The organism is Pseudomonas sp. 3HC3 (assembly GCF_044904505.1).
Classification (GTDB): Bacteria; Pseudomonadota; Gammaproteobacteria; order Pseudomonadales; family Pseudomonadaceae; genus Aquipseudomonas; species Aquipseudomonas putida_Y.
On the sequence record NZ_JADDRH010000028.1, the window covers coordinates 1 to 41099 of the forward strand.

Sequence of the window (41099 nt, forward strand, 5' to 3'; positions counted from 1 at the left end):
GTATCCAATTGTCCACCCCCGTGGTAGGAGCGGGTTTAGCCGCGAATACGGTGGCGGCAGCAACGGTGAACGGCGGGTGGGGATTGGCCAGCAGGGCCGGCCTCTTCGCGGGTGAACCCGCTCCTACAGCGGGCTGTATCCAATTGTCCACCCCCGTGGTAGGAGCGGGTTTAGCCGCGAATACGGTGGCGGCAGCAACGGTGAACGGCGGGTGGGGATTGGCCAGCAGGGCCGGCCTCTTCGCGGGTGAACCCGCTCCTACGACGGGCTGTATCCAACTGTCCACCCCCGGGGTAGAAGCGCCCTCGGTCAGAGGAACACGAACTTGGCAATGAAGATCGCGCACAGCACCCACAGGCTGGCCGAGATTTCCTTGTACTTGCCGGTACCCGCCTTCAAGGCCACATAGCTGATGAAGCCCAGGGCAATACCATCGGCGACCGAGAACGTCAGCGGCATCATGATCACCGTGACGATCGCCGGAATGCTGTCGGTGGCCTCATCCCAATGGATGTGCGCCATGCTACTCATCATCAGCATCGCAACGTAGATCAGTGCACCTGCTGTCGCGTAGGCAGGAATCATCCCGGCCAGCGGCGCGAAGAACATCGCGGCGATGAACAGCAGGCCTACCACCACAGCTGTCAGGCCGGTTCGGCCACCTGCGGCAACCCCCGCAGCACTCTCCACATAGCTGGTCACCGGCGGTACACCTACCACCGCGCCGAACACACTCGAGGCACTGTCAGCCTTCAACGCCTTCGACAGGTTCTCGATACGCCCGTCCGGTGCCACCAGGTTGGCCCGTTGCGCGACGCCCATCAGGGTGCCGGCGGTGTCGAACATGTGCACGAAGAGGAACGCCAGCACCACGCTGATCATGCTGACGTTGAACACGCCAGCCACGTCCATGGCCATCCAGGTGGGCGCCAGGCTCGGCGGCATCGACATCACCCCGCCAAACTTGACCAGGCCCAGGCCCCAGCCTGCGACGGTGACACCGATGATGCTGATCAGGATCGCGCCGAAGACCCGCTTGTAGCTGAGGATGGCGATCAGCAGGAAGCACACGGCTGCCAGCAGCGGCCCCGGTTCATGCAGCGAGCCCAGCTTGATCAGGGTGGCAGGGCTGTCGACGATGATGCCTGCGGTCTTCAGGCCGATCAGCCCGAGAAACAATCCGACGCCGGCCCCCATGGCATGGCGCAGGCTGACCGGGATGCTGTTGAGCAGCCATTCGCGCACTTTCGACAAGGTCAGGAACATGAACAACACGCCCGAGACGAATACCGCCCCCAGCGCCGTTTCCCAGTTGTAGCCCATGGTGCCGACCACGGTGTAGGTAAAGAAGGCATTGAGCCCCATGCCTGGCGCCAGGCCTACCGGCCAGTTGGCGTACAGGCCCATCAGCAGGCAGCCCAGCGCGGCGGCGATGCAGGTGGCGACGAAAGCGGCACCATGGTCGATGCCGGCGTCGGCCATGATGTTGGGGTTGACGAAGATGATGTAGGCCATGGTGATGAAGGTGGTCACCCCGGCGATCATTTCGGTTCTGACGGTGCTGCCGTGTTGCTTGAGTTTGAAAATCCGCTCCAGCCAGCTCGTTTCGAGCGGTGGGGCGAGATCCAGCGTAGGGGCTTCGGATTTGCGGCTTTCCACAGCGGGTACTCCTCAAGTCTTTCTTGTTGTTATGGAGCCAGTTTCCTGCGCAATGCACTTGGCGGCTCCGCGAGGGAAGGCAGACGTCTGACCGTTTGTTGACTCAAGGGTCAAGAAGTTGCTCGATGGATTATGCTTTTGTGTACAAATAATGCAAATAATGTTTTATGTTTTGTATGCGCAATGCGTCGTACAACGGCTATATAGGTAAAACGCCCCCTGCGGAATCGCCTCAGCCTGTGTACAATGGCGCCATACTTTCTCTTCGTGCCTCGAGAGCCCATGAACGAACAGCTGCAACCTCTGAAAAAACCTGCACGAGTCGGCAAGGCCGGCCGCAGCGGTACCCAGGACGACATCGTCTACGCGCATATTTTCGAGGCCATCCTCGAGCAGCGTCTGGCTCCGGGCACCAAGTTGAGCGAGGAAGCGCTGGGCGAGATCTTTGGCGTCAGCCGCACCATCATCCGCCGCGCCTTGTCGCGCCTGGCCCACGAAAGCGTGGTGTTGCTGCGGCCCAACCGCGGCGCGGTGGTGGCCAGCCCGACCGTGGAAGAGGCGCGCCAGGTGTTCTTCTCGCGGCGCATGGTCGAACGCGCCATCACCGAGCTGGCGGTGCAGCATGCTACCCTCGACCAGCTCAACGAGCTGCGGCAGATGGTGCGTGAGGAGCGCGACAGCTTCTCGCGCGGTGACCGGGGTGCCGGCATCCGCCTTTCCGGTGAGTTCCACCTCAAGCTGGCCGAAGCGGCGGGCAATGCACCGCTGGTAAGTTTCCAGCGCAGCCTGGTCTCGCAGACTTCGCTGATCATTGCCCAGTACGAAAGCGGCAACCGCTCGCACTGCTCTTACGATGAGCACATGCAGCTTATCGATGCCATCGAGGCGCGCGATGCCGAGCAGGCCGTGAGCCTGATGATGCATCACATGGACCACATCGACAGCAAGCTGAACCTGGACGAGGAGAGCGCCTCGGACGATTTGCATGCGGTGTTCTCGCATCTGTTGAAAAAGCCCAAGGTTTCCGTCAAGGGTTGATCGTTTGCCGGTGTGATCGAGGGGCTGCACGGCAGCCCCCAGCCACTACTGGCCATAACCCAAAGGTCTGCTAAATTCTTGTGAGCAAACCTTCATCAAGCAGTTGGGCTTGCGCATTCGTTGCGTTCAACTTCTTGAGGAACGGATTCATGAGCATGTCCCTGGGTAAACGCATGGGGGCCGAACTGATCGGCACCTTCTGGCTGGTCCTTGGTGGCTGTGGCAGTGCGGTACTCGCAGCCAGTTCCCCTCTCGGCATCGGTGTGCTCGGTGTCGCCTTCGCCTTCGGCCTCACCGTACTGACCATGGCCTTCGCCATCGGCCATATCTCGGGCTGCCATCTAAACCCTGCCGTGTCGTTCGGGCTGGTGGTAGGCGGGCGCTTCCCTGCCAAAGAGCTGCTGCCTTATGTGATCGCCCAGGTGATCGGTGCCATCCTGGCGGCCGGGGTGATCTACCTCATCGCCAGCGGCAAGGCCGGGTTCGAGTTGTCTTCGGGGTTGGCTTCAAACGGCTACGCCGACCACTCACCCGGTGGCTATACGCTGGGTGCGGGCTTTGTCAGTGAAGTGGTGATGACCGCCATGTTCCTGGTGGTGATCATGGGTGCGACCGACTCTCGCGCACCGGCAGGTTTTGCACCCATCGCCATCGGTCTGGCCCTTACCCTGATCCACCTGATCTCGATCCCGATCACCAATACTTCGGTCAACCCCGCGCGTAGCACGGGGCCGGCCTTGTTCGTCGGTGGCTGGGCCCTGCAGCAGCTGTGGCTGTTCTGGGTGGCGCCGCTGATCGGTGCTGCAATCGGCGGCGCGCTGTATCGGGGCCTGGCGAAAGAACCTTAGCGCTGGTGCACGCAGCGCCCGGCGGCGTAGGTTTCACGCACGGTACGGTCATCGCCCAGGGTGGTGAGCACGAACAAGGTTTCTTCGATGCTGTTGGACTGCTGGATGCGGTAGTCCAGCAGTGGCGTGGCCTTGTAGTCCAGCACCACGAAGTCGGCATCGTTGCCCGGGCGCAGGCTGCCGATACGGTCGTCCAGGCGTAGCGCGCGAGCGCCGCCGAGGGTGGCCAGGTACAGCGATTTGTACGGGTGCAGGCGCGCGCCTTGCAGCTGCATCACCTTGTATGCCTCGTTCAGGGTGTTAAGCAGAGAGAAGCTGGTGCCGGCGCCAACGTCGGTACCCAGGCCCACGTTGACCTTGAACCGCTCGGCCTGGGGCAGGTTGAACAGGCCGCTGCCGAGGAACAGGTTGGAGGTGGGGCAGAAAGCCACGGCCGAGCCGGTTTCGGCCAGGCGCTGGCACTCGTCGTCGCACAGGTGCACGCCGTGGGCAAACACCGAGCGCTCGCCCAGCAGCTCGAAGTGATCGTAGACGTCCAGATAACCCTTCTGCTCGGGGAATAGCGACTTGACCCAGTCGATTTCCTTGAGGTTTTCCGACAGGTGCGTGTGCATGTACACGCCCGGGTGCTCCTTGAGCAATTGGCCGGCCAGGGTCAATTGTTCCGGCGTGCTGGTTGGGGCGAAGCGTGGGGTCACTGCATAGTGCAGGCGGCCTTTGCCGTGCCAGCGCTCGATCAGTGCCTTGCTTTCGGCATAGCCGGACTCGGCGGTGTCGGTCAGGTAGTCCGGGGCATTGCGGTCCATCATCACTTTGCCGGCGATCAGGCGCAGGTCCAGGCGCTCGGCTTCTTCGAACAGGGCGTTGACCGACTCCGGGTGCACGCTGCCGAATACCAGCGCAGTGGTGGTGCCGTTGCGCAGCAGTTCCTTGAGGAAGATCTTCGCCACCTGGTCGGCGTGGCCTTTGTCGGCGAACTGCTTTTCGCAGGGGAAGGTGTAGGTGTTGAGCCAGTCCAGCAGCTGCTCGCCGTACGAGCCGATCATGCCGGTCTGCGGGAAGTGGATGTGGGTATCGATGAAGCCCGGGGTGATCAGCGCGTCCTGGTAGTGCTCGACCGGGATGCCGGCATCCAGCGTCGGCAGCAGTTCACTGGCGTGCCCAACGGCGCTGATGCGGCCATCGTCGACCACCAGCAGGCCGTCTTCGTAGTATTCATGGGAAGCCTCCAGGCCCACCTCGGCCGGGTCGGCAATGCTGTGCAGGATGGCGGCACGGTAGGCTTTGCGGGTAACGGTCATAACACACTCGTCAAATGGCTTGGCTGCGGCGGGAGGGCGGCAGCAATTGGGCAATGGGGCCGGCATTGGCGGCAGCGTCGTGCTGGCCGAAGCAGGCGTTGTAAGTGGCAATGATTTCACCGGCGATAGACACGGCGATCTCGATGGGCAGCTTGCCCTTGACCTCGGTCAGGCCCATAGGGCAGCGCATGCGTGCCATGACGGCCTCGTCGAAACCTCGCTCGCGCAGGCGGTGCTCGAACTTGACCCGTTTGGTCTTCGAGCCGATCAGGCCGAACCAGGTGAAATCGTTGCGCTTGAGAATGGCGGCGGTCAGTTCCAGGTCGAGCTGGTGGTTGTGGGTCATGACGATGCAGTAGCTGCCGGGCGGCAGGTCCGCGACTTCGTCGACCGGTTCCTCACTGACGACCTTGGTCACCCCCTTGGGGATGAGTTCGGGGAATTCCTGTTCACGCGAGTCAATCCAGCGCACCCGGCAGGGGAGCGCGGCGAGCAAGGGTACCAGAGCCCTGCCGACATGGCCCGCGCCGAACACGGCGATCTGCGCCTGCACAGCGGCCATCGGCTCGAACAGCAGCACGGTGGCGCCGCCGCAACACTGGCCCAGGCTGGCGCCGAGGCTGAAGCGCTCCAGGTGCGGGGTGGTGCGCTGCTCTTCGAGCATTTGTCGGGCGATGTGCAAGGCTTTGTATTCGAGGTGCCCGCCGCCGATGGTGTCGAACAGGCCGCTGGCGCTGACCACCATCTTTGAGCCGGCATTGCGCGGTGTCGAGCCGCGTTCCTCGATGATGGTCACCAGCACGCAGGCTTCGCCACGTGACTGGTGGTCGGCGAGGGCGTTGATCCATTTGTGCATGATGCAACCTCTCTAAGCCATGCTGCCGACCCGGGTAGGAGCGGGATTACCCGCGAATGTAGCGGTGAAGCTGATATCGCATTCGCGGGTAAACCCGCTCCTACCAGGGCCTTGCGTTGTCAGGGGGTGATGGTTTCCAGTTCCAGTTCGCGCGACTGTGTTTCAGCCACTGCCTTGCGCATCTGCTCGCAGCCCCACAGCACCCGCTCAGGTGTGGCTGGCGCATCCACCTGCGGCTGCACGCGGTAGTCGGCGAGGCTGGCCACGGCATCCTTGATTGCACACCAGGCAGCGATGCCGAGCATGAACGGTGGCTCGCCCACGGCCTTGGAGTGGAACACGGTGTCTTCCGGGTTTTTGCGGTTCTCCACCAGTTTTACCCGCAAGTCCAGTGGCATGTCGGCCACGGCCGGGATCTTGTAGCTGGCCGGGCCGTTGGTCATCAGCTTGCCTTTGGCGTTCCACACCAGCTCTTCGGTAGTCAGCCAGCCCATGCCCTGGATGAAGCCGCCCTCTACCTGGCCGATGTCGATCGCAGGGTTCAGCGAATCGCCCACGTCGTGCAGGATGTCGGCGCGCAACATCTTGTATTCGCCGGTCAGCGTATCGACGATCACTTCGACGCAGGCAGCGCCAAAGGCGAAGTAGTAGAACGGCCGGCCGCGGGCCTGGCTGCGGTCGTAGAAGATCTTCGGTGTGCGGTAGAACCCGGTGCTGGACAGCGACACCTGAGCGAAGTAAGCCTGCTGCACCAGTTGCTCGAAGCTGACGATCTGGTCGCGCACCCGCACATGGCCGTTGCGGAATTCGACGTCTTCCTCGGTCACCTTATAGTGCCGTGCGGCAAACTCGGTCAGGCGGCGCTTGAGGATTTCAGCCGCGTTCTGCGCCGCCTTGCCGTTCAGGTCGGCGCCGCTGGACGCAGCCGTAGGTGAGGTGTTAGGCACCTTGTCGGTGTTGGTGGCGGTGATCTGGATGCGGCTGAAGTCCACCTGGAAGATCTGCGCCACCACCTGGGCCACCTTGGTGTTCAGGCCCTGGCCCATTTCGGTACCGCCGTGGTTCAGGTGAATGCTGCCGTCGGTGTAGATATGGATCAGTGCACCGGCCTGATTGAGGAAGGTGGCGGTGAACGAAATGCCGAACTTGACCGGTGTCAGTGCCAGGCCTTTCTTCAGGATCGGGCTGTTGGCGTTGAAGCGGCGGATCGACTCGCGGCGTTCGGCGTAGTCGCTGCTGGCTTCCAGTTCGGCGGTCATCTCTTCGAGCATGTTGTGCTCGACGGTCTGGTAGTAGTGGGTGACGTTGCGTTCGGTCTTGCCGTAATAGTTGGCCTTGCGCACGGCCAGCGGGTCACGGCCCAGATGACGGGCGATATGGTCCATCACCTGCTCGATGGCGACCATGCCCTGTGGGCCGCCAAAGCCACGGTAGGCGGTGTTGGAGGCGGTGTTGGTCTTGCAGCGGTGGCCGTGGACGGTGGCATCGCCCAGGTAGTAAGCGTTGTCGGAGTGGAACATGGCGCGGTCGACGATCGAGCCGGACAGGTCGGGCGAGTAGCCGCAATTGCCGGCCAGGTCGAAATTGATACCGTGCAGCCGGCCGTTGTCGTCGAAGCCCACGTCATACTCGACGTAGAACGGGTGGCGCTTGCCGGTCATGGTCATGTCTTCGACCCGCGGCAGGCGCATCTTGGTTGGCTGGCCGGTCAGGCGCGCGACTACCGCGCACAGGCATGCCGGGCTGGCGGCCTGGGTTTCCTTGCCGCCAAAGCCGCCACCCATGCGGCGCATGTCCAGCACCACTTTGTTCATCGGCACGTCGAGCACTTCGGCGACCAGTTTCTGCACTTCGGTGGGGTTCTGCGTGGAGCAGTAGACGATCATGCCGCCGTCTTCGGTAGGCATGACCGAGGAAATCTGCGTTTCGAGGTAGAAGTGCTCCTGGCCGCCGATGTGCAGGGTGCCCTGAATGCGGTGCGGGGCGTTGGCCAGGGCAGCAGCCGAATCGCCGCGCTGATGGGTGTGGCTATCGAGCACGAAGTGCTTCTTGCGCAGCGCCTCGACCACGTCCAGCACCGGTTCCAGGTCTTCGTACTCGACGATGGCGGCCATGGCCGCTTTGCGTGCGGTTTCAAGATCGCGGGCAGCGACAGCGAGCACCGGCTGGCCGAAGAACTCGACCTTGTCGATGGCCAGCAGCGGGTCGCCGGCCACCACCGGGCCGATGTCCTTCAGGCCGGGGATGTCTTCGTGGGTGATGGCGATACGCACACCCTCGAAGGCATAGCACGGCGTGGTGTCGATGCGCAGGATGCGCGCATGGGCGCGGTCGGCGGTGCGGGCATAGACGTGCAACTGGTTGGGGAATTCCAGGCGATCGTCGATGTACAGCGCCTCCCCCGATACATGCTTGTCGGCGCTGTCGTGCTTGACGCTGCGGCCGACCCCGGTGGTCAGGTCCTGGCTGAACAGTTCGGCCATCTCGGCCTGGCTCTTGGCTACGTGATGGTTAGACATAAGCGGTCACCCGGGTTTCGATGTACGGTGTTTGCTGTTCGATGAAATACTTGCGCAGCAGGTTCTGCGCGGTCAGCAGGCGGTATTCCTTGCTGGCGCGGAAGTCGCTGAGCGGGGTGAAGTCCTCGGCCAGGGCCTGGCAGGCGCGCTCGATGGCAGCCTGGTCCCACGGCTTGCCGCGCAGCGCCGCCTCACAGGCGCGGGCGCGCTTGGGAATCGCCGCCATGCCGCCGAAGGCGATACGCACACCGCTGACCACACCGTCTTCGATGCTGAGGTTGAAGGCTGCGCACACGGCGGAGATGTCATCGTCCAGGCGCTTGGACACTTTATAGGCGCGGAACGCCCAGTCACTGGAGGCGCGCGGTACGATGATCTTCTCGATGAACTCGCTGTCCTGGCGAGCCGTGATGCGGTAGTCGATGAAGTAGTCTTCCAGCGGCATCACCCGTTGGCGTTCACCCTGGCGCAGCACCACCTGCGCGTCCAGGGCAATCAGCAGGGGTGGCGAGTCGCCGATTGGCGAGGCGTTGCCGATGTTGCCGCCGAGGGTGCCCTGGTTGCGTATCTGCAGCGAGGCAAAGCGGTGCAGCAGGGCGCCGAAGTCGGGATATTCCTCGTTAAGCGCGCCATAGCAGTCGGTGAGCGGGGTGGCGGCGCCGATTTCCAGGTGGCTGGCGGTTTTCTCGATGCGCTTGAGCTCGGCCACGTGGCCGACGTAGATCATCACGGGCAAGGTCTTGTGGAACTGGGTGACTTCCAGCGCCAGGTCGGTACCACCGGCCAGCAGCCGCGCTTCGGGGTGCGAGCTGTAAAGGTCGGCCAGATCCGCCACGGTCAGCGGCACCAGGCAGCGCTTGTCGCCGCTGTTCAGCTCGCCGGTCTGCGTCGGGGCAATGGCCTTGAGGCGGCTGATGGTTTGCGCCTGCTGGGCATCGAACTGGTCGCGGCAGGGCTGGCGGCAGCTCTGCTCGGCGGCGTCGAGGATCGGCCGGTAACCGGTGCAGCGGCACAGGTTGCCAGCCAGGGCTTCCTGGGCCTGGTGCAGGTCAGGGCCGCTGCTGTTCTTTTGCAGGGCGAACAGCGACATGACAAAGCCGGGGGTGCAGAAGCCGCACTGCGATCCATGGCAATCGGCCATGGCCTGTTGCACGCTGTGCAGCTGGCCTTGGTGCTTGAGCCCCTCGACGCTGATCAGTTGCTTGCCGTGCAGCGACGACACAAAGGTCAGGCACGAATTGAGGCTGCGGTAGCGCAGGCTGTCGTTGCCTTGGTCGTCCTGGCTCAGTTCACCGACCACCACGGTGCACGCACCGCAGTCACCACTGGCGCAGCCCTCCTTTGTGCCGGGTTTGCCCAGGTGCTCGCGCAGGTACTGCAGCACTGTCATGTTAGGGTCCAGGGCGTGCTCACTACGCAGCTCCTGGTTGACGAGAAACTGGATCACGGGGATGGCCTCGCAATGGTTTTATTGTTGTTGGGCGGACTCTAAGCAAGACCTGTCTGGCAGGTCAATATTTTTCTGACTCAAGGGTCAAGAAAATGCACGTATCCATGCCCAGCCGCACACACTGCCTCTATTCCAAGCATAGATCGCGCCGGGTGCGTGGCTGTCTGAAAGGTCAAATAAACCACCTGGCCCCTCTGCGCGATTACCGCCCAAGTACGCTACAATTCGCCCCCTGTGCCCAGTTCAATGATTTTGAAGGAAAACCATGACGTTCAAGGCCCCGGACAGCCTCTCCGAGCAGATTGCCGATTACCTGGCCGAACGCATCATCCGCGGCGAGCTGGCGCCGGGCGAACGTATCCAGGAGCAGAAGGTTACCCAGGCGCTCAACGTCAGCCGCGGCTCGGTGCGCGAAGCACTGCTGATCCTCGAACGCCGCCATCTGGTGGCGATCCTGCCGCGACGTGGTGCCCATGTCACCGAACTGGACGAACGCAGCGTTCGTAGCCTGTGCTCGCTGATGGGCGAGTTCTACATCCTGCTGGGCAATGCGGTTGCGCAAAAATGGCGCACCGAAGCCGACCTGCGCCCGTTTCTGGAGATCCAGCAGCGGCTGCAGCGTGCCCATGACCAGCTCGACATCAAGACCTTCGTCGCCGACAGTTTTGCGGTCATGCGTGCGGCCTATCCGTTCGCCGACAACCCGTTCCTGCAGGAAACCGTGGAAAACCTGCAACCGGCCATGAGCCGTGCCTATTACCTGTCGCTGGACCAGCGCCAGGCCAACATGATCGACTATCTCGACCTGTTCGCCCGCCTGCTCGAAGCCGTGGTCTCCCGCGACCTGCCGCGCATTCGCGAGGTGCTCACCGCCTATGGCCAGCGCAGCTGCGAACTGGTGCTGGCGGCACTGGCCAGAGGCTGACCGATGCGCCTGAAGTGCATTCGCCTGGCCGGGTTCAAGTCGTTCGTCGACCCGACCACGGTCAACTTCCCCAGCAACATGGCGGCCGTGGTTGGCCCAAACGGCTGCGGCAAGTCCAATATCATCGACGCGGTGCGTTGGGTGATGGGCGAAAGTTCGGCGAAAAACCTGCGCGGCGAGTCGATGACGGACGTCATCTTCAACGGCTCCAGTGGCCGCAAGCCGGTCAGCCAGGCCAGTATCGAACTGGTGTTCGACAACAGCGAAACCACCCTGGTCGGCGAGTATGCCGCCTACGCCGAGATTTCGATCCGCCGCAAGGTTACCCGCGACGGGCAGAACAGCTATTACCTCAACGGCACCAAGTGCCGCCGGCGTGACATCACCGATATCTTCCTCGGGACGGGTCTGGGGCCGCGCAGTTACTCGATCATCGAGCAGGGCATGATCTCCAAGCTGATCGAGGCCAAGCCCGAGGAGCTGCGAAACTTCATCGAGGAAGCGGCGGGCATTTCCAAATACAAGGAGCGCCGCCGTGAAACCGAGAACCGCATCCGCCGCACCCAGGAAAACCTAGCGCGTCTGACCGACCTGCGCGAAGAGCTCGAGCGCCAGCTGGAGCGTCTGCATCGCCAGGCCCAGGCCGCCGAGAAGTACCGTGAGTACAAGGCTCAGGAGCGCCAGATGAAAGCGCGCCTGTCTGCCTTGCGCTGGCGAGGCCTGGACGAACAAGTCCGCCAGCGCGAATCGGTGATCGGCGACCAGGGCGTTTCTCACGAGGCGCTGGTGGCCGAGCAGCGCAATGCCGATGCCAGTATCGAACGCCTGCGCGACGGTCATCACGAACTGTCCGAACGCTTCAACCAGGTGCAGGGCCGTTTCTACTCGGTGGCCGGTGACATCGCCCGGGTTGAGCAGAGCATTCAGCACGGCCAGCAGCGCCTGCGCCAGTTGCAGGACGACTTCAAGGAAGCCGAGCGCACGCGCCTGGAAACCGAATCGCACCTGGGGCACGACCGTACTTTGCTGGCAACCCTGGGCGAAGAGCTGGTCATGCTCGAACCCGAGCAGGAAATGACCCTGGCGGCTGCCGAGGAAGCCGCTGCCGCGCTTGAAGAGGCCGAGCTGGGCATGCACGGCTGGCAGGAGCAGTGGGACAGCTTCAACAGCCGCTCCGCCGAACCGCGCCGCCAGGCCGAAGTGCAGCAGGCGCGCCTGCAGCAGCTGGAAACCAGTCTTGAGCGCCAGGCCGAGCGCCAGCGCAAGTTGGTCGAGGAGCGCGAGCAACTGGGCAGCGACCCGCAGGATGCCGCCATGCTCGAACTGGCCGAGCAACTGGCCAGCAGCGAAATGCTGCTGGAGGAACTGCAGCTCTGCGAAGAGCAGGTGATCGAGCGCCTGGAAAACGCACGCGAGCAACTGCAGCAGGCCACCCAGGCGCAACAGCAGGCACAGGGCGACCTGCAGCGCCTGGGCGGGCGCCTGGCCTCGCTTGAAGCCTTGCAGCAGGCCGCCCTGGAGCCGGGCGCAGGTGCTGCGCAATGGCTGCACGGCCAAGGGCTGGAGCAACAGCCGCGGCTGGCTGAAGGCTTGCGGGTGGAGCCGGGTTGGGAGCTGGCGGTAGAGACCGTGCTTGGTGCCGATCTGCAGGCCGTGCTGGTGGACGATTTCAACGACCTCGATTTTGCGGGCCTGGAGCAGGGTGAACTGCGCTTGCTGCTGGCCGTCGGCGCGGGGGCGACGTTGCCCGGCAGCTTGCTGGAGAAGGTCGAGGGCCGTATCGACCTGGCGCCCTGGCTGGGCCAGGTCAGGCCTGTGGAAGACCTGGCCCAGGCACTGGAGCAGCGCGGGTCGCTCGGCGAAGGGCAGAGCCTGGTCAGTCGCGATGGCTATTGGGTCGGCCGGCACTTCCTGCGGGTGCGCCGGGGTGGCGAGGCCGAAGGCGGCGTGCTGGCGCGTGGCCAGGAAATCGAACGCCTGGGCCAGGAGCAACTGGTACAGGAAGCGGCGCTGGAACAGCTCGATCAACAGTTGCAGGCCCTGCGCGAGCAGCAACTGGACCTGGAGGAGCAGCGCGAACAGTTGCGCCGCCGTACACAGGATGAAAACCGCCTGCACGGCGAGCTGAAGGCCAGTCTTTCGGCCAGCCGCGCGCGCGCCGAGCAGGTCGAGTTGCGCCGCCGCCGCCTGCACGAAGAGCTGGGCGAGCTGGAAGAGCAGCGCGCCCTGGAACACGAGCAACTGGGCGAAGCACGCCTGCTGCTGCAAGAGGCTCTGGAGCTCATGGCCCAGGACACCGAGCAGCGCGAACAGTTGATGGCCCGCCGCGATACCCTGCGCGAAAGCCTTGACCGGGTGCGTCAGGAGGCCCGTCAGCACAAGGATCACGCTCACCAGTTGGCGGTACGCCTGGGTTCGCTGCGCGCCCAGTACGATTCTACCCGCCAGGCTCTGGAGCGCCTGGAGCTGCAAGCTGCGCGCCTGACCGAGCGCCAGGAACAACTGAGCCTGAACCTGGAGGAGGGGGAAGCCCCGCAGGAAGAACTGCGCCTGAAGCTGGAGGAACTGCTGGAGCGGCGCATGAGCGTCGACGAGGAAATGCGCCTGGCTCGCCTGCACATGGACGAAGCCGACCGCGAACTGCGCGATGCCGAAAAGCGCCGCACCCAGGCCGAGCAGCAGGCCCAGTTGCTGCGCGGTCAACTGGAGCAACTGCGCCTGGAGTGCCAGGGCCTGGATGTGCGGCGCAAGACCCTGCAAGAGCAGTTGCTGACCGACGGCTATGACCTGCAAGGCGTGCTCGCCACCCTGGAAGCCGAGGCCAGCGAGCAGGGTACCGAACAGGAACTGGAGCAGCTTGAGGTGCGCATCCAGCGCCTGGGGGCGATCAACCTGGCGGCCATCGAAGAATACGAGCAGCAGTCCGAGCGCAAACGTTACCTGGACGCTCAGGACGCCGACCTGGTCGAAGCGCTGGAGACCCTCGAAAACGTCATCCGCAAGATCGACAAGGAAACCCGCAACCGCTTCAAGGATACCTTTGATCAGATAAATGCCGGATTACAGGCACTTTTCCCAAAAGTTTTCGGTGGTGGCAGCGCTTATCTGGAACTGACGGGCGAAGATCTACTCGATACAGGGGTGACGATCATGGCGCGCCCCCCGGGCAAGAAGAACAGCACCATCCATTTGCTGTCCGGCGGCGAGAAGGCACTGACCGCTTTGGCGCTGGTGTTTGCCATCTTCAAGTTGAACCCCGCACCGTTCTGCATGCTCGACGAGGTCGATGCGCCGCTGGACGATGCCAACGTCGGGCGCTATGCGCGTCTGGTCAAGGAAATGAGTGAAAGCGTGCAGTTCATCTACATCACCCATAACAAGATTGCGATGGAGATGGCGGATCAATTGATGGGGGTGACCATGCATGAGCCGGGCTGTTCACGCCTTGTTGCGGTTGATGTGGAGGCGGCCATGGCCATGGTCGACGCTTGATGTACGACGATAGGGGCACATTCTGTAGCGAAATGCCCCCGCCGTGTGCGACAGACGGTGTAAAGTTGTCTTTGGTCGTGCTAGCTTAATGTCACTCGTTTTTTGCGTGGGTAAAACGCCTGTCAGAACATAGAGTTGGCGCCACGTGTTAAAGGGCTTTGAACCCTTTGTTTTCAAGCATATTTTTATAGAGGCACGGGATTACATGGAAATCGGTCTGCGCGAGTGGCTGATCGTTATCGGCATCATTGTTATTGCCGGGATTCTTTTCGACGGCTGGCGCCGCATGCGCGGCGGCAAAGGCAAGTTGAAATTCCGTCTGGATCGCAGTTATTCCAACCTGCCGGACGAAGAGGGTGGCAGTGCCGAGGTGCTCGGCCCGTCGCGAGTGCTCGATACCCACAAGGAGCCTGAGCTTGACGAAAGCGACCTGCCGTCGCTCAGCGCGTCTGCGCGTGATCGCGAGCGTGAGCCCAAGCCGGTCAAGGCCAGCAAGCGCGGCAAGCGTGCCAGTGCGGCTGCCGATGTGCAGCAGGGTGACCTGAACCTGAGCGCCGAGCAGCGCGAGCCCGACCTGTTTGCCGACAGCGATGACGACTTTGCCGCCGACAACAACCGTAGCAGCGGCGCAGCGCCTGCCAGCAGCAGCGTCAAGGAGTTGCCACCCGCCGAAGAGGTGCTGGTCATCAGCGTGATCTCCCGCGACGAGGGGGGCTTCAAGGGCCCGGCGTTGCTGCAGAACATCCTGGAAAGTGGCTTGCGCTTCGGCGAAATGGACATCTTCCACCGCCACGAGAGCATGGCCGGTCACGGCGAGGTGCTGTTCTCGATGGCCAACGCAGTCAAGCCTGGCGTGTTCGACCTGGACGACATCGATCATTTCAGCACCCGCGCTGTGAGCTTCTTCCTCGGCTTGCCGGGCCCGCGTCATCCGAAGCAGGCCTTCGATGTGATGGTTGCCGCGGCACGCAAGCTGGCCCACGAACTGAACGGTGAGCTCAAGGATGACCAGCGCAGCGTACTGACTGCCCAGACCATCGAGCACTACCGCCAGCGTATCGTCGAGTTCGAGCGCCGCGCGCTGACCCAGAAACGCTGACAGATCCAGACGAAAGAGCAGCCTGAGGGCGTGCTGGCCGGTTCGGGTATCGTCGTTGCCTGTGCCGGCCTCTTCGCGGGTAAACCCGCTCCTGCAGGTACATCACCGCCCTAGGGCATGTGACGCCCTTGTAGGAGCGGGTTTACCCGCGAAGAGGCCGGCACAGTCAACAGACACCTGGAACCCCACGCACCACCCCAAGCTGCTCTTTTGCTTTGCAAGAGAAGACAATCCCATGACCGCCGAATCCCGTATCCTCGAACTGCGTGCCGAGCTCGATCAGCATAACTATCGCTACTACGTGCTCGACGAGCCCAGCGTGCCCGATGCCGAATACGACCGCCTGTTCAACGAGCTCAAGGCGCTGGAAGCCGAACACCCGCACCTGGTAACCCCTGACTCGCCCACCCAACGTGTGGGTGGAGCTGCCCTGGCGGCGTTCAGCCAAGTGCGTCACGAAGTGCCCATGCTCAGCCTGGGCAACGCCTTCGAAGAAGCCGACCTGCGTGAGTTCGGCCGTCGCGTGGTAGAAGGCCTCGATCAGCCTGGCGCGGTCGACTACAGCTGCGAACCCAAGCTTGATGGCCTGGCCGTGAGCCTGTTGTACCGCGACGGCCAGCTGGTGCAGGGGGCCACCCGTGGCGATGGCACGACCGGAGAAGACATCAGTGCCAACGTGCGCACTGTGCGCAATATCCCGCTCAAGCTGCAGGGAGAGGGCTGGCCGGCGGTGCTGGAGGTGCGCGGCGAGGTGTACATGAGCAAGGCCGGTTTCGACCGGCTCAATGCCGCCCAGGCCGAGGTCGGAGGCAAGACCTTCGCCAACCCGCGCAATGCCGCCGCTGGCAGCTTGCGCCAGCTGGACTCGAAAATCACCGCCAGCCGTCCGCTGGAGTTCTGCTGCTATGGCGTTGGCCAGGTGTCCGAAAGTATCGGCGACAGCCACATCGGCATCCTCGAGCAACTCAAAGTATGGGGCCTGCCGATCAGTCGCGAGCTCAAGCATGCGGCCGGCATAGAGGAATGCCTGGCCTACTACCGCGACATTGGCGAGCGGCGTAACAGCCTGCCGTATGAGATCGACGGGGTAGTGTTCAAGGTCAACAGCCTGGCCGCCCAACGCGAGCTGGGCTTCCGCGCCCGTGAGCCACGCTGGGCGATTGCCCACAAGTTCCCGGCCATGGAAGAGCTGACCGAGGTGCTGGATGTCGAGTTCCAGGTTGGCCGTACGGGGGCAGTCACGCCTGTGGCGCGGCTGAAGCCGGTCAAGGTGGCTGGGGTTACCGTGTCCAACGCCACCCTGCACAACATGGACGAAATCGCGCGCCTTGGCCTGCGCATTGGCGATACGGTGATCATTCGCCGGGCCGGCGACGTGATCCCGCAGGTGATGCAGGTGGTGCTGGAGCGTCGTCCGCAAGACGCCCGCCCGGTAGACGTACCAAGCGAGTGCCCGGTGTGTGGTTCGCAGGTCGAGCGTACCCAGCTGGTAAAGCGCAGCAAAGGCAAGGCAACCACCAGCGAAGGCGCGGTGTACCGCTGTGTCGGCCGCCTGGCCTGCGGCGCCCAGCTCAAGCAAGCGATCATTCACTATGTATCGCGCCGCGCCATGGACATCGACGGCCTGGGCGAGAAGAGCGTCGAGCAGTTGGTGGATGAGGGCCTGATCGGCTCGCCGGCTGACCTGTACAAGCTGCAGTTCGAGCAGATCGTCGGCCTTGAAGGCTTCGCCGAGGTGTCCAGCAAGAAGTTGCTCGATGCCATTGAAGCCAGCAAGCGCCCGAGCCTGGCGCGTTTCATCTACGCCCTGGGCATTCCTGATGTAGGCGAAGAGACCGCCAAGGTGCTGGCCCGCTCGCTGGGTAGCCTGGCCCGCGTCCAGCAGGCGCTGCCGCAGGTGCTCACCTACCTGCCGGACATCGGCCTGGAGGTTGCCTACGAGATCCACAACTTCTTTGAAGACGAGCACAACCAGAAGGTTATCCAGCAACTGCTCGACAGCGGTATGCAGTTGCAGGACGAAGGCGAGCTGGCCGCCGAGTTCGCTGCCAGCACCACCTTGGCCGGGATGATCGCCAAGCTCGACATCGCCTCTGTCGGCCCTACCGGCGCCGAGAAGCTGGTGGCCAGGCTCGACAGCCTGGACAAGATCATCGCCGCCGACGGCATCGACCTGCGCCAGGCATTGGCGGCGAAGCAGGCAGACGCGGTGCGCGAGTTCTTCAAGGATGAAGCGAACCAGAAGCTGGCGCGGGACATCGAGGCACAGCTGCTGGCGTTCGGCATGCACTGGCGCAACGAGAAGAAAGTGGCTGAAGGCTTGCCACTGGCTGGTCAGACCTGGGTGCTGACCGGCACCCTGGAGCGCATGAGCCGGGACATTGCCAAGGACAAGCTGGAAAGCCTGGGGGCCAAGGTGGCGGGTTCGGTTTCCGGCAAGACCCACTGCGTGGTGGCAGGACCGGGGGCAGGCTCCAAGCTGGCCAAGGCTGCTGCGCTGGGTGTGAAGGTACTGGACGAAGATGCCTTCGTCACATTCCTGGCCGAGCAGGGCATAGCGGTCTAGGCATCCGCGCCCCCCTGTGGGGGGCAACTGTCTTGCTCAAAATTTGAAAAGCCTGCGCGGTCACCCGTAGGAGCGGGTTTACCCGCGAATGGGCCCGTCCAGGCCGCCTCGACCCTGACAAGTCATTGAGAAATGATGACTTTTTCTGCCGCAGTGGTTGTATCTGCCCCAAAGACCGGTACAATGGCGCCACTCGCTGCTCAGCGAGGCATGTAGTGGTGGCCCCATCGGTCCCCCCGCATTGATTACCCGTTAACCTGGTCAGGCCCGGAAGGGAGCAGCCATAGCGGGAACATCGAGTGCCGGGGTGTGGCTGGTGGGGCCGCCTCCATTTCTGGGGTCGGAAAACCTCAATCTGTAACGAACGCCTTCGTTCTTTCCTGCTTTTCGCCCAATGCTCCCGCCGCTGACAGCTTCATCAGCCGCTGAAATTTCGGGCATGCCAGATGATCTTTCTCAGGGCATTGAGCTGCATGGCGCAACCCCTTGCTCATGGCCTGCAAGCGCCTGATCCGCGCGTCAAGTTCGTCTGCCTTGGCATTCAGCATCTGCCGGTCGACCTGCAGGTCCACCAGCATCGCCCCCACTTCATCCAGCGAAAACCCCGCAGCCTGCCCCAGGGCGATCAGCGCCAGCCTGTCCGCCACATCGGCTGCAAACTGTCGTCGCTGGCCGCGCCCGGCCAGGGACTTGAGCAAGCCTTTCTTCTCGTAGTAGCGGAGTGTCGATGCAGGTACGCCTGTGCGTTTGGCGACGTCGGCAATGTCCATTTCGGGCCCTTGACTTGAAGTTGACTTCAACTTCTATGCTGCGCGGCATGGGTAAGGACCGTCAACTTTCGAGGGCTTGTTCAATGACGTTTACTGCTATGTTTTTAGCTGCGTTGCCGATTGGCATCGGTGCCACAGTAGTGATGGACCTGTGGGGGCTGCTGCTGAGGCGGTTGGGTGTGGCAACGCTGAACTTTGCCATGGTCGGGCGTTGGGCGGGGCACTTGCTAGGCGGGCGTGTTTCGCACCAAGCGATTGCCAAAGCGGAACCGGTGCGAAATGAGTTGGCGTGGGGATGGGTGATTCACTACGCCACCGGCGTGCTTTTCGCGATGCTGCTGCTTGTGATCGTAGGGGAGGGCTGGTTGCGATCGCCTACTCTTTTATCTGCAGTAGTTGTGGGTGTGGGTACAGTCGTGGCGCCGCTGTGCTTCATGCAGCCGGCCATGGGGGCAGGGTTCTTTGCGTCCAGAACGCCGACACCTGCGCGGAACTGTTTGAAGAGCCTGGTCACGCATTTTGTGTTTGGTGTGGGGTTGTTCTTGAGTGCGTATTTACGGGCTTTGGTGTGAAGACAGGGAACCCGATTACAGTAAGCACATGATCAGAGTGCCCGCTTTTAAGATAGGTCTGATAACGGTCTAGGAAAGCCCCTACACGTCAGGCAGGCATAGCGAATTATCCTACGTGTTCCGTCGACTCCCGTCTGATTGTCCCGGTCAACCTCGCCCACTAGGCTTTCGCGGTCGCTGTCAGTTCAGCGATCGGGTGTGGAAGCCTGGGTGGCACATGGGACAGTTGTCATTTATGGCGGCTGTGCGCGGGAGGTATTCGTACCTGCCGGGTCTACCGTGTGCCTGGTCTTCCACCCCGCGTACAGTTGCCACCCTAATGCGTGGAAGCAGAAGGGGACAACACAGCCAACACGGAGCTGTCATGAAAAAACTGGTCCCCGATCCACCCCACGTCTTCGATCTTCCCCAAGGTAAATCCCTTTCCCGCGCGATCAGCGAAGGCATCGTCCCGATGGAGTTCGCGTTGATGAATGTTTCCCACTACCTGATGTTCGCCTACAGTGATAGCCGGCGGGCGCTTGAGCGCATTCAGGACGAAGAAGCCAGGCAGTTATTGGAGCATGGGTTGCGGGCCATGCAGATTGCCTGGGGGCAGGCGGATGCTGTCAGCTTGGCGTTTGAGCGTAAAGGCTGGTGACGTTGAGTTTGTGATAGAGATTGTGAGTGTGCCGCACAACGCTGTGGGAGCGGGCATGCCCGCGAAGAATATAACGCGGTGGATGGCACCGGCTATGCCGGTGTTCGCGGGCAAGCCCGCTCCCACAGGGATCGCGCCAGCTTTTAGAAATTGAGAAAGACAGTTGCTCCCACAGTGTTTGCGCAAGCGTTCGCGAAATGAGCAGGGCCGTTAGTTGCGCTGGCTGTGTGCCGGCATTTTGCTGGGTATTTCGGGCCGGGCCACAGACATACTGTCCGGGTCACCCGTCCCTCCATACCGCCGCACAATTCGCTCGATCTGCCCCGACTGCTTCATTCTTACCAGCGCCCGCAACAGCCCTTGTGTCGGTATCGCCGGATCGTTGCGCACCATGCACCCCAAATCCTGTTCGTCCAGCACCGCCAGCGCTTGCAATTGCTGCTCCGCTGGCAACCCTTGGTTGAACCACTGTAGCGACAACTGGTTGCTCACCGCATGGCGATACCGGCCTGCCTGCAGCTTTTGCAGCACCAGCAACTGGCTGCGGCTGTCCTCACGGTGCAGCTGGCCGTGGTCCAGCAGCGGTTGCAGGGTTGAATAGGTGTAGCCCAGCACCGTGCCGATCGCCTGGGGTGGCAGTCGCTCCGGGGGTATCGGGGTGCTGTCGCCAGCGCGGCCAACCAGCACATCGCGCTGATGAATCAGCGGGATACTCCACACAAAATCCCTTGGACGGTCGTTGAGCCATTGGGTACTGACGTAGCAACGGACATCTATATCGCCGCTGCTCATCGCCTCCTCCAGACGCAGGCGGGCCATGACGTGAAACTCGGGGCGAACGCCCACCTCCCTGGCAACGGCTTGCATCAGGTCGTGAAGCAATCCCTCCACTGGCTGATCGTCTTCGATGCGTACCAGCGGCATGCTCCAGCTCTCGGCGACGGAAAAGCGCAGCACCGGCTGGTCAGCCATGCTGTTTGTAGACCACAGCAGTAACAGGGCCAGCAGTCTTCGCAAAGGCAATCCTCCCTGGACAATGCGCCATTCCAAGCTTAGACGAGTTGCGCAGGGTGCAATTTTGCCCCCGCTCCGCTAGCATTAGCGATCTTCCGCTCGATCAGGCTACGATGGTTTTTCGATGAGTTATCAGGTTCTTGCACGAAAATGGCGTCCGCGCTCGTTCCGCGAAATGGTCGGCCAGACCCATGTGCTCAAGGCCTTGATCAATGCCTTGGACAACCAGCGCCTGCACCATGCCTACCTGTTCACCGGTACCCGCGGCGTGGGCAAGACGACCATCGCCCGTATTATCGCCAAGTGCCTGAACTGTGAAACCGGCATCACCTCCACGCCCTGTGGCACCTGTTCGGTGTGCCGTGAAATCGACGAAGGCCGTTTCGTCGACCTGATCGAGATCGACGCCGCCAGCCGCACCAAGGTCGAGGACACCCGCGAACTGCTCGATAACGTGCAGTACGCCCCCAGCCGTGGGCGCTTCAAGGTCTACCTGATCGACGAAGTGCACATGCTCTCGACCCACTCGTTCAACGCCTTGCTCAAGACGCTGGAAGAGCCACCGCCCTACGTCAAGTTCATCCTCGCCACCACCGACCCGCAGAAGCTGCCGGCCACTATCCTGTCGCGCTGCCTGCAGTTCTCGTTGAAAAACATGAGCCCGGAGCGGGTTGTGGAGCACCTCAGCCACGTACTGGCCGCCGAAAATGTGCCGTTCGAGGAAGATGCCCTGTGGCTGCTGGGCCGTGCGGCCGATGGTTCCATGCGTGATGCCATGAGCCTGACCGACCAGGCCATCGCCTTTGGTGAAGGCAAGGTACTGGCTGCCGATGTACGTGCCATGTTGGGTAGCCTCGACCATGGCCAGGTGTATGGGGTCTTGCAGGCACTGCTCGAAGGCGATGCCAGGGCTTTGCTGGAGGCCGTGCGTAACTTGGCCGAGCAAGGGCCGGACTGGTCGGGCGTTCTGGCCGAAATGCTCAATGTGCTGCACCGTGTAGCCATTGCCCAGGCGCTGCCCGAAGCGGTAGACAACGGCCAGGGTGATCGCGAGCGGGTATTGGCGCTGGCTTCGGCGCTGCCGGCCGAGGATGTGCAGTTCTATTATCAGATGGGCCTGATTGGCCGCCGTGACCTGCCCCTTGCACCGGACCCGCGCGGTGGCTTCGAGATGGTGCTGCTGCGCATGCTGGCGTTCCGCCCGGCAGACACGGACGATGCACCGAAGCCGGTGCTAAAGCCAACGGGGATCAGCCAGGCCACAGCTGATCCTGCAGCGCAGGTGGCAGCCCCGGCGCCGGTCGCGCTTTCATCGCCTGTCGCCGCCGTGCCGGCGGAGCCGGTAGCGCAAGCGCCGCAGCTTGAAGTGCCTGCCCCCGCGACGGCTGACCATGAGCCGGAGGCCGAGCCAGACCTTGAGCTGAAAGCCGAGGCCGAGGCCATCTCGGTACCTCAGCCTGTCGCCGAAGTGGTCGACCTGCCGTGGGAAGAACCAGCAGTTGCACCTGCGCCGTCAGCGGCTGAACCTGCTCCTGCCCCGGCTCCTGCGCCCGAGCCTGTTGCCCCGGTGCCGTCCGCACAGGCCACCCCGGTACACGACGAGCCGCCCTTCGACCCGTCCGCCTACGCTGCCGTGGGGATGGACCGGGACGATGAGCCACCGTTGGACGAAGACTATTACGGCGGCGAAAGCGATCCGGCAGGTTTCAGCTACCTGGACGAGTTGGCCGATCATGTTCAGGAAGACGTGTCCAAACCGGCTGCCGAACCGTTGCCGGCAGCCAAACCGGCCACCGGCCTGGCCCTGCAATGGCTGGAATTATTCCCACAGTTGCCTGTGTCCGGGATGACAGGCAACATCGCAGCAAACTGTACGCTGATTGCCGCCGATGGCGACGACTGGCTGCTGCATCTGGACCCGGGCCAGGGGGCGCTGTTCAACGCAACCCAGCAGCGGCGCCTGAACGAAGCGCTCAACCAGCACCTGGGGCGCACGCTGAACCTGCGTATCGAGCTGATCCTGCCCGAGCAGGAAACCCCGGCTCAGGCCGCAGCGCGCAAGCGTGCCGAGCGCCAGCAGGATGCAGTTGCTTCGATCGAGCAGGATCCGTTGATCCAGCAGATGATCAAGTTGTTCGGCGCCAAGGTGCGGCAGGATACTATTGAGCCTGTAGAAGCCCTGGTCAGCCAGGGCCAGTAACGGATAACCATGCGGCCGGCCCGGTGCCGGGCCGCATCACATGACCCAATCGAGGTATACCCCATGATGAAAGGTGGCATGGCCGGCCTGATGAAGCAGGCCCAGCAGATGCAGGAAAAAATGCAGAAGATGCAGGAAGAACTGGCCAACGCCGAAGTCACTGGCCAGTCCGGTGGTGGCTTGGTGAGCGTGGTGATGACCGGTCGTCACGACGTCAAGCGCGTCAGCATCGACCAGAGCCTGATGTCGACTGATGAAGATGACAAGGAAGTACTGGAAGACCTCATTGCCGCTGCGCTGAACGACGCAGTGCGCAAGGTTGAGCAAAGCAGCCAGGAAAAGATGGGCGGCATGACCGCTGGCATGCAGCTGCCGCCAGGCTTCAAGATGCCGTTCTAAGGGCATTGCGATACTCAAAACCGCCGCTGATATCAGCGGCGTTTTTTTTGCGTAGATCTCAACCCAGGCGCGGTCTGCTTTTTTATGTCGGGACAACTGTTGTGCTCGAACTTTGAAATTTTGCACGATCACTGTGGCTTTCCAGTTTTGTGCAAGGCAATTGCGCTCATATAACTGCAGGGCGCGTAGACTTGGGGTGACCTGATTTGACGCCACCGCCCTCGCTGGGTATAAACCGCCTCTTATTGAATTGTCAGGCCTTTCCCATGAGCTTCAGCCCCCTCATCCGCCAACTGATCGACGGCCTGCGCATCTTGCCAGGTGTCGGTCAGAAAACCGCCCAGCGCATGGCCCTGCAACTGCTCGAGCGCGACCGCAGTGGCGGGCTGCGCCTGGCTCAGGCCTTGACCCAGGCCATGGAAGGGGTAGGGCATTGCCGCCAGTGTCGCACCCTCACCGAGCAGGAGCTGTGCCCGCAGTGCGCCGACCCGCGCCGTGACGACACCCAGCTGTGCGTGGTCGAGGGGCCGACCGATGTGTATGCGGTGGAGCAGACGGGCTACCGTGGCCGTTACTTCGTGCTCAAGGGGCACCTGTCGCCGCTGGATGGCCTGGGGCCTGAGGCGATCGGCATTCCGCAGCTGATGGCGCGGATCGAAGAGCAGGGCACTTTTACCGAGGTGATCCTGGCGACCAACCCGACGGTGGAAGGCGAAGCGACGGCGCATTACATTGCCCAGTTGCTGAGCGAGAAGGGCTTGGTGGCGTCTCGCATTGCCCATGGTGTGCCGCTGGGCGGCGAGCTGGAGATGGTGGACGGCGGTACCCTGGCCCATGCCTTTGCAGGGCGCCGGCCCATTTCGCTCTGATTCATTGGGGCCGCTTGGCGGCCCATTCGCGGGTAAACCCTACAAAAAATGCGCGGCCTTTGTAGGAGCGGGTTTACCCGCGAATGGGCTGCAAAGCAGCCCCAAAAGCCCACTCAGTACTCGCTGAGGGAAAACTCGGTCAGGCAGAAGGTAGGTACCCCGGCCGCCTGCAATCGACGCGAGCCGTCCAGTTCCGGCAGGTCGATGATCGCCGCCGCCTCGAACACCTGCGCCCCGGTACGACGCACCAGGTTGGCCGCCGCCAGCAGGGTCCCGCCAGTTGCTATCAAATCATCGAAGATCAACACCGAATCGCCTTCGCACAGGCTGTCGGCATGCACTTCCAGGAAGGCCTCGCCGTACTCGGTCTGGTAACCCTCGCTCAGTACGTCGGCCGGCAGCTTGCCCTGCTTGCGGAACAGGATCAGCGGCTTGTTCAGCTGATGGGCGATGATCGAGCCGATCAGGAAGCCCCGCGCGTCCATGGCGCCGATGTGGCTGAATTCAGCCTCGACATAGCGCTCGATGAACTGGTCGGCCACATAGCGCAGCCCGCGTGGCGACTGGAATAACGGGGTAATGTCGCGGAAGATCACACCCGGTTTTGGGAAGTCCACTACCGGGCGGATCAGGGCTTTGAGGTCGAAGGCGTCGCTGTGCATTGTTGCGGGTATCCTGGGAAAACGAATGCCCAAGTATACCCGCTAAACGTGGCCTCAGGCCTCGATTGCACCACCGGCCAGCGCGCACAGCTGGATCGGGTCGAGGATGTGCACTTCCTTGCCCTCGGCGCGCAGCAGGCCGTTCTGCTGGAAGCGGGTGAACACCCGCGACACGGTTTCTACCGCCAGGCCAAGGTAGTTGCCGATTTCGTTGCGCGACATGCTCAGGCGGAACTGGTTGGCCGAATAGCCACGGGCACGGAAGCGCGCCGACAGGTTGACCAGGAAGGTGGCAATGCGCTCGTCGGCGGTCTTTTTCGACAGCAGCAACATCATTTGCTGGTCGTCGCGGATTTCGCGGCTCATTACCCGCATCAGCTGGCGACGCAACTGCGGCAGTTGCACCGAAAGCTCGTCAAGCCGCTCGAAGGGGATTTCACACACCGAAGTGGTTTCCTGGGCCTGGGCCGATACCGGGTAGGCCTCGGTATCCATGCCCGACAGGCCGACCAGTTCGCTGGGCAGGTGGAAGCCCGTGATCTGCTCTTCGCCGCTGTCGCTGAGGCTGAAGGTTTTCAGGGCTCCGGAACGTACTGCGTAGACCGAGCCAAAACTGTCACCCTGGCGGAACAGAAACTCGCCTTTCTTGAGCGGCCGCCCGCGTTTGACGATTTCATCCAGTGCGTCCATGTCTTCCAGGTTCAGCGAAAGAGGCAGGCACAGGGGGGCCAGGCTGCAATCCTTGCAATGGGCCTGGTTGTGTGGGCGCAGTTTGACTGGCTCGGACATTTGAATCGATCCTTGTGGGAAAGCACACATAAGTCGTAAGGGTAACTCACGACACAGGGTGTAGGCCAGTGTGCGCGGTGATGGTGCGCGCTGGCGAAACCCCGGCAGCTGGCCTGCCGGGAGTCCTTGTGTGCTGATAGTGTGCCTGACAAGGAAGCTTGTCCATGCGGTGAATGCCTTGTTTTTCAGATCACTCGCGAGAAACGCTGGCGGTTGTGCATTGCCAGATACGCGTCGAACACCATGCATACCGAGCGCGCCAGCAGCCGGCCGGCGGGCAGGATGCGAATGCCCTTGTCGTCCAGGCTGATCAGGCCGTCGCGCTGCAAGGTCAGCAGTTCGGGCCAGAGGTCGTTGAAGTAACCGCGAAAATCCAGGGTGAAAGCCTGTTCGATGGGTTCGAAATCCAGCTCGAAATGGCAGATCAGCTGCTGGATCACCGCCCGGCGTATACGGTCGTCGTGGTTGCACAGCAAGCCGCGCTGGGTGGCCAGCTGGGCGTTGGACAGGCTGTCCTGGTAGGTGCTGAGGTCACTGCTGTTCTGGCAGTACAGGTCGCCGATCTGGCTGATCGCCGACACGCCCAGGCCAATCAGGTCGCAATGCCCGTGGGTGGTGTAGCCCTGGAAGTTGCGCTGCAAGGTGCCTTCTTCCTGGGCAATGGCCAGTTCGTCGTCGGGCAGGGCGAAGTGGTCCATGCCGATGTAGCGGTAACCGGCGGCGGTCAGTTGGTCGATGGTGGCGTGCAGCATCTCCAGCTTGGCGGCGGCGCTGGGCAGGTCGTTGCTGTCAATGCGCCGTTGCGGCATGAAGCGTTCGGGAAGGTGGGCATAGTTGAACACCGACAGGCGGTCGGGCTGCAGGCGGATCACCTCTTCGACGGTGCGGGCAAAGCCTTCCGGGGTTTGCTTGGGCAGGCCGTAGATCAGGTCGAGGTTGACCGAGCGAAACTGTAGCGTGCGGGCAGCCTCGATCAGGGTGCGGGTCTGCTCCAGGCTCTGCAGGCGGTTGATCGCCCGCTGTACGGCCGGGTCAAGGTCCTGCACACCCAGGCTGACGCGGTTGAAGCCCAGTTCGCGAAGCAGGCCCATGGTCGACCAGTCGGCTTCGCGAGGGTCGATCTCGATGCCGTAGTCGCCGGAATCGTCGTCCAGCAGGTGGAAGTGCTGGCGCAGGGTGGCCATCAGTTGGCGCAGTTCCACATGGCTGAGGAAGGTTGGTGTGCCGCCACCAAAATGCAGCTGTTCAACACGTTGTTTAGGGTCCAGGTGGCAGGCGATCAACTGGATCTCCTGCTCCAGGCGCTGCAGGTAGGGCGCGGCGCGCGCGCGGTCCTTGGTGATGACCTTGTTGCAGGCGCAGTAGTAGCAGATGTTGGCGCAGAACGGCACATGCACGTACAGCGACAGCGGGCGCACGGCCCGTCGGCTCTCGCGCAGGGCGTTGAGCAGGTCGAACGAACCCACCTCGCTGTGCAGTTGCACGGCGGTTGGGTAAGAGGTGTAGCGTGGTCCGGCGAGATCGTAGCGGCGGATCAGGTCGGTATCCCAACGTAGTTCGTCGAGCATGAGGGTAGTCCCCGGAAAGAGCAGCAGTGCACCGGAGTCTATGGCCGTCTGTAGGAAACTGTGTTGATTTGTATCAAGGGCATTGGGGCTGCCTTGCAGCCCCCGTCAATGCCCCATCAGCCAGTGCTGGTGTGGGCCTGGCAGGGTCCAGACACCGAATAGCATCACCAGCACACCACCCGCCACGCGCACACTGCGTCGCCGCAACAGGGCGTTTACCCGTTCGGCAGCCAGCCCGGTTGCCAGCAACACCGGCCAGGTGCCCACCCCGAACGCGAGCATCAACACCGCGCTGTACCCGGCGTTGCCCTGGCTGGCCGCCCACAGCAGGGTGCTGTAAACCAAACCGCACGGCAGCCAGCCCCATAAGGCGCCCAGCAGCAACGCCCGGGGCAGGCTGGACACCGGCAGCAAGCGCGACGCCAGCGGCTGGATATGCCGCCACAACCCGCGGCCAAGTGCCTCGATACGGGTCAGCCCGCTCCACCAGCCGGCCAGGTACAGGCCCATGGCAATCAGCAGCAGCGCCGCAGCCACCCGCAGCGCCAGCGCTGCCGGGCTGCTGGCCACGGCCCAGCCTGCCAGGCCCAGCAACAGGCCGGCGCAGGCATAGCTGAAAATGCGCCCCAGGTTATACGCCAGCAACAGGCGCAGGCGCTTGCCGCGTTGTTCGGGGGGGATGGCCAAGGTCAGTGCGCCCATCAGGCCACCGCACATGCCCAGGCAGTGACCGCCCCCTAGCAGGCCAAGGACCAGTGCCGAGCCCAGCAGCGGAAGCAGGTCAGGCACGGGGAGGTGGTTCCTTGTCGGTGTCGGCCGGGGCGTCGTCAGGCTTCACGGCCGCCTGGTGGCGCGGGTCCTGATCGTCGAACAGGATGCTATGGGCGGGGCCTTCAAGGTCGTCGTACTGGCCGCTGTCTACCGCCCAGAAGAAGATGTACACGGCCACGCCGACCAGCAGCAGGGCTGCCGGGATCATGACATAGAGGGCGGGCATGGCGACTTCCTCCCGGGTAAAGGGGCTTCGTGGGGCAGCGGGCCCGAGGCCACTGGCATACGGGTCAGGCGCAAGGCATTGAGCACCACGATCAGCGAGCTAACCGACATGCCGATGGCGGCCCACACCGGCGTGATCCAGCCGAGCGCGGCGAACGGCAACATCAGGCCATTATACAAGGTCGCCCACAGCAGGTTCTCGAGGATGTTGCGCCGCGTTCGACGGGCCAGGTCGAAGGCCTGCACCAGCGCCTGCAGGCGGTTGGACAGCAGTACGGCATCGGCGCTGGTCTTGGCAAGGTCGGTGGCGCTACCCATCGCGATGCTGATGTCGGCGGCGGCCAGCACCGGCACATCGTTGACACCGTCGCCGAGCATCAGCACTTTGCGCCCCTGTGCCTGCAGGGCTTTCAGCTGGTCAAGCTTGTCGTCTGGCCGCAGGCCGCCAATGGCCTGGTCGATGCCCAGTTGTGCGGCCACTTCGGCAACCATTGGCGAGCTGTCGCCCGACAGCAGCAGCGTGCGCCAGCCACGTGCCTTGCAGGCAGCGAGCAGGGCCGGGGCATCGTCGCGCAGACGGTCGTCCAGGCCAAACCAGGCCAATGGCCCCTGGCGGTCGCCCAGCAGCAGCCATTGGCCGCGCGGCTCCGGCACGGCGGGGATTTGCGCGCCGCTCAAGGCGCAGACGAAGGTGGCCTGGCCAATGCGCAGGCGCTGCCCGTCCACCAGCCCTTCCAGGCCCAGGCCAGGTATGCTCTGCACATTATCGGCAGGCGTGGCGGTACGGCCGAAGGCGCGGGCGATGGGGTGCTCGGAGCGGTTTTCCAGCGCGGCGGCAAGGGCCAGGCAGCGGTCGGCTGCCTGGCTGCCGAGCGGGCGAATGCTGCGCAAGGCCAGGCGGCCCTCGGTCAGTGTGCCGGTCTTGTCGAAGATTACCGTGTCGATCTGGTTCAGGCCTTCCAGCACATGGCCGCGGGTCACCAGCAGGCCAAGCTTGTGCAGGGTTCCGGTGGCGGCGGTCAGTGCGGTTGGCGTAGCCAAAGACAGGGCACAAGGGCAGGTGGCCACGAGCATGGCCAGCACGATCCAGAACGCCCGCGTCGGGTCCAGGTGCCACCACCACAGGCCGATGGCAACGGCGGCCAGCAGCGAAAACAGCAGGAACCACTGCGAGGCGCGGTCGGCAATTTCCGCCAGGCGCGGTTTTTCGGTCTGGGCACGCTCCAGCAGGCGGACGATGGCCGACAACCGTGAATCGTGACCGAGGGCTTCGACTTCCACGTTCAGGGTGCTTTCGACGTTCAACGTGCCGCCGGTGACCCGTTCGCCTACTTGGCGGGGCTGTGGCAGGTATTCGCCGGTCAGCAGTGATTCGTCGACGCTGGAGCGGCCTTCTACGATACGCCCGTCGGCCGGGATTACCGCGCCTGGCAGCACTTGCACGGTGTCACCGCAGCGCAGTTCGCCAAGCAGGATGCGCTCGCTGCGGCCGAAGGCGTCCAGGCGCAGGCATGAGGCCGGCAGCAGGTTGACCAGCTGCGCAGTGGCCGCAGCCGTGCGTTCTCGGGCTCGGCGTTCCAGGTAGCGGCCGGTGAGGAGAAACAGGGCGAACATGCCCACGGTGTCGAAATACAGCTCGCCGCTGCCGGTGATGGCCGTCCAGATGCCAGCGCCGAAGGCAAGGCCAATGGCCAGCGACACTGAAACGTCCATGGTCAGGTGGCGGGTGCGCAGGTCGCGTGCCGCGCCTTTGAAGAATGGCGCGCAGCTATAGAACACGATGGGGATGGTGAGGAACAGCGCCACCCAGCGCAGAATGGTGTGCAGTTCGGGCGACAGGTCGATGTTGAACTCCGGCCAGGTGGCCATGGTTGCCATCATTGCCTGGAACCACAGCAGTCCGGCCACGCCCAGGCGGCGCAAGGCGCTACGGTTTTCCCGGGCCAGCTGCTCGGTGGCCTTGTCGGGCTGATAGGGGTGGGCGGCGTAGCCGATCTGTCGCAGCTCGGCGAGCAGGCGCGACAGCGGTAGCTGCTGGTCATCCCAGTTCAGCAACAGGCGGTGATTGGACAGGTTCAGGCGCGCCTCGGCGACACCAGGCAGGTTGCGCAAGTGCTTTTCGATCAGCCACCCGCAGGCGGCGCAACTGATGCCTTCGACCAGCAGGGTGGTTTCGGCCAGCTCGCCCTGGTGGCGGACGAAGGTTTGTTGCACGTCACTACGATCGTAAAGGGCCAGCTCGTCCTGCAACTGCCTGGGCAGGGCTTCGGGGTTGGCGCTAGTGTCACTGCGGTGCTGGTAGTAGTGCTCCAGGCCTCCAGCGACGATCGACTCGGCCACCGCCTGGCAACCGGGGCAGCAGAACTGCCGGGACTGGCCAAGGACCACGGCGGTGAAGCGGCTGCCGGCGGGGACGGGCAGGGCGCAGTGGTAGCAGGGGGTGGGTTGGGTCATTGCGTCATTGCCTTACAGATCGGCCGGCCTGAATCGAAACCTGTAGGAGCGGGCTTGCCCGCGAATGCGTCAGGCCTGAAAACAACGTTGCCTGAGCTATCGCATTCGCGGGCAAGCCCGCTCCTACACAGGGAGAAGTGGTACGACTATTGGTGTTCGGCGCCTTGCAGTGCTTCATCACCCAGCTGCAAGGTCACACCATGCGCCACTTTTTCCTCTTCGAACAAGCGCCACACCTGGCCCCCTTCGCTACCCAGCAGTTCGACAAAGCGGCGCCCGTCGACCTTGTCTTCCAGCTGCCCCACATAGCGCCCTGCTTCGACCCGGCTTAGCAGCACCTTGCGGTCTTTCTCTGGCTGGGTTGGCGAAATCAGGTTCAGCTCCACGCTTTGCGGGTCGCTGTTACCGGTCAGACGCAGGTCCACTTCGCCAGTCAGATCATCGAGGTGCACACTGGCCTTCAAGCCTAGCTTCTGCGCCAGCAATTCACGGTCCAGCGAGCGGTTGATGCCTTTGCCGGCCTCGTAGTAGTTGTCGTTCACCAGGTTGTCCGGGTTATGCACAGCGATGCTGACCATGGTCAGGCTCAGGCACACCGAGGTGGTGAGGATGCCGATGATGATCCAGGGCCAGAGGTGCTTGTACCAGGGGCTGGCGGCGGTGGCGGCAGGCATTGTGCGTTATCTCTCTTAGCGGATCTGTGGGCCGATGAAACGGCTCTTGGCTTCAACCTGGGCGTCGCTGTCGTCGGCGCTCTTGAGGATGAAGGTGATTTCGTTGGTGGTCGATGGCAGCTTCTCGGGGGCGACCGACAGCTGCACGGGAAGGCTGACGATATCACCGGCGGCCACGCGGATCTCGCGTTGGCCTTCGAGCTTGAGGTCCGGCAGGCCGGCGGCGTCCAGCACGTAGACGTGATCGCGCTGGTCCTTGTTCATCACCTTCAGGCTGTACACGTTCTCGATCCGGCCCTGGGCGTTTTCTCGGTACAGCACGCGGTCTTTGCTGACGTCGAAACCGACCAGCGAACGGGTGGCGAAGGCCGTCGCCAGCCCGATCATCATCACCAGCAGTACCACGGCATAGCCGATCAGGCGCGGGCGCAGCATGTGGGTCTTCTGTCCGGACAGGTTGTGTTCGGTGGTGTAGCTGATCAGCCCTTTGGGGTAGTTCATCTTGTCCATGATGCTGTCGCAGGCATCGATACAGGCGGCGCAGCCAATGCACTCGATCTGCAGGCCGTCACGGATATCGATGCCGGTAGGGCAGACCTGCACGCACATGGTGCAGTCGATGCAGTCGCCCAGGCCTTGGGCTTTGTAGTCAGCGTCCTTTTTTCGTGGCCCGCGGGTTTCGCCACGGCGTGGGTCGTAGGACACGATCAGCGTGTCCTTGTCGAACATCACGCTCTGGAAGCGTGCATAGGGGCACATGTACACGCACACCTGTTCGCGCAGCCAGCCGGCGTTGCCATAAGTGGCGAGGGTGAAAAAGCCGACCCAGAAGTAGGCCCAGCCATCGGCCTGGCCAGTGAAGAATTCAATCACCAGTTCACGGATCGGCGAGAAGTAGCCGACAAAGGTCATGCCGGTGACAAAGCCGATCAGCAGCCACAGGCTGTGCTTGGCGAATTTGCGCAGAAATTTGTTGCCGCTCATGGGGGCTTTGTCGAGCTTCATGCGCTGGTTACGGTCACCTTCGGTGACCTTTTCGCACCACATGAAAATCCAGGTCCACACGCTTTGCGGGCAGGTGTAGCCGCACCACACCCGGCCGGCGAACACAGTGATGAAGAACAGGCCGAAGGCGGCGACGATGAGAATGCCCGAGAGCAGGATGAAGTCTTGCGGCCAGATGGTAGCGCCGAAGATGTAGAACTTGCGTTCAGGCAGGTTCCACCACACGGCCTGGTGACCACCCCAGTTCAGCCACACAGTGCCGAAGTACAGCAGGAACAGTGCGGCACCACCGACCATGCGCAGGCGACGGAACAGCCCGGTGAAGGCGCGAGTGTAGATTTTTTCGCGGGAGGCATAGAGGTCGACGGAATCCTTCCCTTTGTTGGCGGGCGGGGTTACATCATGTACCGGAATTTGCTTGCTCATCATCAAGTCCCACGGCAGTGGAGAAACGCCGCGGCCTGTGCGTGCGGGCCGCAGTCTCGCGCAATCTGCTAGCGCTCTGCGGTCCATGATACGCCGCTGATGGCGGTATGGGTTCGCACTGCGACCTTTAGTCGCGTTGGGTTCGTGGCATGAAACGTGTTATGGCGGGTGTCAATTGATCCAGGTCATCAGCCTGCTAGAAATGCGGTGGCTGTAAGGGCCTCTTCGCGGGCAAGCCCGCTCCTACATAGACCGCGATCGCTGTAGGAGCGGGTTAACCCGCGAAGAGGCCAGGCCTGCCTTACTCAGCCTTGGCCGGTTCAGCCTGGTGCGACAGGCTGTACACATAAGCCGCCAGCAAGTGCACCTTGTCATTGCCCTGCAGCTGTTCCTGGGCCGGCATCTGCCCCTGGCGGCCATAACGAATGGTCTGCTGCAACTGGGCAAAGCTCGAGCCGTAGATGAACGCCTGCGGGTGGGTCAGGTTCGGTGCGCCCATGGCGGGTGTACCTTTGCCTTCCGGCCCGTGGCAGGCCACGCAGTTGGCAGCAAAGATCTTCTGCCCGTTCTCGACATCGGCTTTCGCGCCCTCAGGCAGTGTGCGGCCATCGAGTTTGCTGACCACGAATGCAGCCACATCGGCCACACCCTGGTCACCGATCACTTCGGCCCAGGCCGGCATCACGCCATGGCGGCCGCCCATGATGGTGGTCTTGATGGTTTCCGGCTCGCCGCCCCAGCGCCAGTCATTGTCGGTGAGGTTGGGGAAGCCGAAGGCGCCCTTGGCGTCGGAACCGTGGCACACCGAGCAGTTGGAGGCGAACAGTCGCGCGCCCATTTTCAATGCCTGCGGGTCCTTGGCCACATCCACGATGGGCATGGCCGCGAATTTGGCGAAGATCGGCCCGAAGCGGGCGTCGGCCTTGGCCATTTCCTTTTCCCACTCGTGCACACCGGTCCAGCCCGGCTGGCCGTTGGAAAACTCGGTCTGCTTGTCGTTATCCAGGTACGAATAGCCCGGCAGGATGCCTTTCCAGTTGCCCAGGCCCGGGTATAGCACCAGGTAGCCGAGGGCGAAGATGATGGTGCCGACGAACAGCCAGAACCACCATTTCGGCAGCGGGTTGTCGTACTCCTCGATGCCATCGAAGGCATGCCCGACGGTTTCGTCGGTAACCTCTTCGCGCTGGCCCTTGCGGGTCGACAGCAGCAGCCAGGTCAACGAGAAGATGGTGCCCAGGGTCAGGACGGTAACGTACAGACTCCAGAAGGTTGTCATTGTTGTTTGCTCCCAGAAGCTTTTGCTTGCTCGACGTGCCGGGTGGCCTCGGGGTCATCCGCGAAGGGCAGTTGGGTCGCTTCGTCGAAGTCCTTTTTACGCCGTGGGTTGAACACCCACAGCGCCAGGCCCACGAAGGCCACCATCACCACGACGGTGCCCAGGCCGCGAATCATCCCGATATCCATCAGCGTCACCGTTTGCTCTTGATGATGGTGCCAAGACCCTGCAGGTACGCGACGATGGCGTCCATTTCGGTCTTGCCCTTGACCGCGTCACGTGCGCCGGCAATGTCGGCGTCGGTGTACGGGGTGCCGAGTGTGCGCAGCACTTCCATCTTCTTCGCGGTGTCTTTGCCGTCGAGCTTGTTCTCGACCAGCCACGGGTAGGACGGCATCTTCGATTCCGGTACCACGTTGCGCGGGTTGTACAGGTGCGCACGGTGCCAGTCATCGGAGTAGCGACCACCGACGCGGGCCAGGTCCGGCCCGGTACGCTTGGAACCCCACAGGAACGGATGGTCCCACACGCTCTCACCGGCTACCGAGTAGTGGCCGTAACGCTCGGTTTCGGCACGGAACGGGCGGATCATCTGCGAGTGGCAGCCCACGCAGCCTTCGCGGATGTAGATATCGCGGCCTTCCAGCTCCAGCGCGGTGCGCGGCTTCATGCCCTCGACCGGTTTGTTGGTGACGTCCTGGAAAAACAGCGGGACGATCTGGGTCAGGCCACCGACGCTCACGGCGATGACCATGAAGAAGGCCAGCAGGCCTATGTTCTTCTCGACGGCTTCATGCTTCATCAGTGCGCTCCCACAACGACGATCTTGGCGGCCTCTTCAGCCTGTGCCGGGTTGGCGGCACGTACGGTACGGAATACGTTGTAGGCCATCAGCAGCATGCCGCTGGCGAAGAACGCACCGCCCAAAGCGCGGACGATGTAGCCGGGGTGGCTGGCCTGCAGGGCTTCGACGAAGGAGTAGGTGAGGGTGCCGTCATCGTTGATGGCGCGCCACATCAGGCCTTGGGTGATGCCGTTGACCCACATCGAGGCGATGTACAGCACGGTACCGATGGTGGCCAGCCAGAAGTGCGCGTTGATCAGGCCGATGCTGTGCATCTGCTCGCGGCCGTAGAGTTTCGGGATCATGTGGTACACGGCGCCGATCGAGATCATTGCCACCCAGCCGAGGGCGCCGGCGTGGACGTGGCCGATGGTCCAGTCGGTGTAGTGCGACAATGAGTTCACGGTCTTGATGGCCATCATCGGGCCTTCGAAGGTGGACATACCGTAGAACGCCAGCGACACCACCAGGAAGCGCAGGATCGGGTCGGTGCGCAGTTTGTGCCAGGCGCCCGACAGGGTCATCATGCCGTTGATCATGCCGCCCCAGCTTGGCGCCAGCAGGATGATCGACATCACCATGCCCAGCGACTGCGCCCAGTCAGGCAGGGCGGTGTAGTGCAGGTGGTGCGGGCCGGCCCAGATGTACAGGGTGATCAGCGCCCAGAAGTGCACGATCGACAAGCGATACGAGTAGATCGGCCGCTCGGCCTGCTTGGGCACAAAGTAGTACATCATCCCCAGGAAACCGGTGGTGAGGAAGAAGCCCACGGCGTTGTGGCCGTACCACCACTGGATCATCGCGTCGGTGGCGCCGGAGTAGGCCGAGTACGACTTGAACAGGCTCACCGGCAGCGAGATGTGGTTGACGATGTGCAGCATCGCGGTGACCACGATGAACGCACCATAGAACCAGTTGCCGACATAAATGTGCTTGGTCTTGCGCTTGACGATGGTGCCGAAAAACACCAGGCCGTAGGTAACCCAGACGATAGCCAGCAGGATCGCCAGCGGCCACTCGAGCTCGGCGTATTCCTTGGTGGTGGTGTAGCCCATCGGCAGGGTGATCAGCGCGCCGACGATCACGGCTTGCCAACCCCAGAAGGTGAAGGCGGCCATGCTGTCGGAGATCAGCCGGGTCTGGCAGGTGCGCTGCACCACGTAGTAGCTGGTGCCGAACAGCGCACAGCCCCCGAAGGCGAAGATCACCAGGTTGGTGTGCAGGGGGCGCAGGCGGCCGAAGCTGGTCCAGGGCAGGTCCAGGTTCAGTTGCGGCCACACCAGCTGCGAGGCGATGAAGACGCCGAGGCCCATGCCAAGGATCCCCCAGACCACCGTCATGATGGCGAACTGGCGGACGACCTTATAGTTATAAGCAGTCGGACTGATTGCTGTGCTCATTCTAAGGTTCCACGGTTTTGATGTTCTTGTTGGTCGAAAAATCGGCGCCAGTATTGATAACCAGCAAGGTTACCGCAACGCAACTTTGGTACGCCGACCCGTGTCCAGGCCCGTTCACTGATGTCCCGCAGGGATCGGGTTCGGGCGATTGTACACAAATAAATATTTGTAATGTGTACCATTTTCCACATTTTTCTGATCGATCGGTCAGGCTTTTTTTAGGGCGGCGACAGCCTACGCGCCGTGTCTGCTTCGGTCCTTTCGGAGCGAAGCCCACTGAGGCAACAAGCTTAGTTGTGTTCGGTGGGGGTGCAAGGGAAGGGGGCTGAGGCTGGTGGTGGGCGGGGGGTGTAAGGTTTGGGTGTTGTGGTGGGGCGGGGGGTGTAAGGTTTGAGTGTTGTGGTGGGGCGGGGGTGTAAGGTTTGAGTGTTGTGGTGGGGCAGAGATCGAGCGCCGCCCGCGCGGCGCTTCGCGGGTAAACCCGCTCCTACGTTTGTTTCGGGCCAGTCCCTCCTGTGCCAGGCGCGCGCGACCGCCTTGTTTGTACGACGCGATATCGAGACATGCGCCAAGGCGGTCGCGCGCAAATCCCACAGGAATAATTGGCCCGAAACAAACGTAGGAGCGGGTTTACCCGCGAAGCGCCGCGCGGGCGGCGCTCGATCTCACAGGCGGCGAATGCCTTTCGGCGAACTCACTTGGCAAATCCCTTTCGGCAAACTCACTTGGCCGTCACAGCCTCAGCCGAACCATCCTGCGACAGGCTATACACATAAGCCGCCAGCAGGTGCACCTTGTCGTTGCCCTGGATCTCGGCCTGCGCCGGCATCTGCCCCTGGCGGCCATAACGAATGGTCTGCTGCAACTGGGCAAAGCTCGAGCCGTAGATGAACGCCTGCGGGTGGGTCAGGTTCGGTGCGCCCATGGCGGGTGTACCTTTGCCTTCCGGCCCGTGGCACGCCACGCAGTTGGCAGCAAAGATCTTCTGCCCGTTCTCGACATCGGCTTTCGCGCCCTCAGGCAGTGTGCGGCCATCGAGTTTGCTGACCACGAATGCAGCCACATCGGCCACGCCCTGGTCACCGATCACTTCGGCCCAGGCCGGCATCACGCCATGGCGACCGCCCATGATGGTGGTCTTGATGGTTTCCGGATCGCCGCCCCAGCGCCAGTCACTGTCGGTGAGGTTGGGGAAGCCGAAAGCGCCCTTGGCGTCGGAGCCGTGGCACACCGAGCAGTTGGAGGCAAACAGGCGACTGCCCATTTTCAGCGCCTGCGGGTCCTTCGCCACTTCTTCTACGGGCATGGCGGCGTATTTGGCGAAGATCGGACCGAACCTGGCATCGGCCTTGTCCATTTCCTTCTGCCATTCGTTGGCGCCGGTCCAGCCATTTTCATAGCCCGGCAGGATGCCTTTCCAGTTGCCCAGGCCCGGATAGAGGATCAGGTAGCCGACCGAGAACACCAAGGTGCCAACGAACAGCCAGAACCACCACTTGGGCAGCGGGTTGTCGTACTCCTCGATGCCGTCGAAGCTGTGGCCCATGGTCTCGTCGGTGGTGTTGTTGCTCTGGCCCTTGCGCGTGGCGAGCAGCAGCCAGGTCAGGCCAATCAGGCTACCGATGGTCAGTACGCTGATGTACGTACTCCAGAAGGTGGTCATTGCCCGTTACTCCTTTTTGCAGCAGGCTCCTGCCCGGCAGGGGGCAGGCGGTCGTCGACGAAGGGCAGCAGGCGCGCTTCGGCGAAATCACGGTCGCGGCGGCGGTTGAAGACCCACAGGGTGAGGCCGATGAAGGCAATCATCACCACCAGGGTGCCCAGCCCGCGGATCATGCCGATGTCCATTTCCATCGCACTCACCTCTTGTTCTTGATCGCGGTGCCGAGCACCTGCAGGTAGGCGACCAGTGCATCCATCTCGGTCTTGCCCTTGACTGCTTCACGGGCGCCGGCGATGTCGTCGTCGGTGTACGGCACGCCCAGGGTGCGCAGGGTGCGCATCTTGACGTCGGTGTGGCTGTTGTCGACCTGCTGGGCAACCAGCCACGGGTAGGACGGCATCTTCGACTCCGGCACCACGTTGCGCGGGTTGTACAGGTGCGCACGGTGCCAGTCGTCCGAGTAGCGGCCACCGACCCGGGCCAGGTCCGGCCCGGTGCGCTTGGAACCCCACAGGAACGGGTGGTCCCACACGCTTTCACCGGCCACCGAGTAGTGGCCGTAACGCTCGGTTTCGGCACGGAACGGGCGGATCATCTGCGAGTGGCAGCCCACGCAACCTTCGCGGATGTAGACATCGCGGCCTTCCAGTTGCAGCGCGGTGTAGGGCTTCATGCCTTCGACCGGTTTGTTGGTGACGTCCTGGAAGAACAGCGGGACGATCTGGGTCAGGCCGCCGATGCTGACGGCAAATACCATCAGCAGGGCCATCAGGCCGACGTTTTTCTCGATGACTTCATGTTTCATCAGGCGTTTCTCCTCAAGCCAACTGGGCGTTCGCAGGGGCGACGTCAAGCGCTGGCGAACGCACGGTGCGCCAGGTGTTCCAGGCCATCAGGAACATGCCGCTGAGGAAGATCGCGCCGCCGACGAAGCGCACGACGAAGCCTGGGTGGCTGGCCACCAGGGTTTCCACGAACGAGTAGGTGAGCGTGCCGTCGCTGTTGACCGCGCGCCACATCAGGCCCTGGGCGATGCCGTTGACCCACATCGAGGCGATGTACAGTACGGTACCGATGGTGGCCAGCCAGAAGTGCGCATTGATCAGGCCGAGGCTGTACATGCGTTCTTTGCCGAACACTTTGGGGATGGTGTGGTACAGCGCGCCGATCGAGATCATCGCTACCCAGCCGAGGGCGCCGGCGTGGACGTGGCCGATGGTCCAGTCGGTGTAGTGGGACAGGGCGTTGACCGTCTTGATGGCCATCATCGGGCCTTCGAAGGTGGACATGCCGTAGAACGCCAGCGACACCACCAGGAAGCGCAGGATCGGGTCGCTGCGCAGTTTGTGCCAGGCGCCCGACAGGGTCATCATGCCGTTGATCATGCCGCCCCAGCTGGGTGCCAGCAGGATCAGTGACATCACCATGCCCAGCGACTGTGCCCAGTCGGGCAGGGCGGTGTAATGCAGGTGGTGCGGGCCGGCCCAGATGTACAGGGTGATCAGCGCCCAGAAGTGCACGATCGACAAGCGATACGAATACACTGGCCGTTCGGCCTGCTTGGGCACGTAGTAGTACATCATCCCCAGGAAGCCTGCGGTCAGGAAGAAGCCCACCGCGTTATGGCCGTACCACCACTGCACCATGGCATCGGTGGCGCCTGCGTAGACCGAGTAGGATTTGGTCAGGCTGACCGGCAGCTCCAGGTTGTTGACGATGTGCAGCAGTGCCACGGTCAGGATGAAGGCGCCGAAGAACCAGTTGCCGACGTAGATGTGTTTGGTGTTGCGCTTCATCAGCGTGCCGAAGAACACGATGGCGTAGCCCACCCAAACGATGGTGATCAGAATGTCGATCGGCCATTCCAGTTCGGCGTATTCCTTGGAGCTGGTGTAGCCCAGCGGCAGGCTGATGGCCGCCAGCAGGATAACCAGTTGCCAGCCCCAGAACGTGAACGCGGCCAGGCCCGGTGCGAACAGGGTGGTCTGGCAGGTGCGTTGCACCGAATAATAGGAGGTGGCGAACAGTGCGCAGCCGCCGAACGCGAAGATCACCGCATTGGTATGCAGGGGGCGCAGGCGGCCGAAGCTGGTCCAGGGGAGGTCGAAGTTGAGGGACGGCCAGGCGAGCTGGGCGGCGATGAAGACGCCGAGCCCCATCCCGACGATTCCCCACACCACCGTCATGATGGCGAATTGGCGGACCACCTTGTAGTTATAGGCGGTACTGCTGGTTGTGTTCATGTATGGGTTCCCATCCACGGTTATTTGGCAGGCTTTACAGCGAGGCAAGCATGATTAATGGGCAAAGTGCCGGTATTGACGGGGATCAATGGGCGAAGGTCGCAAATGTCCCAGGCTTGCGCTGCGATCCTCCGCGGGTTGAAGGTAAAGGGGGCTACAAGGGGTGCCTGATCCTGGCCCATGGCGCGGGCGCGCCGATGGACAGCGGGTTCATGGACGAAATGGCGCAAAGGCTTGCGGCTCTTGGGGTAGCGGTAGTGCGCTTCGAGTTCCCGTACATGGCCGAGCGCAGGGTTACCGGTGGCAAGCGGCCGCCGAACCCGCAGAAGGTGTTGCTTGAATGCTGGCGCGAGGTGTACCGGCAAGTGCGACCTTTGGTCGCGGGCAAGCTGGCCGTGGGGGGCAAGTCCATGGGCGGGCGCATGGCGAGCCTGCTGGCCGACGAACTGGGCGCGGATGCGCTGGTGTGCCTGGGGTATCCGTTCTACGCGGTGGGTAAACCCGAGAAGCCACGGGTAGAGCACTTGGCCGAGTTGAAGACACCGACGTTGATCGTGCAGGGCGAGCGGGATGCGCTGGGTAACCGCGAGGCGGTGGCGGGGTATGCGTTGTCGCCGGCGATCGAGGTGAGCTGGCTAGTGGCGGGGGACCATGACCTGAAGCCGTTGAAGGCTTCGGGGTTCAGCCATGAGCAGCACTTGCAGGCGGCGGCTGAACGCGTTGCTGACTTCCTGAAAGATTAGTGCTGGATTCTTCGCGGGTAAACCCGCTCCTATGTATGGACTCGCCCACACTGTCTAGCTGCTTTTTTGAACATAGGAACCCGGTTGCATCTATGTATCAGGCCTGTTCGAGGAAGCTTTTTGCTTCTGGCCAACA

At 62.7% G+C, this 41099-nt stretch carries 35 protein-coding genes and 1 other RNA gene; 13 read left to right on the forward strand and 23 right to left on the reverse strand.

Annotation, left to right across the window (positions count from 1 at the left end):
- Positions 1 to 309: 309 nt before the first annotated feature.
- On the reverse strand, positions 310 to 1659 hold the full coding sequence (locus INQ47_RS24230) for an NCS2 family permease (protein ID WP_404702792.1): 1350 nt from the start codon (positions 1657 to 1659) through the stop codon (positions 310 to 312).
- Positions 1660 to 1941: 282 nt separating this feature from the next.
- Here INQ47_RS24230 and INQ47_RS24235 point away from each other — a divergent pair, with 282 nt between their 5' ends.
- Both INQ47_RS24235 and aqpZ read left to right on the forward strand, forming a co-directional pair.
- Positions 1942 to 2697, forward strand: a complete 756-nt coding sequence (locus INQ47_RS24235; RefSeq protein WP_021783018.1) for a GntR family transcriptional regulator — start codon at positions 1942 to 1944, stop codon at positions 2695 to 2697.
- A gap of 149 nt (positions 2698 to 2846) precedes the next feature.
- Complete coding sequence (gene aqpZ / locus INQ47_RS24240; protein WP_021783019.1) at positions 2847 to 3545, forward strand: aquaporin Z; 699 nt, start codon at positions 2847 to 2849, stop codon at positions 3543 to 3545.
- On the opposite strand, the gene guaD is transcribed toward aqpZ, so the two are convergent.
- The 4 genes from guaD to xdhA all read right to left on the reverse strand — a co-directional run bounded on the left by guaD (position 3542) and on the right by xdhA (position 9668).
- On the reverse strand, positions 3542 to 4846 hold the full coding sequence (guaD, locus tag INQ47_RS24245; protein WP_088513761.1) for a guanine deaminase: 1305 nt from the start codon (positions 4844 to 4846) through the stop codon (positions 3542 to 3544). The two genes, aqpZ and guaD, sit on opposite strands and share 4 nt — an antisense overlap.
- 10 nt (positions 4847 to 4856) lie before the next feature.
- A complete protein-coding gene (gene xdhC, locus INQ47_RS24250; RefSeq protein WP_404702793.1) occupies positions 4857 to 5702 on the reverse strand; it encodes a xanthine dehydrogenase accessory protein XdhC in 846 nt (281 codons plus the stop codon).
- A gap of 119 nt (positions 5703 to 5821) precedes the next feature.
- A complete protein-coding gene (gene xdhB, locus INQ47_RS24255) occupies positions 5822 to 8221 on the reverse strand; it encodes a xanthine dehydrogenase molybdopterin binding subunit (RefSeq protein WP_404702794.1) in 2400 nt (799 codons plus the stop codon).
- Positions 8214 to 9668 (reverse strand): xanthine dehydrogenase small subunit, encoded by a 1455-nt coding sequence (gene xdhA, locus INQ47_RS24260; protein WP_404702795.1) that lies wholly within the window; start codon positions 9666 to 9668, stop codon positions 8214 to 8216. The genes xdhB and xdhA overlap by 8 nt, the downstream gene beginning before the upstream one ends.
- A 268-nt stretch (positions 9669 to 9936) precedes the next feature.
- Here xdhA and INQ47_RS24265 point away from each other — a divergent pair, with 268 nt between their 5' ends.
- The 5 genes from INQ47_RS24265 (at position 9937) to ffs (ending at position 18075) form a co-directional block, all read left to right on the forward strand.
- A complete protein-coding gene (locus tag INQ47_RS24265) occupies positions 9937 to 10596 on the forward strand; it encodes a GntR family transcriptional regulator (protein WP_003254317.1) in 660 nt (219 codons plus the stop codon).
- A gap of 3 nt (positions 10597 to 10599) precedes the next feature.
- Positions 10600 to 14088: a chromosome segregation protein SMC gene (gene smc / locus INQ47_RS24270; protein ID WP_404702796.1), complete on the forward strand. Its 3489-nt coding sequence runs from the start codon at positions 10600 to 10602 to the stop codon at positions 14086 to 14088.
- Positions 14089 to 14293: 205 nt separating this feature from the next.
- Complete coding sequence (zipA, locus tag INQ47_RS24275; protein WP_209967297.1) at positions 14294 to 15187, forward strand: cell division protein ZipA; 894 nt, start codon at positions 14294 to 14296, stop codon at positions 15185 to 15187.
- Positions 15188 to 15422: 235 nt separating this feature from the next.
- A complete protein-coding gene (gene ligA, locus INQ47_RS24280; RefSeq protein ID WP_404702797.1) occupies positions 15423 to 17753 on the forward strand; it encodes an NAD-dependent DNA ligase LigA in 2331 nt (776 codons plus the stop codon).
- 225 nt (positions 17754 to 17978) lie between these two features.
- Positions 17979 to 18075, forward strand: an RNA gene (gene ffs, locus INQ47_RS24285) — signal recognition particle sRNA small type.
- 28 nt (positions 18076 to 18103) lie between these two features.
- Here the strand turns inward: ffs and INQ47_RS24290 are convergent.
- The gene (locus INQ47_RS24290; protein WP_103462252.1) at positions 18104 to 18523 is read right to left on the reverse strand and encodes a helix-turn-helix domain-containing protein; all 420 of its coding nucleotides are present in this window, start codon (positions 18521 to 18523) and stop codon (positions 18104 to 18106) included.
- A gap of 83 nt (positions 18524 to 18606) precedes the next feature.
- Between INQ47_RS24290 and INQ47_RS24295 the strand changes: the two genes are divergently transcribed.
- Positions 18607 to 19095: a DUF2938 domain-containing protein gene (locus INQ47_RS24295; protein WP_404702798.1), complete on the forward strand. Its 489-nt coding sequence runs from the start codon at positions 18607 to 18609 to the stop codon at positions 19093 to 19095.
- Between the two features lie 364 nt (positions 19096 to 19459).
- Positions 19460 to 19735, forward strand: a complete 276-nt coding sequence (locus tag INQ47_RS24300) for a hypothetical protein (protein WP_404702799.1) — start codon at positions 19460 to 19462, stop codon at positions 19733 to 19735.
- A gap of 210 nt (positions 19736 to 19945) precedes the next feature.
- On the opposite strand, the gene INQ47_RS24305 is transcribed toward INQ47_RS24300, so the two are convergent.
- A complete protein-coding gene (locus INQ47_RS24305) occupies positions 19946 to 20752 on the reverse strand; it encodes a substrate-binding periplasmic protein (RefSeq protein ID WP_404702800.1) in 807 nt (268 codons plus the stop codon).
- Positions 20753 to 20873: 121 nt separating this feature from the next.
- Between INQ47_RS24305 and dnaX the strand changes: the two genes are divergently transcribed.
- From dnaX to recR, 3 genes are all read left to right on the forward strand, one after another.
- Positions 20874 to 22949: a DNA polymerase III subunit gamma/tau gene (gene dnaX, locus INQ47_RS24310; RefSeq protein ID WP_404702801.1), complete on the forward strand. Its 2076-nt coding sequence runs from the start codon at positions 20874 to 20876 to the stop codon at positions 22947 to 22949.
- Between the two features lie 63 nt (positions 22950 to 23012).
- Complete coding sequence (locus INQ47_RS24315; protein WP_003254305.1) at positions 23013 to 23348, forward strand: YbaB/EbfC family nucleoid-associated protein; 336 nt, start codon at positions 23013 to 23015, stop codon at positions 23346 to 23348.
- Between the two features lie 266 nt (positions 23349 to 23614).
- Positions 23615 to 24217 (forward strand): recombination mediator RecR, encoded by a 603-nt coding sequence (gene recR / locus INQ47_RS24320; RefSeq protein ID WP_003254304.1) that lies wholly within the window; start codon positions 23615 to 23617, stop codon positions 24215 to 24217.
- A gap of 113 nt (positions 24218 to 24330) precedes the next feature.
- Here the strand turns inward: recR and INQ47_RS24325 are convergent, their stop codons facing one another.
- The 16 genes from INQ47_RS24325 to ccoN (INQ47_RS24400) all read right to left on the reverse strand — a co-directional run bounded on the left by INQ47_RS24325 (position 24331) and on the right by ccoN (INQ47_RS24400) (position 40220).
- Positions 24331 to 24879, reverse strand: a complete 549-nt coding sequence (locus INQ47_RS24325) for an adenine phosphoribosyltransferase (RefSeq protein ID WP_009683910.1) — start codon at positions 24877 to 24879, stop codon at positions 24331 to 24333.
- Between the two features lie 54 nt (positions 24880 to 24933).
- Entirely contained in the window at positions 24934 to 25668 is a 735-nt protein-coding gene (gene fnrA, locus INQ47_RS24330; RefSeq protein WP_003254301.1) for a Crp/Fnr family transcriptional regulator FnrA, read from the reverse strand.
- Positions 25669 to 25853: 185 nt separating this feature from the next.
- Positions 25854 to 27236, reverse strand: a complete 1383-nt coding sequence (gene hemN / locus INQ47_RS24335) for an oxygen-independent coproporphyrinogen III oxidase (protein WP_028696985.1) — start codon at positions 27234 to 27236, stop codon at positions 25854 to 25856.
- Positions 27237 to 27341: 105 nt separating this feature from the next.
- The gene (locus INQ47_RS24340) at positions 27342 to 28025 is read right to left on the reverse strand and encodes a sulfite exporter TauE/SafE family protein (protein WP_021783039.1); all 684 of its coding nucleotides are present in this window, start codon (positions 28023 to 28025) and stop codon (positions 27342 to 27344) included.
- Positions 28018 to 28233: a cbb3-type cytochrome oxidase assembly protein CcoS gene (gene ccoS, locus INQ47_RS24345; protein WP_021783040.1), complete on the reverse strand. Its 216-nt coding sequence runs from the start codon at positions 28231 to 28233 to the stop codon at positions 28018 to 28020. The genes INQ47_RS24340 and ccoS overlap by 8 nt, the downstream gene beginning before the upstream one ends.
- Complete coding sequence (locus INQ47_RS24350) at positions 28212 to 30686, reverse strand: heavy metal translocating P-type ATPase (protein ID WP_404702802.1); 2475 nt, start codon at positions 30684 to 30686, stop codon at positions 28212 to 28214. The genes ccoS and INQ47_RS24350 overlap by 22 nt, the downstream gene beginning before the upstream one ends.
- Positions 30687 to 30832: 146 nt before the next feature.
- Entirely contained in the window at positions 30833 to 31360 is a 528-nt protein-coding gene (locus INQ47_RS24355; protein ID WP_404702803.1) for a FixH family protein, read from the reverse strand.
- A gap of 15 nt (positions 31361 to 31375) precedes the next feature.
- Positions 31376 to 32791: a cytochrome c oxidase accessory protein CcoG gene (gene ccoG / locus INQ47_RS24360; RefSeq protein ID WP_404702804.1), complete on the reverse strand. Its 1416-nt coding sequence runs from the start codon at positions 32789 to 32791 to the stop codon at positions 31376 to 31378.
- Between the two features lie 301 nt (positions 32792 to 33092).
- Positions 33093 to 34070 carry a cytochrome-c oxidase, cbb3-type subunit III gene (gene ccoP, locus INQ47_RS24365; protein WP_021783044.1) on the reverse strand — a complete coding sequence of 326 codons (978 nt, stop codon included), beginning with the start codon at positions 34068 to 34070 and terminating at the stop codon, positions 33093 to 33095.
- Positions 34067 to 34258 carry a CcoQ/FixQ family Cbb3-type cytochrome c oxidase assembly chaperone gene (locus INQ47_RS24370; RefSeq protein WP_003254287.1) on the reverse strand — a complete coding sequence of 64 codons (192 nt, stop codon included), beginning with the start codon at positions 34256 to 34258 and terminating at the stop codon, positions 34067 to 34069. Before INQ47_RS24370 ends, ccoP (INQ47_RS24365) begins: the two co-directional genes overlap by 4 nt.
- Before the next feature lie 5 nt (positions 34259 to 34263).
- The gene (gene ccoO / locus INQ47_RS24375) at positions 34264 to 34872 is read right to left on the reverse strand and encodes a cytochrome-c oxidase, cbb3-type subunit II (protein ID WP_003254286.1); all 609 of its coding nucleotides are present in this window, start codon (positions 34870 to 34872) and stop codon (positions 34264 to 34266) included.
- Positions 34872 to 36314: a cytochrome-c oxidase, cbb3-type subunit I gene (ccoN, locus tag INQ47_RS24380; RefSeq protein ID WP_003254284.1), complete on the reverse strand. Its 1443-nt coding sequence runs from the start codon at positions 36312 to 36314 to the stop codon at positions 34872 to 34874. Before ccoN (INQ47_RS24380) ends, ccoO (INQ47_RS24375) begins: the two co-directional genes overlap by 1 nt.
- A 721-nt stretch (positions 36315 to 37035) precedes the next feature.
- Positions 37036 to 37977 carry a cytochrome-c oxidase, cbb3-type subunit III gene (ccoP, locus tag INQ47_RS24385; protein WP_404702805.1) on the reverse strand — a complete coding sequence of 314 codons (942 nt, stop codon included), beginning with the start codon at positions 37975 to 37977 and terminating at the stop codon, positions 37036 to 37038.
- Positions 37974 to 38168: a cbb3-type cytochrome c oxidase subunit 3 gene (locus INQ47_RS24390; RefSeq protein WP_021784453.1), complete on the reverse strand. Its 195-nt coding sequence runs from the start codon at positions 38166 to 38168 to the stop codon at positions 37974 to 37976. The genes ccoP (INQ47_RS24385) and INQ47_RS24390 overlap by 4 nt, the downstream gene beginning before the upstream one ends.
- 5 nt (positions 38169 to 38173) lie before the next feature.
- Positions 38174 to 38782, reverse strand: a complete 609-nt coding sequence (ccoO, locus tag INQ47_RS24395; RefSeq protein WP_003254281.1) for a cytochrome-c oxidase, cbb3-type subunit II — start codon at positions 38780 to 38782, stop codon at positions 38174 to 38176.
- Between the two features lie 13 nt (positions 38783 to 38795).
- A complete protein-coding gene (ccoN, locus tag INQ47_RS24400) occupies positions 38796 to 40220 on the reverse strand; it encodes a cytochrome-c oxidase, cbb3-type subunit I (protein ID WP_003254280.1) in 1425 nt (474 codons plus the stop codon).
- Between the two features lie 50 nt (positions 40221 to 40270).
- On the opposite strand from ccoN (INQ47_RS24400), the gene INQ47_RS24405 reads away from it, so the two are divergent.
- Positions 40271 to 40963 (forward strand): alpha/beta family hydrolase, encoded by a 693-nt coding sequence (locus INQ47_RS24405; RefSeq protein ID WP_404702806.1) that lies wholly within the window; start codon positions 40271 to 40273, stop codon positions 40961 to 40963.
- Positions 40964 to 41099: the final 136 nt, after the last annotated feature.

Bases quoted from the DNA above. Each gene is read 5' to 3' on its own strand.
- ligA (WP_404702797.1), top strand. From the start codon at position 15,423: ATGACCGCCGAATCCCGTATCCTCGAACTGCGTGCCGAGCTCGATCAG.
- INQ47_RS24355 (WP_404702803.1), bottom strand. From the start codon at position 31,360: ATGCCTGCCGCCACCGCCGCCAGCCCCTGGTACAAGCACCTCTGGCCC.
- INQ47_RS24235 (WP_021783018.1), top strand. From the start codon at position 1,942: ATGAACGAACAGCTGCAACCTCTGAAAAAACCTGCACGAGTCGGCAAG.
- INQ47_RS24300 (WP_404702799.1), top strand. From the start codon at position 19,460: ATGAAAAAACTGGTCCCCGATCCACCCCACGTCTTCGATCTTCCCCAA.
- INQ47_RS24265 (WP_003254317.1), top strand. From the start codon at position 9,937: ATGACGTTCAAGGCCCCGGACAGCCTCTCCGAGCAGATTGCCGATTAC.
- xdhC (WP_404702793.1), bottom strand. From the start codon at position 5,702: ATGCACAAATGGATCAACGCCCTCGCCGACCACCAGTCACGTGGCGAA.
- xdhB (WP_404702794.1), bottom strand. From the start codon at position 8,221: ATGTCTAACCATCACGTAGCCAAGAGCCAGGCCGAGATGGCCGAACTG.
- INQ47_RS24290 (WP_103462252.1), bottom strand. From the start codon at position 18,523: ATGGACATTGCCGACGTCGCCAAACGCACAGGCGTACCTGCATCGACA.
- INQ47_RS24325 (WP_009683910.1), bottom strand. From the start codon at position 24,879: ATGCACAGCGACGCCTTCGACCTCAAAGCCCTGATCCGCCCGGTAGTG.
- smc (WP_404702796.1), top strand. From the start codon at position 10,600: ATGCGCCTGAAGTGCATTCGCCTGGCCGGGTTCAAGTCGTTCGTCGAC.
- recR (WP_003254304.1), top strand. From the start codon at position 23,615: ATGAGCTTCAGCCCCCTCATCCGCCAACTGATCGACGGCCTGCGCATC.
- INQ47_RS24295 (WP_404702798.1), top strand. From the start codon at position 18,607: ATGACGTTTACTGCTATGTTTTTAGCTGCGTTGCCGATTGGCATCGGT.
- ccoS (WP_021783040.1), bottom strand. From the start codon at position 28,233: ATGCCCGCCCTCTATGTCATGATCCCGGCAGCCCTGCTGCTGGTCGGC.
- INQ47_RS24315 (WP_003254305.1), top strand. From the start codon at position 23,013: ATGATGAAAGGTGGCATGGCCGGCCTGATGAAGCAGGCCCAGCAGATG.
- INQ47_RS24370 (WP_003254287.1), bottom strand. From the start codon at position 34,258: ATGGATATCGGGATGATTCGCGGCCTGGGCACCGTCGTGGTGATGGTG.
- fnrA (WP_003254301.1), bottom strand. From the start codon at position 25,668: ATGTCCGAGCCAGTCAAACTGCGCCCACACAACCAGGCCCATTGCAAG.
- ccoO (WP_003254286.1), bottom strand. From the start codon at position 34,872: ATGAAGCATGAAGCCGTCGAGAAGAACATAGGCCTGCTGGCCTTCTTC.
- ccoP (WP_021783044.1), bottom strand. From the start codon at position 34,070: ATGACAACCTTCTGGAGTCTGTACGTTACCGTCCTGACCCTGGGCACC.
- ccoP (WP_404702805.1), bottom strand. From the start codon at position 37,977: ATGACCACCTTCTGGAGTACGTACATCAGCGTACTGACCATCGGTAGC.
- zipA (WP_209967297.1), top strand. From the start codon at position 14,294: ATGGAAATCGGTCTGCGCGAGTGGCTGATCGTTATCGGCATCATTGTT.
- INQ47_RS24390 (WP_021784453.1), bottom strand. From the start codon at position 38,168: ATGGAAATGGACATCGGCATGATCCGCGGGCTGGGCACCCTGGTGGTG.
- INQ47_RS24350 (WP_404702802.1), bottom strand. From the start codon at position 30,686: ATGACCCAACCCACCCCCTGCTACCACTGCGCCCTGCCCGTCCCCGCC.
- ccoG (WP_404702804.1), bottom strand. From the start codon at position 32,791: ATGAGCAAGCAAATTCCGGTACATGATGTAACCCCGCCCGCCAACAAA.
- ccoN (WP_003254284.1), bottom strand. From the start codon at position 36,314: ATGAGCACAGCAATCAGTCCGACTGCTTATAACTATAAGGTCGTCCGC.
- ccoN (WP_003254280.1), bottom strand. From the start codon at position 40,220: ATGAACACAACCAGCAGTACCGCCTATAACTACAAGGTGGTCCGCCAA.
- dnaX (WP_404702801.1), top strand. From the start codon at position 20,874: ATGAGTTATCAGGTTCTTGCACGAAAATGGCGTCCGCGCTCGTTCCGC.
- guaD (WP_088513761.1), bottom strand. From the start codon at position 4,846: ATGACCGTTACCCGCAAAGCCTACCGTGCCGCCATCCTGCACAGCATT.
- hemN (WP_028696985.1), bottom strand. From the start codon at position 27,236: ATGCTCGACGAACTACGTTGGGATACCGACCTGATCCGCCGCTACGAT.
- ccoO (WP_003254281.1), bottom strand. From the start codon at position 38,782: ATGAAACATGAAGTCATCGAGAAAAACGTCGGCCTGATGGCCCTGCTG.
- INQ47_RS24405 (WP_404702806.1), top strand. From the start codon at position 40,271: ATGATTAATGGGCAAAGTGCCGGTATTGACGGGGATCAATGGGCGAAG.
- aqpZ (WP_021783019.1), top strand. From the start codon at position 2,847: ATGAGCATGTCCCTGGGTAAACGCATGGGGGCCGAACTGATCGGCACC.